This is a genomic window from Pseudomonas sp. OTU5201, from assembly GCF_038440135.1.
Lineage (GTDB): Bacteria > Pseudomonadota > Gammaproteobacteria > Pseudomonadales > Pseudomonadaceae > Metapseudomonas > Metapseudomonas resinovorans.
On sequence record NZ_JASATC010000037.1, the window covers coordinates 1 to 57,224 of the forward strand.

Sequence of the window (57,224 nt, forward strand, 5' to 3'; positions counted from 1 at the left end):
GGGGGGGGGGGGGGGGGGGGGCCGGGGAGGCCCGCCTGGCCTGTCAGTTGTCGTCGAGGAATTTTTCGGCGTCCAGTGCGGCCATGCAGCCCGAGCCGGCGGAGGTGATGGCTTGGCGGTAGACATGGTCGGCAACGTCGCCGGCTGCAAATACGCCCGGGGTGCTGGTGAGTGTGGCATTGCCTTCGAGGCCGCCCTGGACGATCAGATAGCCGTCGCGCATTTCCAGCTGACCCTGGAACAGATCGGTGTTCGGCTTGTGGCCGATGGCAATGAAGACGCCGGCCAGCGGCAGCTCCTTGATGCTGCCGTCCGCAGTGCTCTTCAGGCGCACGCCGGTCACGCCGGTGTTGTCGCCCAGCACTTCATCCAGTGTGTGGTTCCAGTGCAGGCGCACATTGCCATTGGCGGCTTTTTCGAACAGCTTGTCCTGGAGGATCTTTTCGGAGCGCAGCTTGTCACGGCGGTGGATCAGGTGCACTTCCTTGGCGATGTTGGACAGGTAGAGGGCTTCCTCTACTGCGGTGTTGCCGCCGCCGACCACGCAGACCACTTGGTTGCGATAGAAGAAGCCGTCGCAAGTGGCGCAGGCGGAAACGCCCTTGCCAGCGAAAGCTTCCTCGGACGGCAGGCCGAGATACTGGGCCGAGGCGCCGGTGGAGATGATCAGGGCGTCGCAGCTGTAAGTTCCGCTGTCACCCTTGAGGATGAAGGGGCGCTTCTGCAACTCGGCGGTGTGGATGTGGTCGTAGACAATCTCGGTGTCGAAGCGCTCGGCATGTTTTTGCATGCGCTCCATCAGGGCGGGACCGGTGAGGCCTTCGATGTCGCCCGGCCAGTTATCCACCTCGGTAGTAGTGGTCAGTTGGCCGCCGGGCTGGATGCCGGTGATGACCACTGGCTTGAGGTTGGCGCGAGCGGCATAGACGGCCGCGGTGTAGCCCGCCGGGCCGGAGCCCAGGACGATCAATCGGGAATGCTTGACTTCACTCATAAAAAGGCTCCATAAGTCTTTGTCACAAAAGAGAATGCATGCTCCAATTGAGCATTACGCAAATCGTTGGCGGCTATGCTACACCGAAGCGCGAGACGTCGCCAAAACGCCGGAGCGACAATCCGTTCCCGCATGGCGTCGCGCGGGCAAATCCGTACAATGGGCCACGTTCCGAATGGGTTGGAGCCCGTGATGGCGCACTGCCAGCGGACTTTCACCCTCGACCGACTCTTGAACGCGCCGCGGGCGCAGGAAAAGACGCGTTTTGAAGAATTCCACGACCAGAGCCCAGATCCCTGTCTGGCGCCAGCAATTGCATTATCGCCTCAAGGAAGGTGCGTTGATCGCGCTAGGCGCAGTCTGCCTCTACCTGTGGATGGCGTTGCTCACCTACGATTCCTCAGATCCGGGCTGGACCCACAACAGTAACGTCGAACAGGTGCAGAATGCTGCCGGCCGCCTGGGTGCCTGGTTCGCCGATATCCTGTTCATGGCCCTTGGCTATTTCGCCTATGTTTTTCCGCTGCTGCTGGCGATAAAGACGCTGCAAGTCTTTCGTCATCGCCATGAGCCCATTGACTGGAGCGGCTGGTTGTTCTCCTGGCGGCTGATCGGGCTGGTGTTTCTGGTGCTGTCCGGCTCCGCGCTGGCCGATATCCACTTCCAGGACCACGCCGGGCTGCCGGCCTCTGCCGGTGGCGCCCTGGGCGAGAGTCTCAGTCATCTCGCGGTCAACGCGCTGAATGTGCAGGGCAGCACTTTGCTGTTCTTTGCACTCTTCCTGTTCGGCCTGACCGTGTTCACCGACCTGTCTTGGTTCAAGGTCATGGACTTGACCGGCAAGATTACCCTTGACCTCTTCGAACTCATCCAGAATGCCGTCAACCGTTGGTGGAGCGCGCGTCTGGAGCGCAAGCAACTGGTGGCCAAGTTGCGTGAAGTCGATGTGCGTGTGAACGAAGTCGCCGCGCCGGTCGTGCCTGACCGCCGCGAGCAGGCCAAGGTCAAGGAGCGCCTGATAGAGCGCGAAGAAGCCCTGACCAAGCACATGACCGAGCGCGAGAAGCGCCCAGCGCCAGTGATAGCGCCGCCGCCGCCGCCCAAACCTGCCGACGCGAGCAAGCGTGTGCAGAAGGAGAAGCAAGCTCCGCTGTTCGTCGATACGGCCATCGAAGGCACTCTGCCGCCCATTTCCATTCTCGATGCGGCCGAGAAGAAGCAGAAGAGCTTCTCTCCGGAGTCATTGGAGGCCATGTCACGCCTGCTGGAAATCAAGCTGAAGGAATTCGGTGTCGAAGTGATCGTGGAATCGGTCCATCCAGGCCCAGTGATCACCCGCTTCGAGATTCAGCCGGCCGCAGGTGTGAAGGTCAGCCGCATCTCCAACCTGGCGAAAGACCTGGCCCGCTCCCTGGCGGTGATCAGCGTCCGCGTGGTGGAGGTGATTCCAGGCAAGACCACCGTTGGTATCGAGATACCCAACGAGGATCGCCAGATCGTGCGTTTCTCCGAGGTGCTTTCTTCGCCTGAATATGACGACGCCAAGTCGCCGGTCACTCTGGCCCTGGGCCATGATATCGGTGGCAAGCCGATCATCACTGACCTGGCCAAGATGCCCCACCTGTTGGTGGCGGGTACCACTGGCTCCGGTAAGTCAGTGGGCGTGAATGCCATGATCCTGTCGATTCTGTTCAAGTCCACGCCCGAGCAGGCGCGGATGATCATGATCGACCCGAAGATGTTGGAGCTGTCCATCTACGAAGGTATCCCGCACCTGCTTTGCCCGGTGGTTACCGACATGAAGGAGGCTGCCAACGCCCTGCGCTGGAGCGTTGCCGAGATGGAGCGGCGCTACAAGCTGATGGCCGCCATGGGAGTGCGGAACCTGGCGGGCTTCAACCGCAAGGTGAAGGATGCCGAGGAAGCAGGGACGCCGTTGACCGATCCTCTCTATCGCCGCGAGAGCATGGAAGACGAAGCGCCCCTGTTGAAGACACTGCCAACCATCGTGGTCGTTGTCGACGAGTTCGCCGACATGATGATGATCGTCGGCAAGAAGGTCGAAGAGCTGATCGCCCGCATCGCCCAGAAGGCACGTGCCGCCGGCATCCACCTGATCCTCGCCACCCAACGCCCATCGGTGGATGTGATCACTGGTCTGATCAAAGCCAACATCCCGACTCGCATGGCGTTCCAGGTGTCCAGCAAGATCGACTCGCGCACCATTCTCGATCAGGGTGGTGCGGAGCAGTTGCTTGGCCACGGTGACATGCTTTACCTGCCGCCGGGCACAGGCCTACCGATTCGTGTCCATGGCGCTTTCGTTTCCGACGATGAAGTCCATCGTGTGGTCGAAGCCTGGAAGCTGCGTGGTGCCCCGGACTACATCGAAGACATCCTTGCGGGTGCGGATGAGGGGGGTGGCGGCTTCTCCGGTGGCGAGGGCGGCGAAGGCGGAAGCGAGGGCAGCGAGGACGACCCGCTCTACGACGAGGCCGTACGCTTCGTGACCGAAAGCCGTCGCGCATCGATTTCTGCAGTTCAGCGCAAACTGAAGATTGGCTACAACCGCGCCGCGCGCATGATCGAGGCGATGGAAATGGCCGGGGTGGTGAGCCCCATGAATGGCAACGGGTCGCGCGAAGTCACTGCGCCGGCACCGGTGCGAGACTGAACCGAAACGGATTTTTGACGAGGATTTCCATGCGACTGATCCGCATGCTCTTGGTGGCTGTACTTGGCCTGGCGGCCCTGAACGTCCACGCCGACGACAAGGTGGCCATCAGCCGCCTGACCGAAATGCTGAACAAGGCTCAGACCATCAGTGGTCGTTTCTCTCAGCTGACCCTGGATGGTTCCGGCACTCAACTGCAAGAAACTTCCGGCGAACTCTCGCTGAAGCGGCCAGGTCTGTTCCGCTGGCATACCGATGCGCCGATGGAGCAATTGCTGGTGTCCAACGGAGAGAAGGTGTGGCTGTACGACCCAGACCTGCAGCAAGTGACCATCCAGACTCTGGATCAGCGCCTGACCCACACTCCGGCGCTGCTGCTGTCCGGCGATGTCTCGAAGATCAGTGAGAACTTCGACATCACACACAAGGAGGGCGGTGACGTGGTGGACTTCATCCTCAAGCCCAAGGCCAAAGACACTCTGTTCGACACCCTGCGCCTGTCGTTCCGCAACGGTGTGATCAACGACATGCAGCTGATCGACAGCGTCGGACAGCGCACCAATATCCTCTTCCTTGGGGTCAAGATGAACCAGGCAATCGATGCCGCGCAGTTCAACTTCAAGATCCCGGAAGGCGCCGACGTCATCCAGGAATAATCTGTAACGCCCATGGACCTCTTCCGCTCCGAACCCATCGCCCAGCCTCTGGCGGCGCGCCTGCGTGCTGCCAGCCTGGATGAGTACGTAGGTCAGGAGCACTTGCTGGCACCGGGCAAGCCCCTGCGTGAGGCGTTGGAGCAGGGCGCACTGCACTCGATGATCTTCTGGGGGCCGCCCGGGGTCGGCAAGACGACCCTGGCCAAGTTGCTGGCCCAAGTCACCGATGCCCACTTCGAAACCATTTCTGCTGTGCTCTCCGGGGTCAAGGAAATCCGGCATTCGGTTGAAATTGCCAAGCAGCAAGCTGCTCAGTATGGGCGCCGTACCATCCTCTTCGTGGACGAGGTGCACCGTTTCAATAAGTCCCAACAGGACGCCTTCCTGCCCTATGTGGAAGACGGCACCCTGATTTTCATCGGTGCTACCACCGAAAATCCGTCCTTCGAGCTCAATAACGCTCTGCTTTCTCGGGCGCGTGTCTATGTGCTGAAAAGCCTGGATGAGGCTGCCCTACGCAAGCTGGTGGCGCGTGCGTTGAATGAGGACAAGGGGCTTGGCATGCGTAAACTGAGTCTGCCGGACGAGAGTTTTTCCATTCTGATGGCTGCAGCGGATGGTGACGGTCGACGCCTGCTCAACCTGCTGGAGAATGCCTCCGACCTCGCCGAAGACGGCGGTGAGATTGGGGTGGAGTTGCTGCAGAACCTGCTGGGCGATAGCCGTCGCCGCTTCGACAAGGGCGGGGAGGCGTTCTACGACCAGATTTCCGCCCTGCACAAGTCGGTGCGTGGGTCTGATCCGGATGCTGCGCTTTACTGGTATGCACGCATGCTCGATGGCGGCTGTGATCCGCTCTATCTCGCCCGGCGTGTGGTGCGGATGGCCAGCGAAGACATCGGCAACGCCGACCCTAGAGCCCTTGGTCTGTGCCTGTCGGCCTGGGATGTGCAGGAGCGTCTTGGCAGCCCCGAAGGCGAGTTGGCGGTTGCCCAGGCGATTACCTACCTGGCCTGTGCACCGAAGAGCAACGCTGTCTACATGGCATTCAAGGCCGCTATGCGCGATGCCGCTGAAAATGGCTCGCTTGAAGTGCCGCTGCACCTGCGCAATGCACCGACCAAGCTGATGAAACAACTGGGTTATGGCGAGGAGTACCGTTACGCCCACGACGAGCCCGATGCTTACGCGGCGGGGGAGGACTATTTTCCCGAGCAGCTTGAGCCCCGCCAGTACTACCAGCCGGTGCCCCGTGGCTTGGAGCTGAAGATCCGTGACAAGCTGCAACATTTGCATAACCTCGATCGCAACAGCCCCTGGCAGCGGAGAAAATAGTGATCGGACTGATTCTGGCCGTCTCCGTCGGTGGTGTGGCGGGCACGCTGCTGCGATTCGCTACGGGCAATCTGGTCGCAACCTACTGGCCACGGTACTTCTACGCCGGTACCCTTGCGGTCAATATCGTCGGTTGCTTGCTGATCGGCTATTTATATGGCTTGTTCCTGTTGCGCCCTGAAGTGCCGCTGGAAATCCGTTCCGGCCTTATGGTGGGGTTCCTGGGCGGCCTGACGACCTTTTCATCCTTTTCCCTCGACACGCTGCGCCTGCTGGAAAGCGGCCAGCTGCCACTGGCCATTGGCTATGCAGCGTTGAGCGTGCTGGGTGGCCTGCTCGCCACTTGGGCTGGCCTGATACTGACGAAAATCTGAGAGACGAGAACCTGACATGCTCGATGCCAAACTGGTCCGCACCCACCCACGGGATATCGCGGAACGCCTTGCCACCCGCGGCTTTGAACTGGATGTAGCACGCCTAGAAGCGCTGGAGAACCAGCGCAAGTCCGTGCAGACCCGCACCGAACAGCTGCAGGCCGAGCGCAATACCCGTTCCAAGTCCATTGGCCAGGCCAAGCAGCGCGGCGAAGACATCGCACCGCTGCTGGCCGATGTGGACCGCATGGGCAGCGAGCTGGAAGAGGGTAAGCGCGAACTGGAGAGCATCCAGGTCGAGCTGGATAACCTGCTGCTGAATATCCCGAACCTGCCCCATGAGTCCGTTCCGGTAGGCGAGGACGAGGAGGGCAATGTTGAAGTGCGCCGCTGGGGTACCCCACGCAACTTCGATTTCGAGGTCAAGGACCACGTAGCCCTGGGCGAGCAGTATGGCTGGCTGGACTTCGAAACCGCCGCCAAGCTTTCCGGCGCCCGTTTCGCCCTGCTGCGTGGCCCTATCGCGCGCCTGCATCGTGCCCTGGCGCAGTTCATGATCAACCTGCACGTCACCGACCACGGCTACGAAGAGGCCTACACGCCTTACCTGGTTCAGGCTCCGGCACTGCAGGGCACTGGTCAGCTGCCGAAGTTCGAGGAAGACCTGTTCAAGATCTCCCGTGAAAACGAGGCGGATTTCTACCTGATCCCGACTGCCGAAGTGTCCCTGACCAATATCGTCTCCGGCGAGATCGTCGATGCCAAGCAACTGCCGATCAAGTTTGTTGCCCATACACCGTGCTTCCGCAGCGAAGCTGGTGCATCGGGTCGCGACACTCGCGGCATGATCCGTCAGCACCAATTCGACAAGGTGGAGATGGTGCAGATCGTCGAGCCGTCCAAGTCCTTCGAGGCTCTGGAAGGTATGACCGCCAACGCCGAGCGTGTGTTGCAACTGCTCGAGCTGCCGTACCGCGTGTTGGCTCTTTGCACTGGCGACATGGGCTTCAGCGCCACCAAGACTTACGACTTGGAAGTCTGGGTGCCTAGCCAGGATAAGTACCGTGAGATTTCTTCCTGCTCCAACTGCGGCGACTTCCAGGCCCGCCGCATGCAGGCGCGTTACCGCAACCCGGAAACCGGCAAGCCCGAACTGGTACATACCCTGAATGGCTCCGGCCTCGCCGTCGGCCGTACCTTGGTCGCTGTGCTGGAGAACTATCAGCAGGCTGATGGCAGCATTCGCGTGCCCGATGTACTCAAGCCCTACATGGGTGGCATCGAAGTCATCGGCTGATTGCCCGCCCCCTGCCAGGCAGGGGCAATGGAACGCCCAACCGCCCGCGTCGCAGCCAGGCTGCACGCGGGCGGTGACCGTTAAAGCTCCACCTCCACCCGTTATTGCTAGAAGGCGCTGCTATGGATTTCCTCCCGCTGTTCCACAATCTTCAAGGGCGCCAGGTGCTCGTGGTCGGTGGGGGCGAAGTGGCCCTGCGCAAGGCGCGTCTGCTGGCGGATGCCGGTGCGCGTCTCCGGGTGGTCGCGCCGCAGATCGACGCGCAATTGCTGGAAATGGTCGAGCAGAGTGGCGGTGAATCCCATTTGCGCGGGTATCAGGATGTGGACCTCGATGCCTGTGTGCTGGCAATTGCCGCCAGTGATGATCAAGCGTTGAATGCCGAAGTGTCGGGCCAGGCTCAGGCGCGCGGCATTCCCGTCAACGTGGTGGATGCCCCCAAACTCTGCAGCGTGATCTTTCCTGCTATTGTCGACCGTTCGCCGCTGATTGTTGCGGTTTCCAGCGCCGGTGACGCCCCCGTCCTGGCGCGGTTGATCCGTGCCAAGATCGAGACCTGGATTCCCGCCGCTTACGGTCAACTGGCCGGGTTGGCGAAGAAGTTCCGCAACCAGGTAAAGACCTTGCTTCCTGATGTGCAGCAACGTCGGGTGTTCTGGGAGGAGGTTTTCCAGGGGCCAGTGGCCGAGCGCATGCTGGCCGGGCAGGGCGCTGAAGCTGAGCGTTTGCTGGCTGAACGAGTTGCCGGCGGCGCTCCCAAGGCCCTGGGTGAGGTTTATCTGGTGGGGGCGGGGCCGGGTGATCCCGACTTGCTGACCTTCCGCGCCTTGCGCTTGATGCAGCAGGCAGATGTGGTGCTCTACGACCGTCTCGTCGCGCCGGCCATCATCGAACTCTGCCGCCGTGATGCCGAGCGCATCTATGTAGGCAAACGCCGCGCCGACCATGCCTTGCCTCAGGACGAAATCAATCGCCTGCTTATTGAACAGGCCAAGCTGGGTAAGCGGGTACTGCGGCTTAAGGGAGGCGATCCTTTCATCTTCGGTCGAGGTGGCGAAGAGATCGAAGAGCTGGCAGCCAATGGTATTCCCTTCCAGGTCGTGCCCGGCATCACTGCTGCTTCCGGTTGCTCTGCCTATGCGGGTATTCCGCTGACTCACCGCGACTATGCGCAATCCGTGCGTTTCGTCACCGGCCACCTGAAGGATGGCAGTTGCGATCTGCCCTGGAGAGATTTGACCGCACCTGGCCAGACTCTGGTGTTCTACATGGGCCTGGTGGGTCTGCCGTTGATTTGCGAGCAACTGATCAAGCATGGTCGCGCGGCCGAAACTCCGGCTGCGTTGGTGCAGCAAGGCACCACCAGCCGCCAGCGCGTATTTACCGGCACGCTGGCCAACCTGCCGCAACTAGTGGCTGAGCACGAGGTCCACGCGCCCACCCTGGTGATCGTGGGCGAAGTGGTAACCCTGCGGGACAAGTTGGCCTGGTTCGAGGGCGGTCAGGCCGGGGTCTGATCATTCAACGCCACTGGCCGTGCTTTCAGATGCCCGCGACCATGGGGGCGGCTGAAGTCCTGTATTGGACCCAGAGGCACCACTCCCGTGGGATTTATGGTGCGATGGCTGGCGTAGTAGTGGTGCTTGATATGGGGGAAGTTCACCGTCTCTGCTACGCCCGGCCATTGGTACAGCTCGCGCAGCCAACCTGAGAGGTTGGGGTAATCCTCCAGGCGCCTCAGGTTGCACTTGAAGTGGCCGTGGTAAACGGCGTCGAAGCGGATCAAGGTGGTGAACAGACGCCAATCCGCTTCTGTGACTCGCTCACCCGTCAGGTAGCGTCGTGTTTCCAGCAGTGCATCCAGTTGATCCAGTTCGTCGAACAGGGCGTGGAAAGCCTCATCGTAGGCATCCTGGGTAGTGGCGAAGCCCGCGCGATAGACGCCGTTGTTTACGGCCGGGTAGATACGTTCGTTGAGCGCATCGATCTCGGGACGCAGTGCTTGCGGATAGAAGTTCAGGTGGTTGCCGGTCAGGTGATCGAAGGCGCCGTTGAACATCCGGATGATCTCGGATGATTCATTGCTGACGATGCTGTCGGTCTGCTTGTCCCACAGCAGCGGTACTGTCACACGGCCGCTGTAGTCGGAGCTGTCCCGCGTATAGCGCTGGTGCAGGTACGCCAGCCCGTCCAGCTTGTCTCCGGTCGAGCCGAACTGCGGGTCGAAGGTCCAGCCTTGCTCCAGCATCAGCCAGCTCACCACCGATACGTCGATCAGTGATTCCAGGCCCTTCAGCTTGCGGAAGATCAGGGTTCGGTGTGCCCACGGGCAGGCCAGGGACACGTAAAGGTGATAACGGCCCGATTCGGCGGGGAAGCCGCCGATACCTGAAGGGCCAGGCGAACCGTCGGCAGTGATCCAGTTCCGTCGCCGCGCGCTTTCACGTTGAAAGCGGCCGTCCTTGGCGGTGTCGTACCACTTGTCATGCCATTTTCCATCGATCAGCAGGCCCATGGTCGGTCTCCGAGGTTGGGTTCTGGAGCCAGTTTATCGGCGACGCTTCGATGGAAAAGCGCAAATTGGTGGTTCTAATGATCAGTCAGATCGATATCTTGCGTTCCGCCCAGAGTTGATCAGCGTTGGCAAAGGCCTCTTCTCGTACTGAGCCCAGGCCGCGCAGGGCAAGCGCCATAGTGGAGCGAACGGCCAGGCGGCCGTAATCATCCTCGCATTCGCCGCGCCATACGGCGACCAACTGGTTGGCGTCCAGGCTGTCCGGCTTTACGTGGCGTTGCGCGGAGAGCGGCGGCCATTCTTCGTCCCAGGCGTCGCCATCGGTGGTTCCGTATAGGTGGCAGGTGCCATCGGGATTGACTTCGATCTCACCACCTTCCCCCTTGATCACGATGGCGTGATCGCCCAGGAGCTGGCTGGCTTCGCGGTGTTCCGCCTGGTAGCCCGGGTGGAAGATGCTCTGTAGGCCGCAGCGAGCGCCGAGCGGATTCAGGATGCGGGCAAGGGAGTGGATGGGCGAGCGCAGGCCAAGCGTGTTACGCAGGTCGATCATGCGTTGCAGTTGAGGTGCCCAGGCGCCCAGCGGAATGAATGCCAGTCGGCGCTCGTCGAGGGCATTGGCTACTTCTTGCCAGTCTTGGCAAAGCGGAATGTCCAGCAGTTCCAGTAGCTGTTCACTGTAGAGACGGCCGGCCGTATGGGCGCCGCCACCGTGGAGCAGGATGCGCACACCGCTGTCGGCAAGCGCCTTGGCAGCCAACAGGTACCAAGGCAGATGGCGCTTTTTACCGGCGTAGCTCGGCCAATCCAGGTCGACGGGAATGTGTGGTGCCAGATTGCGTTGTCGGAAGGCTTCGGTGAAGCCGGCCAGTTCCTCGGCGTTTTCTTCCTTGTGCCGCAGGAGCATGAGGAAGGCGCCGAGCTGAGTGTCTTCAACTTCGCCGTCGAGGAGCATGCCCATGGCTTCGCGGGCTTCCTCGCGGGTCATATTGCGTGCGCCGCGCTTGCCCTTGCCGAGTATTCGGACGAATTGGGCGAAGGGATGTTCCGGTGGGGTGACGAGATTCATAGGCAGTTGGTCGGCTTCGGTAGGCCGGCGAGCTTGGCGGCAAGCTTGGCCGGTGCGCCTTTGAAGAGGCGATTGAGGTGCAGACTGTTACCCTTGTCCGGGCCGAGCTTCTGCGCCACGTACTTGACCAGCGGACGGTTGGCCGGAGAGAGCTGGAACTCGGTATAGAAAACGCGCAGCAGCTCGATGATTTCCCAGTGCTCCGGCTGCAGTTCCAGTTCTTCGCGGGCAGCCAGGGCATTGGCCACCGCAGGACTCCAGTCAGTCAGCTGCTGAAGGTAGCCGTCCTTGTCCAGCGGGATGCTGTGGCCTTCGATCAGCAATTCGCTCATAGCCAACTGTTCACCTTGTCGTAGTGACAGCACAACGCGACGAAAGCCGGGTAATCCACTGCGTTCAGGCGCTCCGGCAGGTCAGTCAGGGTGCGGGCGTCCAGGTCTTCCGCGAGTGCATGCAGGGTGACGGAGTCGGGCATCAGTTCCAGAGCCTGTCGAGTGATGCTGCCAGGTTGAAGGGCATAGACGGCATCGCCGCTGAGCAGCAGGCCGTCACCAGCTCCCAGCAGGCGCAGGCAACTGCCCATCCGGCTGTCGGAAAAGGGAGAGTGAGAGAGGATGTGCAGGGTGGCCATCAGAGAGTGAGCACCTGGTCGTAGCGGTCGATAAGGGTGGTCAGGGCGCTGTCGTCGAGGACATCTACCGTGAGGTTCAGGGCGGCACTTTCCAGGCCACGCTCCTGCAGGCTGCGCGCAGAGGCGTAGAGCGACTCCACGCCGAACAGGGAGAGCGCCTGGAGGTTGGCGGTCAGGTCCTTCTGCTCGAGTGCCGTCGGCTGCTGCTGGGCGACGAGTTGGAAGACCCCGTCGTCGAGGAACAGTAAGCCGAGGGGCAAATCGAAGGCGCCACCTGCAAGGGCGATGTCCAGCGCTTCGCGGGCGCCGGGGCCGCTCCAGGGCGCCTGGCGACTGATGATCAGCATGGATTTCATCTCAGTTGCCTCCGAAGCTGACCAGGCGGTCGGCCATCTGGGCAGCTTCATGAAGCTGGCCCAGGCCGGACAGCTCCCAGCCTTCGGCCAGATTCGCTGCCGGCCGTTCATAGCGCTGCGCTTCTTCTTCGTTCAGCACGCCGCGGCGCAGTGCCGCTGCAATGCAGACCACGCCGTCCAACTCGTGCTTGCGTACGAATTCGCTCCATTCCGCGGAGAGGTTGGGTTCATCTTGCGGGGCGACGACATTGGCGGAGGCGCTATGTACACCATCCTGATAGAAGAACAAGCGGACGATTTCGTGCCCGCCGGCCAGACAGGCTTCAGCGAAGCGCAGGGCGCGACGCGAGGAGGGCGCATGGGGTGGCGCAAAGAGGGCGATGGCGAATTTCATGGTCGCTCGGATGACGGGAAAACTGCTGGAATGATACGGCCAGACGCGTTCTTTTTCCCGCCCGGACAGAAAAAAGCCCGCCGAAGCGGGCTAGTCCGAGGAGTTGGTTGGCGATCAATCGTCGCTGCTGAATATGCCAACCAGTTGCAGCAGGCTGATGAACAGGTTGTAGATGGAAACGTACAGGCTGATGGTGGCCATGATGTAGTTGCGCTCGCCGCCATGGATGATGGCGCTGGTCTGGTACAGGATGCAGACCGACGAGAACACCACGAAACCAGCGCTGATCGCCAGTTGCAGGCCGCTGATGTTGAAAAAGAAGCTGGCCAGCATGGCGCCGATCAGGACGAAGAATCCGGCGGTGATGAAACCACCAAGGAAGCTCATGTCCTTGCGGGTGGTAAGCACGTATGCCGACAAACCGAAGAACACCAGGGCGGTCATGGCGAAGGCTGAGCTGACCACCTCGCCGCCGTTGGGCATGCCGAGGTACATATTGAGGATCGGCCCCAGGGTGTAGCCCATGAAGCCGGTCAGCGCGAAGGTGGACACGAGACCCCAGGCCGAATCACGCAGCTTCACGGTGATGAAGAACAGCCCGTAGAAACCGATCAGCACGACAAAGATGCTGGGGTAGGGCACGCGCATCTGCTGGGCGAAGTAGGCAACCAAACCGCTGAACGCAAGGGTCAGGGCCAGAAGCCCGTACGTGTTGCGTAGGATGCGGCTGACTTCCAGCTGCTCCGCCTGCGCAGGGTTGAGGGCAAAGTTCTGTTCGTTCATCGCGACACTCCCGAGATTGGTTTCCGTGACCTTGGTCAGACCTGGATATTATCAGAGGCGTGAGAAGGGCCAAATGCAAGAGTTTGACAGCGTGTTGCGTTCCGGTACTATGGCGCCCCGCGCAAGCGGAGGTGTGGCCGAGTGGTTTAAGGCAGCGGTCTTGAAAACCGCCGAAGGGGAGACTCTTCCGTGAGTTCGAATCTCACCGCCTCCGCCATCTTATAGCTGAAAGCCCCGGATTCCGGGGCTTTCGCGTTTCTGAGGTGTTCCCATCCTGTTCCCATCGGTCACTTGTGGTTTCCGCAACTGTCTGGATCGTTTCCGCAACTAGACCTTAGCGAGTCGGGTCCACGACCTCGCCAACGCGGCGATATACGGTTTCAGTGATCCGCTTATCGGTGTGCCCGAGCAGCTTGGAAGCGCGGCCCAGGTCCTCGATTTCGCTTGCGGCCTTGGGACGGATGTCGCGGAACTGGAACTGGCGGATAGCAGCGGCCAGTTGATCGTCCAGATTCTCCTGGGCGGTGGCGATTGCCTTCAGCCGGGCATCGTCAAAGCGAATTCTTAGCATGGGGCCGGTCAGGCGCCGGCCATCCTCAGTGGTGATCAGATAGGGGCCTCGGACGTGCCGTTCTTGGCGTTGTCGCTTCAGGCGATCGATCAGTTCGCCCAGGGCGTTCACTTCTCCACCGGATTCCAGCCTGATCCGAAGCTTTTTCGATGTTTTCCCTTGCGATACAAGCAAAAAACCTCCCTGAATATCTGCTTCCCGCATCGCCAGGACATCACTCGGCCGCTGGCCAGTCAGGTAGGCAAGGTCCATGGCGGCCCGCAGCTCACTGACGGCCTTGTCGTATACGGCCGTCCAGACCTCCCGTCCTGCGTAGTAGTCCCGCGGGGTCTCCTTGTTCTTCCGCACCCCAGCCGCCGGGTTCTCCTTCTCAGTGACGCCCCATTCGCGTGCAATGTTGTAGATGTGCGACAGCAGGGATATTTCCCGGTTGGCACGCACCTTGGCTGACCGCTGGTCCCGATACTGGGCAATGATCTGGGGCGTGACGGCGTCCACCGGGGCCTCGGAGAAGGCTATCCGGAGTTGCTTCAATGACAGCAGGTTGTCCCGCTGCGTCCGCGACGCCTTCGCCGGGATGATTTCCCGCTCGTACCGGTCAAACACATCCCCTAACCGCCGCAGCGTCTTGGGCACTGGCTTCACATCCAGCTTGGCCCATTCCACTTTCGCAAGGTCGAGGTCCGTGCCCAATGGGACCTCCTTGCGCTTCCCGTTTTCGTCCCGCCCATCGTAGTAGTACCCCACCCAGACCTTACCGCTGCGCAGTTTCCGCACACGGCGAATCATCCTTGGCGGCAAATCCCTGTTGGATGGTCCCTTGGGCCGCATATCAGCTAACTTTTGACAGATCGAGGCTCCACGGTACTTCCGTGGCGTTAGTGGCGTTGGGTCTGACGCCGGCTAGCCGCAGGCGGGCGTAGATTCGCCCCACGACCGGCTTTCCTGCCGCGTTGAGCTCGTATTTCCAGTGATGGCTTTTCAGCCACGCGATCTGCTTACTGGCGCGCTTGGCGCAAATTAGTGTTGCCAGCTCGTCCTCAGAGAGGAACTCAGAAACCTCAGACATAGCAAAATTCCTTTTCGTTGACTCTCGCCGGCATCTGGTGAGCTCGCGGTTACGGCTCGACGTGTCGAGCTCTATCCCGAGCTTGTCGCAGTGCCAGAGGTTCAGCCGTCAGTTCAACTACTTCATAAAGCGCCTGTCCGTATGGGTGTTACGTAGGGTGTGTTCAACAGGTGCCGATGGCAGCTGGGAATTTCGCATCTACGGACTGGGACGGATTGCTCCGACAGGCACTACTAGATTTCCCAGATGCCAACCTGGGGATGGCATCGAGGAAATCGGTGTTACTCCCGCGTTCGCCTACTGGGCTTCTGCAACCCGCGGGTCTTGCGTCTGGATGTCGTGATGAACCGCGTCGCCGGCGTGCCGCGCGTTGCAGTCAATTCGGTTCCTCTTTCGGCACGGTTACCCGCCACCTGCCTGGGCGATGATTTCTTTCCATACGTTGTCTTCTTCATCACTGCTGTTTTATCGAGTAGATATCCACGGTCTCAGCGGGCTCGAGTCCAGCGGCAGTGATGCAAACCCTCAGCGCGTCGCTTCCAGAAAAGCGCGGCAGCTTTGAGCCTGGCCGGCTACCAGAGGCCGGCGTGGGATCCCAATTTGTAAAAGAGCGGGCGCCAATAACGGCGTCTGCTCAGGCTAAATTTCAGGCGTTAATCTGTTCAAGGGTCTATGAGTGAAAAAAATAAACTTCTGAAACTTCCTCGCCTCAAGGTAATCGATTCGTACAAGAAACACTGCTCATAGAGGACTATTTCAGCGATCACCTGCGAGGTGAAGGCCGTAAAGTGGACCACCAAAAGACACGGCCGAGTATTGTGATATGGGTGAACTCCTCGCAAGAGAGGAATTCGTCAGGGTATTCAGTCGAATTCTCGCTACGAAATCGGATGCCACCGCCCGGCAGCTTATAGAGGTACTTCACGCGCAGCATTCCCGCTTGGTCGAAGGCGTATATTTCCCCGTCGACGACGCGTTTGAATGACAAATCGAAAGCTATGGGTGCACCCTCTAGGATCAGCTTCTCCATTGAGCGGCATGTGATTTTGGCGATAGCTGCGCGAGAGGGTTCAATGCCCGCAGCCTTGAGCACTTCTCTAGAAAATCGCAGTTTTTTGTCTGGAGCTTCTACGACCTCCATGAGGCCGCCAGAGGCCTCAAGGTCAAACTCCGTGTAGCAGGTTTCCTTTGTACTAGGGTCACTACATGCGGCTACGACGCCTATCACGCCTTCTTGCTCTGAGAGTGGTGGGTCTTTCTGCGGTCCAGTACCTGAAGAGAGCCACTCCACCCGAAATCCTGTGGCTTTCGCAAGGCTGTAGAGATTGTTATCCCGAATTGCTGTTGGCCCAGTAGTCCAATGGGTTACTGCAGCAGGTGTTACATGACAAATCCTGGCAATTTCGTTCTTCTGCTTGCCACTCTGCCAAATGGCGTATCGAATGCGCTCGTGTATTTCCATGTCCCTAAGCTTTGGTCGGCTAACGTCATGCGAAAATGAATCACAATATTCCGTTTAAGTGGTGCTTTAATTAATAAATAATTAGGCAGGCGCTCTGCGTCTATTGGCCTGGAAATTTTTGAAAAATCTCACAAGGCTAATTTATAGTTTATTAAGTGTATGGAAGAGAACTTAGCGACGCTTCAGGTTGAAAGTCAGACACGAGATCGCAGAGGACGGAAATTGTTACTCGATAGCAGGCCCCGCTACCAGTTCCAGGAGCTCTGGATAATCATTTCGGGTGTTGCCGACTTCTGTTGAAACCGGGTGAGCGGCGAAATCCTCGCGACTCAGTGCTATCGCCCTGTGTACCTCTTGGCTGCCGGTGCTCTGCGAAAACCAGAACTCAAACTGTTCCGGCGCCAGAATGACCGGCATTCGATGATGGATGGCAGATGCCGGGCCTGTGGCATCTTTCGTCAGCAGCGCGCAGGAGACCACGTCTTGTCCGTCGGGTCCGGCCCAGGTCGACCAGATTCCGGCGATGGCCAGTCGACTGTTGAAGTGAAACCTGGCTATCTCGGCCCCAACCCGGAAAGCTTGAGATAGCCAGGGCGCATCCCCGTACTGGGGACGTCAATAAGCAGAGTCGCACCAGCCTTTGGGTGCTTTAATTCCACGGCCCGCTAAGGCGTCCATTTGACCCCGTGATCTTCGAGGTAGGCATCCACAGCTGCCCCGACCGTTGGTTGAAAGACATTGAATCCAATGCGGTCGAGCACTTACAGGTTGCGGAGTTTGTCTTTCACTGGGTCTTTCATCTCGGCAAAGCGCAACTCGGTTCCTCCCGTTCGCAGGGTTTGCTCCAACTCGACGAGCATATCTGCCGAGGTGACGTCCACGCTGGTAACCGGCTCCGCCGCCACCACCAGCCGACGTACTGGCGTCGGGGACTGTACCACGGCCTCAAGAACACAATTCTGGAACAGCTCGGCATTGGCGAAGAACAACGGTGCATCCCAGCGGAACAGCACCAGCCCAGGCATCAGGCGAGCGTGAGGGTAGCGGGCGATGTCGTGGAAGCCGCGAATGCCGTCGACACGGCCGAGCATGGCGTAATGCGGGCGCCAGCCATCCCAGAGAAATTCGATTACCGCCACCAGCACGGCGAGGCCGATACCCGGCACTGCGCCCAGCACCGCAACGCCGGCGAAGCAGGTGATCGATAGCCAGAATTCCCACTGTTGGATGCGATAGATGCGCTTGAGGTCCTTGAACTCGAACAGGCCGATGGCGGCGGCGATCACCACCGCAGCCAGGGCAATGTTGGGCAGGTCCTGGAGCAGGTCTGGTGCCAGCAGCAGGAGCAAGGCGACACCCAAGGCGCCGAACACGCCGGTGAGCTGGGTACGGGAACCAGCCGTCTCGGCCACAGGCGTACGCGACGAACTGCTGCTGATGGGGAAGCCCTGGAACAGGCCGGCAGCCAGGTTGGCAGCGCCGAGGCCGACCATTTCCTGGTTCGGGTCCACCGGGCTTCGGGTCCTGGCGGCATAGGTGCGCGACAGTACGCTGGTGTCGGCGAAGGACACCAGGGCCACGGCGAATCCGCCTACCAGCACTGTCATCAGGTCGCCCGGCTGTAGCCAGGGGAAAGCGAATTCCGGCAGCCCTTGCCTTGCTCATCGCCAGGATTTCCCGCAGCGGGCCGGTGCTGTCGACCGAGACGCCGAACAGCTTAGGCGTCTGGCTGATCAGCACGGTGAAGGCGATGCCGTTCATGTAGTCGTAGCGGATCGGTTTGGAGAGGAGTTCGGTGATGAAACCCAGGCGCAGCAACCCGGCGCCGATGCACACCAGCCCGGAGACCAGCGCCATGGCGCTGGCAATGGAGATAGCGCGCATCGGGTCACCGCTGGACAGCGGCAGCACCTCGGCCAGGATGATGGCCGCCAGCGCTGAGTCCGGTCCCAATACGAGGATGCGACTGGGCCCGAACAGCGCGTAGGCAAGCAATGGCACGATGGTGGCGTACAGACCGTAGATGCCCGGCACGCCCGAAGCTTCGGCGTAGGCGATACCCACTGGTACCAGCATGGTCGTCAGCACCAGCCCGGCGACCAGGTCCTTGGATAGCCAGCCGGCCTGGTACTCCCGCAACAGCTTCAATCCGGGCAACCAGCGCCGCCAGTCTGCCCGGGCCGTCATGGTGGGACGGGGCGGTCGGTCAGGCGTCGAAGGCGGGTTGGACGACGTGTCGTTCATGAGGGCTCCGGTGGCGTATAGACCCTCAAGAGATCGACGGGTCCGGGGTGAAGAAGAAAGCCAGGGCAAGGATCAGATAGACAGCCAGCAACTGTACGCCCTTGAGCCAGTCCGAGCGTCCGTCGCCAGCTACCTGGCCAGTGATCAGCACAGCGAGCAGCACGCTCAGCACCAGGCCTCCGGAAAAGGCCAGGTCCATCGGCGCCGGGCCCAATACTTGGCTGGCCAGCACTAGAACGGGTGCGACGAACAGTGCCACCTGGACACTGGAGCCGATGGCAATCGAAAGCGAAAGGTCCATGCGGTTCTTCATTGCGGCGGAGATGGCCGAAGCATGCTCGGCTGCGTTGCCAAGGATGGCCACCACGAATACACCGACGAAGAGGTTGCTCAGCCCCAGTTGCCGGGCGCTGGGTCCGATGGCGCCCACTAGGATTTCGCTGATCCAGGCGATCATCACGGTCGCTAAGCCAAGCACGAGTAGAGCCTTGCCCATAGGCCAGATTGCAGACTGCTCATGGGGTTGCTCGGTTGTCGGTGAACCGGCGAACAGGTTGCGGTGGGTGACCAGGGAGAACACCAGGAAGAGTCCGTAGACGAGCAGCAAGACCAGGGCGATGTACAGACTCAATGACTGGAGTCCACTGGGTGCGCGGGCGGCAATGGCGGCGTTGTATGCAGCGGGCAGGATCAGGGCAATGCTGGCGAGGGTCAGCAGGGTCGCCTGGGAGCGCGCTCCTGAGGCGTTGTATTGCTGCTCGGTGTGGCGCAGTCCGCCCGCCAGCATTGCGGCGCCCAGTACCAGGAGGATGTTGCCGACAATCGAGCCGACTATGGAGGCTTTCACCACGTCATGCAGGCCGGCCCGCAAGGCGCTGAGGGCGATGATCAACTCCGTGGCGTTGCCGAAGGTCGCGTTGAGGAGGCCCCCGACGCCTTCGCCGGAGCGCTCGGCCAACTGTTCGGTCGCACGGCCCAGCCAGCCTGCCAGGGGAAGGATGGCAAGCGCGGCGGCGAGAAACACCAGCAGATGCTGCTCCGCCGCGAAGAACTCCAGCAGGATGGCGATTGGGAGGAAGATCAGCATCCAGTTGAGCATCGGGACCTTCCTCGCGCTGATACGAATTGATCCTTGGGATCGGAACTCCTTAAGAATGGCCCGCGATCCTTGCCTCGTCTAAAGGATTGCTGCGTTTCACTGAGGGGCGCCAAAAAATACCCGAAGCGCGATGCTCAATGCTCGCCCCCTCCAGGCTACGTCTCACCCGGGCTTGCACCATCCAGAGAGCGGCTACACTCGGAGTACCTTGCCCTCGCTTTCCGTTTTCTTGGGAGCGCCAATTGGACCTGTCCATAGAGTCGGCCACACGGGACGACAGGCCCGTGTGGCTGGTGCATGCCTGTGGCATGACCTTCACCTTCGTGGAGCGGGCCTCTGCGGCGGCCTTTGCGGCCAAGCTGGAGGAGCGGGTGGACGCCGCGCACTGTCTGCCACGAGAGACACAGCAACACTGGGCAGCCGAGCACTACCGCATGCTGCGCGGCTCGTAGCTATTGCTTGAATATCAGAATGACGATTCCCGGCTGCGGGGGCGCGAGTTGGACTGAACCAACGCCCAGCAGTGATACATGCAGTCTGTTCGGTGGCGTGGACCACTCGAAGGGTCATGCTGTGCGATTGCGACCATTTCTAGTTGGCCGGCCAATTACTTGAGCGATGCCGTTTTGGCAAGGAGCTTTACATGGTCGATTCAACCAGCAATGTGCACCTGGGCAATCAGGCTGAACCCGGTAAACAGACACAGGTCGCCGCCTCCAGCGACAAGTTGAAGCTCGGGGCGCTGATCGCCCTGGTCGTCGGCTCCATGGTCGGCGGAGGCATCTTCTCACTACCGCAGAACGTTGCAGCGAGTGCCAGCGCAGGCGCCACCCTGATCGGCTGGTTGATCACCGGCGTCGGCATGCTGATGCTGGCATTCGTGTTCCAGACCCTGGCCAACCGCAAGCCAAAGCTCGACGGCGGGGTGTATGCCTACGCCAAGGCCGGATTCGGCGACTACATGGGTTTCTCCTCGGCCTGGGGCTACTGGATCAGCGCCTGGATCGGCAACGTCAGTTACATGGTGCTGCTGTTCAGCACCCTCGGCTTCTTCTTCCCCCTGTTCGGCGAGGGCAACACGCTTGCGGCCATCATCGGTGCCTCGGTGCTGCTCTGGCTGCTGCACTTCCTGGTGCTGCGAGGTATCAAGGAAGCCGCCTTCATCAATACCCTCACCACCATTGCCAAGATGGTGCCGCTGGCGCTGTTCATCGTCATTGCTGCCGTGGCGTTCAAGATGGATGTGTTTACCAGCGATTTCTGGGGTGCAGGCAACAGCGACCTGGGCACGGTGATGAACCAGGTGCGCAGCATGATGTTGGTGACGGTCTGGGTGTTCATCGGCATCGAAGGGGCCAGTATTTTCTCTGCCCGTGCGGAGAAGCGCAGCGACGTCGGCAAGGCGACGGTGGCTGGCTTCGTTGGCGTGCTTCTGCTGTTGGTCCTGGTGAACGTGCTGTCCCAGGGGATAATGGCCCAGGCGCAATTGGCTGGTTTGAAGAACCCGTCCATGGCCGGGGTACTGGAAAGCGTGGTGGGACACTGGGGGGCGGTGCTGATCAGCGTCGGCCTGATCGTTTCCCTGGCCGGTGCGCTACTGTCCTGGACCCTGCTTTGCGCCGAGATCCTCTTCGCCAGTGCCCGTGACCACACCATGCCGGAGTTCCTGCGCAAGGAGAACGCCAACCAGGTTCCGGCCAACGCCTTGTGGCTGTCCAATGGGCTGATCCAACTGTTCCTGATCATCACGCTGTTCAACAGCTCCACCTACCTCAGCCTGCTGTACCTGGCCACCTCGATGATCCTGGTGCCGTACTTCTGGTCCGCCGCCTACGCCTTGCTGTTGGCATTCCGTCACGAGACCTATGAGCAGGCGCCCGGGGAGCGTGGCAAGGATCTTGTGATTGCGCTGATCGCCGTGCTCTATGCCATCTGGCTGGTGTATGCCGCGGGTGTGCAGTACCTGCTCCTGTCAGCGCTGCTTTATGCGCCAGGGGCGATCCTGTTCGCCAAGGCCAAGCGCGAACTGGGGCAACCGGTGTTCACCTCGGTAGAAAAAGTGATCTTCGTGGTGGTGCTGATCGGCGCGCTGATTGCCGGATATGGCCTTTACAGCGGCTTCCTCAGCCTCTGACGCCGGTCTCCCGTGGCGGACGGCGTTACCCGTTCGCCATGGCCGGCTCGAGTTTCGAGGAGATCGACATGGATAGACCCGGAGACGAATCCCGGCAGAGAGTGCTCGACCCCGTGGACCGCGCGACCGAAGTGATTTTCGGACTACTGATGGCGATGACCTTCATCGGGTCACTGAGCGTAGCCACCTCAGGGCGTGAAGAGGCGCGGACCATGCTGATCGCGGCCTTCGGCTGCAACCTCGCGTGGGGGCTCGCCGATGCTGTCATCTACCTGCTGCGTACCTGGACCGAGCGCACGCGTAGCCGAACGCTCATGGCCCGCTTGCAGGGGGACGCCGATCCGGCCAAAGGCCGGGCCCTGATCGCCGACGCCCTGCCGCCGCGCATTGCCGAAGCAGCGGCCCCGGATGGGCTGGAGATGCTGCGTCTGCGTTTGCTGCTCAATGCGGACAAGCCTGTTGGCTCGCGGTTGGCTTTCGAAGACATCAAGGGTGCCTTGGGTACCTTCCTGCTGGTGGTGCTGGCGACCTTTCCTCCGGTGATTCCGTTCCTGCTGATCGAAACCACAGGAGTGGCAATTCGTACCTCCAATCTGGTGGCAATGGCGATGCTGTTCCTCAGCGGCTGGTTGCTGGCTCGCTACTCCGGCGGCAGCACCTGGGCAACGGGCGCTGCGTTGGCGTTGGTAGGAACAGCGTTGCTCTTCGCGATCATCGCGCTGGGCGGGTGAGATCGACCGGGGAAGGGGCCACGCGAGTCCCATATGGGCAGGCACGCCTGGCAGTTCCCCGCTGTCCCAGCCCTTCACTCGCTCGCCATTCCCTGCAACATCTCCAGCGCTCGATCGAACTCGAACAACTCGACTTGCTGCGCCACCTTGGCCAGCAGCGCCGCCTCTGCGGAACTTGAGACCAAGGTATCCAACGCCTTCAAGGTATCCACGGCTGACGTATCGCTCTCCGCCAGAAGCCGCTTCAACTCCGCAAGACGGGCACCAAACTGCGGATGTGAAGGCAATGTGGCGGCTGGTTCAGCAGTTGGGGGGGATGGCGCAAGCCGTGCCAGCGCATCCAGCACTGGCGCAAGGCATCGCTCAACCTCACTGAGTCTGGCCTGCACTCCCTCGGCGCTATCGCCCGAAAGGCAAGCCTGCTCCAGTGCGGCGGCTGCCTGGGCCACTTGCCCGGCACCGATATTGCCGGCGGTGCCGCGCAGGGTATGGGCCAGGCGCGCCGCCGCTGTCGGGTCGCTACCAGCTATCGCCAGTTGGAACGCTTCCCCGAAGTGCGACTGGCTCCCATGGAACTTACGCAGCAATCGCAGGTAAAGGTCACGTTTGCCCATGCAGGTTGACAGGCCAGTGGCCAGGTCGATGCCTTCCAGGCTCTCGGGCAACCCTGGGCTTGCCTCGGGAGCAGTCGCTACCGGTGTCGCCGAATTGCGGTGCGCGCCCGGTCGGATCCATTTGGCCAGGGTGGCGAACATGTCGCCTACGTTCAGCGGCTTGGAAATATGGTCGTTCATGCCGCTGGCCAGGGCCCGTTCGCGATCACCCGTCATGGCGTTGGCGGTCATGGCAATCACCGGCAATTCGGCGAAGCGGGGTTGCTGGCGAATCCGCTGGGTAGCCGTGTAGCCATCCATCACCGGCATCTGGCAATCCATCAGCACGCCATCGAACTCCGCATCCTGCTCCAACAAGTCGAGCGCCTGCTGCCCGTCGACCACCTGACTCAGCTCGATGCCCACGCCCTGCAGCAGCTCGCAGGCCAGTTCGCGATTGAGTTCATTGTCTTCCACCAGCAGCAGGCGCGCCCCCCTGAGGCTGGCCATTTCGTTTGCACTCTGCCCGCAGCGCTCACTGGCTCGGGTTCCGACCTGCGGGACCTTGCCAAGCACCGTGCCCAATGCCTCCAGCAACGTGGAAGGCGTTACCGGCTTGGTCAGCACAACGGGCAATTGCACGCCCTGACGTTCAGCCTGCTCGCGCACTTCTTCGCGGCCAAAGGCGGTGACCATGATGACCGATGGCGTGTGCGCCAGATTGGCCTGGTGCATTCGCCGAACCGTCTCCACGCCATCCATGCCGGGCATACGCCAGTCCATCAGTACCAGGTTGTATGGCAGTTTCCGCTGCTCGGCTTCCACCAGCATCCTCAAGGCCACGCCGCCGCTGTCGGCAACGTCCACTTCAACACCGTAGCTCCTGGCCATGCTGGAGAGGATTTCGCGGGCGCTGGCATTGTCGTCCACCACCAGTACGCGCGTGCCGAGCAATTCATCGGCGGTGAACATGCGCCGTGGCGGCGCGTTGCGCTGCACGTCCAGGCTCAGGCTGAAGTGGAAAGTCGAGCCCTGGCCCGGCACGCTTTCCACCCAGATGCGCCCGCCCATGAGTTCCACCAGACGTTTGGAGATGGAGAGGCCGAGCCCAGTACCACCATACTTCCTGGTGATGGAACTGTCGGCCTGGCTGAACGACTGGAACATGCGCGCGCACTGTTCCTCGCTCATGCCGATGCCCGTGTCGCGCACCCAGAAATGCAGCTCGACACGCCAGTCGTCGCCCCCGATGCGCTCCACCCCAACCACGATCTCACCGCGCTCGGTGAATTTCGCCGCGTTGTTGCCCAGATTGATCAACACCTGACCCAGGCGCAGCGGATCGCCCTGCAGCGCGGTCGGCAGGTTGGGCGAGGTGTTGTAGAGCAACTCCAGGCCTTTGTCCTCTGCCTTCAGGCCGACCATGCTGGCGAAGTTCTCCAGGACGTCCTCCAGGTGGAAGGGAATGATTTCAAGGTCGAGCTTGCCGGCCTCGATCTTCGAGAAATCGAGGATGTCATTGATGATCCCCAGCAGGTTCTCTGCCGAGCGATGCACCTTCTCGATGTAGTTGCGCTGGCGCGGATCCAGCTCCGTGCGCAGCGCCAGATGGCTCATGCCGAGGATGGCGTTCATCGGTGTACGGATCTCATGGCTCATGTTGGCCAGGAAATCGCTTTTGGCGCGGGTTGCCTCCTCGGCCATCTCCCTGGCGCGTTGCACCACGGCTTCCGCTTGCTTGCGCGCGGTGATATCGAAGTACCACTCCACTGCGATCCGCCGCTCGCCAAGAGGCACAGGCACGGCGGAGAGCAGTACCTCGAAGCGCTTGCCGGATTCCTGTTGCAGACTGGCCTCGAAGTTGAGTACCTCACCCTCAGCCGCTGCGGCGAGGAAGCGCTGTCGTGCCTGCTGGTCGAACCAGAAGCGGCTCTCGTCGGTTTCAGAAAGCTGCTCGCGGTTGGTCCCGAGCAGGCTGTCCAGTTCCGGATTGCAGTAGCTGGGCAGGCCGTCTTCACCCCGGATCAGCATGGCTACCGGGCTGCTGTCGAGCACCGCGCGGAGCTGCTTCTCGCTGGCCTGGAGTGCCGCCTGCAACTGGCGCTGTTCGCTGACATCACGCACCGAGGCGCAGACGCAGGTGCCGCGCCCCTCCAGCGTTGGCAGGTGCGCCAGGCCTATTTCAACGGAAAAGAGGCTGCCATCCTTGCGCACGCCCCGCAGGTCTTCCAGGTAGGCGCCCATCTGCCGGGTGCTGCCGTGGGCGATGAAACCATTACGCAAACCCACGTGGCTTTCACGAGCGGCGTTGGGCACGAGACGCTCGACGGCCTCGCCGATCAACTCGCCGGTGGCATAGCCGAACAGGCCGTCCAGTTGGGGATTGGTCATCAGGATTCGACCGTCTGCGCCTATGACGATCATGCCGTCCGGCGCCGCCTCGATGATGCCCCGGTACCACGCCTCGGTGGCCCGCAGTGCGCTCTGCTGCGTTTCCAGCTCTTGCGCCTGTTGTTCCAGCTGCAGCGCCTGGGCGCCCATTTCGTCAGCCTGACGGCGTGTTTCCGCGAGCAATTCCTGCACCGCCAGGTTGCGCTCCATCAGCGCCATGGCGCCAGCCAGCCCCGGCAGCGTCTCCTGTAGCAGTGCCGTCTCGCGCTCACCCATCGGCTGGAACCCCGCCACTTCGAGCACACCATGCAGCCGCTCGCCACGCAGGATCGGCTGCAGCAGCAGATAGTTGGCCGGCAGCTCGCCCAGTTGCATGCGTAGCCGGCCAAATTCCTGTGGCAGACCCGAGAACTGACGCGGCGTGCGGTCAAGTGCACACTGACCCAGCAGGCCGGCGCCCAGTCCGACTACCTCATTTGGCGGGTACTCCGGGTCAGTGGCGTAACTGCCCATTAGCTCCAGATGTTCGCTGCCTTGGCGCAGGCTGTAGAGCACGCCCTGGCAGATACCAAGCATGCCGGCCATATGCCGGAGAAAGGTCTGGGCCAGCTCGTCCGGTGTGGTCGCCTGAGGCAGGTCGGCCTGCAATTGCGCCGTCTGCGCCTGGATCCAGCGCTGGCGCTCCAACTGCTGGGCTTCGGTCTGCAGTGTGGCGATGGCGCGCGCCAGGTCGCCCGTTTCGTTCTCCATATCGGTATGGGGAATGTGCTGATCCAGCTGCCCCGCGGCCAGTTGGTCGACTGCAATGCGCACCCGGTTGAGTGGCAGCCGGATCGAACGGCTCACCAGGCTGGAGAGCAGCAGTGCGAGCGTCAGCCCGCCAAGCAACAGTACATAGGTGAGGGTGGTGCTGAACTGGGCGAACTCGGCGATCTGCTTGGCGGTGTCATGAATGAAGGATTCCTTGACCTGGGCCATGCGGTTGAGCAGGTCGTCGGCCTGCTGGTCCAGCGCCTGGAAATCGTTACTGTTTAGCAACATCAGCGCCTGCCCCTGATACCCCCTGCCGGCCAGTTCCAGGGCTTCCTCACCGCCGCGCTGTATGCGTTCGATCAGGATCTCCAGCTCGGCCAGTTGCACCAGGCTCTGCTGGAGACGCAGGGTCGGCTGCGCCTGAGCCAGGGCCTTCTGCAGGCGCTTCTGGGCTTCATGCAACTCCTTCAGCGCGTCGATACGGATTTCCCCGCTGCTGGTGCCAACGGCACGCTGCATTGCCTGGACCAGGTGCGGTAGCTGCGCACGCGCCTCCTGCAGGTGGGCGGCACCCACCAGGTCCTCCTGATACAGCAACTGCATATCGCGCTTGAGCAGTTCCTGGGTGCGTAGACTTTGCACGCCGAGCACCAAGATCAGCGCCAGCAGCGCAGCAAACCCGATGACCAGCTTGTGGCGCAATGACAGGCGCTCAAGCAGCGCGGACACTTTGTTCATGGCGACTCCCCATTGCCCGAACCAGAAAGATCACGTTTAGGCTCAGGGCTCTTGCGCGATCTGCTCGAGGGCCGCGAGTTGCCTGGCCATATCCTGGTCACTGTCTGCATAGCGTTCGGCAATCACGCGGAATTGCCCATGACAACTCAGAAAGGCATCGCAAACGTCCGGGTCGAAGTGCGTGCCGCGTCCCTGACGGATAATTTCCACCGCTTGCTCATGGGGCATGCCGACCTTGTAAACGCGCCGGCTGATCAGCGCGTCGTAGACATCCGCCACGGCCATCAACCGTGCGCTGATGGGAATGTCATCGGCCGCCAGCCCTTCGGGATAGCCGGTGCCGTCCCACTTTTCCTGGTGGCTGTAGGCAATTTCCTTGGCTAGGCGCAGAAAACCCACGGAGATGCCCAACTGATCCTCGGCATGCTGGATGGCATCCCGCCCCAGGGTTGTGTGAGTTTTCATGACTTCGAACTCATCCGGGGTCAGCCGACCCGGCTTGAGCAGGATGTAGTCGGGAATGCCGATCTTGCCGATGTCGTGCAGCGGAGCCGACTTGAATAGCAGCCGGATGGTCTCGTCATTGAGGAAATGCCTGAAGCGCGGATGGTCGCGCAGCAGTTCGGCCAACAGTTCCACGTAGTGCTGGGTTCGGCGGATATGGTTGCCCGTCTCGTTGTCGCGAGTTTCCGCGAGCGAAGTCATGGCCTGGATGGTCACGTCCTGGATGGCCATCACCTCGGCAGTGCGGCGTTGCACCTCCTTCTCCAGGTATTCCTTCTGGTCCCGCAGGAAGTCGGCAGCGGCCTTGATCTTCAGCTGCGTTGCCACCCGCGCCAGGACCACCGGCGGGCTGATCGGCTTGGTGATGTAGTCCACGGCGCCCAGCTTCAGTCCCAGAATTTCGTCCTCCATCGCGGCCATGGCGGTGAGAAAGATGATGGGAATGTCAGCGGTGCGCGGATCGAGCTTCAGCTGTTCCGCCACCTGATGGCCCGAAAGCCCCGGCATCATGATGTCGAGCAGAATCAGGTCCGGCAGTGGGTCGGCCTGCAACAAGCGAAGGGCCTTCTCACCGCTGTTGGCGGCCTTGACCCGATACCGGTCCTTCAACAGTTCGGCCATCAGCATCAGGTTGTCCGGCGTATCGTCAACCACGAGAACGGTGGCTGCTCTACAAGTGTCTTGCGTGTTGTCCATGGTGAATGGCTCCCCTGCCAGTCAAAGAGCGGCGCAGGTTCCCGCCGCTCGGTTGTAGGGGAGATTAGTCGTGGATGAGAAAATTTGAATGCGGCTAATCTGACCTTTTCGTGACGGCACGGTGGGTGTCATTTTTGGGCAGACAGCATCAAATGATTGGTGCGTCTGAAGTGAATGGCTGGAAGAGAATTGAGCGACGCTTCAGGTTGAAGGTCAGACACGAGATCGCAGAGGACGGAAATTGTTACTCGGTAGCAGGCCCCGCTACCGGTTTCAGGAGCTCTGGATAATCATTTCGGGTGTTGCCGACTTCTGTTGAAACCGGGTGAGCGGCGAAATCCTCGCGACTCAGCGCTATCGCGCTGTGTACCTCTTGGCTGCCGGTGCTCTGCGAAAGCCAGAACTCAAACTGTTCCGGCGCCAGAATGACCGGCATTCGATGATGGATGGCAGATGCCGGGCCTGTGGCATCTTTCGTCAGCAGCGCGCAGGAGACCACGTCTTGTCCGTCGGGTCCGGTCCAGGTCGACCAGATTCCGGCGATGGCCAACACACCCTCATCAATGGCGTAGTGGTAATAGGGTTGATTGACCTTGCGGCCCGAGCGACTGCGCACTTGCTGTCGCTCGTTCCATTCATACCAGCCCGCAGCCGGCATCAGGCAGCGATGCGTGCGCAAACTCTGACGCCACATCGGCTTCGTCGCGGCCTCTTCACTTCGCGCGTTGAAGCTGAAGGCGGGCGGCTTGGGCTGTTTCCACCAGAAGGGGATCAGTCCCCAGCGCGCAGCGACCAGTTCCAACTCACCTTGATCGTCGTGCCGCAGCATGGGCACCTGCGTAGTGGGTGCCACGTTAAAGCTCTGGATCCATTGCCCGCTGTTGCGCGCGCCGATATGCCAGAAGTCCTCGATGGCCCGGTCGGATGGGGTCACATAGCGCCCGCACATACTGCCTCCTCCGCTCGTCTCCCTTCCCATTGTAGGAAACGTCTGTAGTCTAGTACTGTATTCATATACAGTAATTATCAGGTTCTTCCCATGATCCCTCAAGTCGTTGCGCGTCTGCTGGCTCACAGTTGCCGGCTGCCGCTCTTCTCCTTTCGCGTGCCAGCTGGGTTTCCTTCTCCTGCCCAGGACCACCTGGAGCGCAGCATCTCCCTGGACGAGATTCTCGACATCCGCGCACCGCACACCTATCTAGTGCGTGCTGCAGGTGACAGCATGGTCCGCGCCGGCATCTTCGACGGCGACCTGCTGGTGGTGAATCGATCCAGGGAAGCGGTCAGCAACGACATTGTCATCGCCGCGGTGAATGCCGAGCCGATCGTCAAGCGTCTAGTGATCGAGGGCAAGCAGGTGTCTCTGCACCCCGAGAACCCGAAGTACGCGCCGCGCTACATCCTGGAGGGCGACGAGTTGCTGATCTGGGGCGTGGTCGACTACAGCATTCGCAGCCATGGCAAGCGCTGACCAGGGCAGGGCCATCGCCCTAATCGACTGCAACAGCTTTTATGCCAGCTGCGAGCGGGTCTTCCGGCCGGATCTGGCGCGCACGCCCATCGTCGTGCTGTCGAACAACGACGGCTGCGTGATCGCGCGTAGCGCCGATGCCAAGCCCTTCGTGAAGATGGGCGAGCCCTATTTCCAGATCAAGAACACCCTCCGCCGACACGGCATTCTGGCCTTCTCCAGCAACTACGCCCTGTACGGCGACATGAGCCAGCGGGTCATGACCCTCCTCGAGGAGATGGCACCGACCACCGAGGTCTACAGCATCGACGAGTGCTTTGCCGATCTAACCGGCGTGCCGGGGGACCTGGTGCGTGTCGGCCGGGAGATGCGCACCCGGGTGCTGCGCTGCACCGGCATCCCGGTCGGTGTGGGTATCGGCACCTCCAAGACCCTGGCCAAGCTGGCGAACCACGGCGCCAAGAAGTGGCAGCAGCAGACTGGCGGTGTACTGGATATCCGCGAGCCGGCGCGGCGCGACCGGTTGTTGAAAGCCTGCGATGTCGGTGACGTTTGGGGCATCGGCCGGCGCATGACCGAGCACCTCAACGCCCAGGGAATCAAGACCGCCTGGGACTTGGCCCAGGCTGATGCCTGGACTCTGCGCAAGCAGTTCAATGTCCTTGTCGAGAAAACCGCGCGTGAGCTACGCGGCGTCGCCTGCCTGGATTTGGAGGAGGCCACACCGCCGAAGCAGGAGATTTGCTGCAGCCGCATGTTCGGCAAACGCCTCCGCGACTTAGCACCTATTCGCGAGGCGGTGGCCACTTATGCCGCCCGGGCCTGTGAGAAGCTGCGTGCCCAGGGCTCTATGTGCAAGCAAGTACGCGTCAGCATCCGCACCGGCATGTTCAACCCGGACGAACCCAAGTTCGCCAAGGGTGTTGCCGTCGAGCTGCCGTATCCCACCGACGATACCCGCTTGATCACGAAGGCCGCGGGCGAAGGATTGGAGCTGATTTACCGCCCCGGATTCACCTTCAGCAAGGCGGAGGTGTTGCTGATGGATCTACGCCAACCAGGTGAGTTCACGCCGGACTTGTTTGCGCCCGTCCAGCCCGAGCGGGCCAGCAAGGCCATGGCGGTGATGGACGCGATCAATGCAAGGTGGGGCAGGGGGACTGTCCGGCCGGGCGGGGTGCCCGTGGCGCCGGACTGGGGGATGCGACGGGAGTTGATGAGCCAGAGCTATACGACCCGGTTGGATCAGTTATGGCTTGTCCGATGATGAGTCCGGATGACATTGAGATCATTTCGGGCCATTCGATGAGGGAAGCTCGCGACCCTATGCGGCCGGCCACATCAGGCAGTAACCGCCCCAGGCTGTGTAAAACCGATGCCCAGCAGGACAAAGCCTGATCTGGCGTTTCTCAAGCGTCGAGAAGGGGCTGAAGATGCACCGTTACTGGAGTTCGCATTGCCAAGGTTGCGCGTTGAAAGAGCACTCTACGCCGAGCACAGAGCGACGCGTGAGCCGCTGGGAGCATGAGTCAGTACTCGAGGCGATGCAGGCCCGCCTCGACCAGGTGCCGGAGATGATGCGTATCCGTCGCCAGACGGAGGAGCATCCATTTGGCACGTTGAAGGCCTGGATGGGCGCCACCCATTTCCTCACCCGAATGCTCGATCGGGTGAGTACCGAAATGAGCCTGCATGTGCTCGCCTACAATCTCAAACGCGTGTTGAACGCGTTTGGCAGCGGTGTCTTGATGGCTGCGATGAAGGCCTGAGGCCTGTTTTACGAGTCCTGCCCCCTCTCAACAGGCGCGCCGAAGCCAGAAGTGCCTATAACATAACAACCATAATCACCGATTGCGCCTGATTGAGCCTACCACGGCCTCCTGGGACTAAGAAAATCGCTTAGCAGTTGATTGCCATCGCTTGCTGCGTTTTTACACGGTCTGGGCCATGAGCGGACGCCCGGCTCTTCCTTATCGAACAGCCAGTCTGGACTGTGGGCGCACTCTCGGTGTCGCTCTGCAATTCGCCCGACTACATCCCAACGCAGTCATCGATTGCGGCTCTCCGCGGGTGGGTAGCTGAGCTCGGAAATCCAAGAAATGACCAACTGACCATGACCAGCACCGTCTCCTCCATGGCCGAGTTCTTCCCGGTGTTCGATGTCGAGGTCGGCAGCGAGCTCTTCTACCTATGTGTTCAATGGTGAGCCGCAACCGGTCGACGGTTATATCCAGCCGGATGGCAACACCCTGTGCCAGGGCCTGGGTTTGGCGATCTCTGAGGAATATCTGAAGGACTTCAGCCCACAGGGCTGCCCCGGGCCAGGTTGTATCGGCGGGCCTGGCCACCCGATTTGCCCCGGCGGGTGCCGGGGCTTTTTTCAGGCCGACGCCAAGGCCAGGTCGGCAAGCACGTCGGTGAGGATGAGTCGGAAAGCGGACAGGGCCTTTTTCATTATTCTTCTCCTGGTGGTGTGGCAGTGCTACCGGTGAAACGGGATTCTGTGGGGGCGAATTCATTCGCGAAGGGCAGCGCAGCCCCCCTGGGAGCTCCCCAGTGCTGGCCTGCGGCCTGCTTAGCGAATGAATTCGCCCCCCACAAGGGAAGTGGCCAGGCCGTTAATGCTTGAACATCACATGGCGCACGGCGGTGTAGTCCTCCAGGCCGTACATGGACATGTCCTTGCCGTAGCCGGAGTGCTTGACCCCGCCGTGGGGCATTTCGCTGACCAGCATGAAGTGCGTGTTGACCCAGGTGCAGCCGTACTGCAGGCGCGCGGACAGGCGGTGGGCGCGGCCGACGTCCGAGGTCCAGACGGAGGAGGCCAGGCCGTAGTCGGAGTCGTTGGCCCAGGCCAGCACCTGCTCCTCGTCGTCGAAGGCAGTGACCGAGACCACCGGGCCGAACACCTCGCGGCGGACGATCTCGTCGTCCTGGCGGGCGCCGGCCAGCACCGTGGGCTGGAAGAAGAAACCCGGGGCGTCGACGCGCGCACCGCCGGTTACCACCTGGATGTGCGGCAGAGCGCTAGCGCGCTGGACGAAGGCTTCGACGCGCTGCAGATGCTGCTCGGTGATCAGCGGGCCGAGCTCGGTGCTCGGGTCGTCCTGCAGACCGGTCTGCAGGCTGCCGACCGCTTCACCGAGTTTGGCCACGAATTTGTCGTAGATGCCTTGCTGGGCGTAGATGCGGCAGGCGGCGGTGCAGTCCTGGCCGGCGTTGTAGAAGCCGAAGGTGCGGATGCCCTCGACGGCGGCGTCGATGTCGGCGTCGTCGAAGATGATCACCGGGGCCTTGCCGCCCAGTTCCATGTGCATGCGCTTCACGCTGTCGGCGGTGCCGGCGATGATCCGCGAGCCGGTGGCGACCGAGCCGGTCAGCGACACCATGCGCACCTTCGGATGGGTCACCAGCGGCTCGCCGACGCTCGGGCCGCGACCGAACACCATGTTCACCACGCCTGCCGGGAAGAGTTCATTGATGAATTCGGCCAGCTTCAGCGCGGTCAGCGGGGTCTGCTCGGAGGGCTTGAGCACTACGGTGTTGCCGGCGGCGAGCGCGGGGCCAAGCTTCCAGGCGGCCATCATCAGCGGGTAGTTCCAGGGGGCGATGGAGGCGACCACGCCGATCGGATCGCGGCGGATCATCGAGGTGTGGCCGGGCAGGTACTCGCCGGCGGCGGAGCCGCTCATGCAGCGGCTGGCGCCAGCGAAGAAGCGGAACACGTCGGCGATGGCCGGCAGCTCGTCGTTCAGCGCGGCGGTGTAGGGCTTGCCGCAGTTGGCCGACTCCAGGCGGGCGAGTTCCTCGGCATGGGTGTCGATCTTGTCGGCGAGCTTGAGCAGCAGGGTGGCGCGTTCTTTCGGCGGGGTCTGCGACCAGGCCGGAAAGGCGTCGTCGGCGGCCTGCACGGCAGCGTCCACCTGGGCCGGGCTGGCCTCGGGGATCTCCACCAGGGCGGTGCCCAGGGACGGGTTGAGTACGGCGAGGCTCGGGCCGTCGCCGGCGATGAGCTGGCCGTTGATCAGAAGTTTGGTTTGCATGGGCTAGATCCTCGTTCGGTCATAGCCCCTCTCCCTCTGGGAGAGGGGGCGGGGTGAGGGAAATTCTGTTCGGCTCGGACCACCCTCTCCCCCGGCCCCTCTCCCGCAGGAGGGGGAGGGGAGAAAGCGAGGGAGCGGGATGTCTGGCAGTGGCGATGGCTTACTGAGCAGGCACGCCAGCGACGTCAGCGGCCTTTGGGGCGGGTTTGGAGAACTTCCAGGCATCGCCGGCCGGTGCGGTGCCCTTGTCGTAGGGCTTGGCCAGGACCATGTAGAGGAGGCCCGCGCCCATCACCACAACCGTGGTCAGGATCATGGAGTAGTTGATGTACCAGGCGGCGTCCGGGGAGCGCGGCCAGACCATGTTGACGATGGCGCCGATCCCGTATACCAGCGCGGCGATGTTCACCAGGGGACCCCAGCCCCCGAGGCTGAACTGGCCGCTCGGGCGCCAGCCCTTGGCGCGGGCAATCAGAGCGGCGATGACAATCATCTGGAAAGCTACATAGATACCGATGGCGGCGAAGCCGACGATGGTGGCCACGGCATCGGCCATGAACAGGCCGAGGCAGACGATGGCCGCCGGCACCACGCCGCTCACTACCAGGGCGAAGGACGGCACATGGTTGGTGGACAGGCGCTTGAGCAGGTTGCTGCCGACGATCATCTCGTCGCGGGCGTAGGCGAACAGCAGGCGGCTGGCAGCTGCTTGCAGGCTGAGCACGCAGGAGATGAATGAGACCATCACCACGGCCATCACCAGTTTCGAGCCCACCGGGCCGAAGGCGTTGGCGAGGATGGTGGAAACCGGATCGGTGTCTTCACCGGCGATAACCTTCTGCATGTCCGGCACGGCGAGGATCAACGCCAGGCAGGCGAACATGGCGGCGGCGCCACCGATGTAGATGGTCATGCGCATGGCCTTGGGAATGCGCTTGCCGGGATTGGGCGTTTCTTCGGCGACGTCACCGCAGGCCTCGAAGCCGTAGTACTGGAACAGGCCAGCGAGGGAGGCGGCGAGGAAGGCGGGCAGGTAGGAGCCGTTGACGTTCAGGTCGAAGGTGTCGAACAGCACGCTGAACGGCTGATGACGCTCGAACAGCAACAGGTAGCCACCGACCAGGATGGCGCCCACCAGCTCGCAGAGGAAGCCGAACATGGCTACCCGGGCGAGCAGCTTGGTTCCCACCAGGTTGAGCGCGGTGGACAGCAGGATCAGGCCGAGAGCGATGTAGATGTTGGCGTTGGAATTGGCCTCGAAGCCGAGCATGGCGGCGAGGTAGGGCCCCGCGCCCACGGCGACGCCGGCAATGGTGGCGCACAGCGCCCAGGCATAGACCCAGCCCACCATCCACGCCCAGCGCTTGCCCACCAGGCGACGGGCCCAGGGGTAGACGCCACCGGAGATGGGGAACTGCGAAACCACTTCACCGAAGATCAGGCACACCAGCAATTGGCCGAGGCCGATCAACAGGTAGGACCAGAACATCGGCGGGCCGCCCGCCGCGAGGCAGAGGCCGAACAGGGTGTAGACGCCGACCACCGGCGACAGGTAGGTGAAACCCAGGGAGAAGTTCTCCCACAGGCTCATGCTGCGTTCGAAGTTGGAGCTGTAGCCGAGCGCCTTCAGTTGCTCGGCGTCGTGATCGAGTGTCGCGGTTGCACGCGCTGCAGGTGACCCACTCATATTGTTTTCCTCATTTGAATGGCAGTCGATTGCACGGCCGGCGGATTGCGGTCCGCCGGTGCTCCTGCTGGAGCTTTTGTTTTTATGGGTAAAGCGTGATGCGGGCTTATCCGGCCTTGGCCACCTCCTCGTCACGGCCGTCATCGAACTGCGAGAGCCACTCGACGGCGGCATCGCGGTAGCGAGTGAAGCCCTTGTAGTCCACCAGTTCCTGGTTGAGGGACTTGAGCACGCGGTGCATGCGCTTGGCCCATGCCGGGTTGGTGGCGATGTCTTCCAGGTTCAGCAGATAGGTACGGATCGGGAACACGATGGCGTTGCTGCGCGGCAGGCGGTGCAGGGGTTGCAGCTCAATGCGCAGGTAGACCAGCTTGCCGGCGTTTTCGGCGGTCACCGTGGTGCGGTCCGGCGCCCAGTCCGGCAGGCTCTCGGCGGAGACGTCGAGGCGCGGATTGACGGTCAGCGACCAGTTCAGGCGACGTACCGGATGGCCGCAGCGCAGGCGCAGGAGGAACTTCAGCGCGCGATCGAGCATGCCGGTTTCCTTCACCAGCGGCACCGGGCCGTGAAATTCGTGCCAGGCCATGCCGAGGTTGAAGCGCAGGGAGTAGTCGGCGCGCTGGGTGGCGATGCCGGCGCCCCAGTAGAGGGTGCCGTCGCGCTCTTCCTGCAGTACCCAGTCGCCCTGGGCCTGGCGGGTGATGTACTCCATCGGCTCATAGGGCAGCGTCGCCGGGTCGCCGAAGGTGAAGGTGTCGTCGATGTTCAGCAGCTTGTTGGTCCAGTGCCAGCGAGTGCCATCCTTCTCCAGCTGGAAGTATTCCGGGTAGTCGCTGGCGTAGGATTCCATGATCAGCTCGAGCAGGTCCCACTGGGCTTCCATCATGTGCGGCGCCGAGACGTAGTGCATGCCCGGGTCCTTTTCAAGGGTGAAGGCACGGTCGCGGCATTCGCTGATGTAGTGCTCGTCGATGTCGAACACGGCCCGCAGCGCTGCATCGCCCACCGACACGTGGGGCTCGAGGTTCATCGAGTACATGTACTCGTCGTCCGGGAACGGGAAGGGCGCGCGGGCGATGCACTCCGGGCTGTTCGCGTAGGTGTAGTCGTCGCGGTAGGTTTCGTCGGGTCGGAACTGGATGGTCATGGGTGTTCTCCGCTCAGCAGTCGATGACCAGGCGCGAGCACTTGGCGCGCGACACGCAGGGCATGATTTTCTTGTTGGTGGCCTTGTCCTCGTCCGACAGCCAATCGTCGGTGTGGAAGATCTCGCCGTCGAGTTCGAGCACTTCGGTCTGGCATTCCCCGCAGGCGCCGCCACGGCACAGGTAGGGAATCCGATGGCCGGCGGCTTCCGCCGCTTCCAGCAGGCTCTGGTCGGGGGAGACGTCGATGGTCGCGCCGCTGCGCGCCAGGGTGACGCTGAAGGCTTCGCCGGCACTGCCCTGCTCGAGGAAGCGCTCGTAGTGGATGTGGCTGTCGGTCCAGCCCAGGGCATGGGCGCTGTCGATGGCGTCCTGGATCATGGATTCCGGGCCGCAGACATACAGGTGGCTGCCCAGCGGGCGATCGGCCAGGACGGCAGAAATGTCCAGGCGCTGGTCAATATCACCGCGATACAGGCGCACCGCGTCGCCGTATTCCCGCTTGAGCTCTTCGCCCAGGCGCGCATGTTCGGCACTGCGCACCGCCAGGTGCACTTCGAAGGGCGTGCCGCGCAGGCGCAATTCGGCCAGTTGCGAACAAACCGGGGTGATGCCCACGCCTCCGGCGATGAACAGGTGCAGGCGGGCGTGCTTGCTCAATGGGAACAGGTTCACCGGGCGAAGGATTTCCAGCACATCGCCCTCGTTCACCGCCTCGTGCATCCGCTGCGACCCGCCGCGACCGTCTTCGACCCGGCGCACGGCGATCTGGTAGACGCTGGAGTCGTAGGGCGAGCTCATCAGCGAATAGGCGTTGCGGTGGGTGCCGTTCGCGTGGGGTATCAGCACCACCACGTTGCTGCCGCCGGAGAAGGGCGGCAGGTGCGCGCCATCGGTGGAAACCAGGGTGAAGCGCTTGATTTCGGGGGTGACCGCTTCGATACGGGCGACGCGTACGCTGAGGGTTCCGGTTTGTTGGCTCATGTGTCGAGCTCCTCTGCTTGCGGCAGCTCGCCGGGGACTTCGGCGTCGGCCTTGACGGCCTGGAAGGCGGCGAGACGACGAGAGTAATGATCACGGACCACCAGCATTGCGTGGCAGCCGGGGCACTCGAACACGCGCTGGGTGACGTTCTCGGTGTAGCTGTCGCAGTGCACGCACCAGACGCGGCGGACGAAGGTGCCGGCGTGCTCGCGCAGCACTTCGTCGCTGTTCATGTCGTAGTGGGTGGCCACCTGCATGGCGGTGCCGATGAAACTCTCCGAGCCGGAGAGGTAGAGCCGTGTGCCCATGCGGGCCTCGCCCAGGATGCGCTCGAGGTCTGCCACCAGAGCTTGGTTGCTGGCGTAGACGCGTAGCTCGGCGACCTGTCGTTGCTGCAGCTCGGCGAGAAAGTCCTGGCCGGAGAAGGATTCCTGCGAATAGAGCAGGGTGATCGGCATGCCCTGCCCGGACATTTCTTCCAGCAGGCGCAGCATGGCGCGGCCACCGCTGCCCTGACCGGCGACCAGATGGCGGGCGCCGCCGGGAAGGGGGCGCAGCTGGTCGTATACCGGTCGGCTCTTGATACCTGTGATCAGCATTGTTGTTTTACCTCCAGAACTGCCGGACCGCTGGGGTTCGGCATCTATGCGAAGACCCACTCAGGTGGATGGGTTGGAGGTGATACAGCATTTGTCGTGCCAGTTTTTTAGGTAATTGATTTAAAAGGATTTTTGCTTTTGTATTGGCAAATTTGTAAGCAAAAATGGCAAGCGCTGTAGGCATTCTTGCAGCGGTGCGGGACGGTGTGGTGAGGGGAAATTGCAGCGGCAGGCACATCCCTGTGCCGGAGAATTCAGTCGCGTTGCAGTTTGCGGATCAGGGTGCCGATGTCGATGCCTAGTTGCTGGGCCGCCTTGCGCTTGCTGCCTTGGCTTTCTACCGCCTGCAGGATGAGCAGGCGCTCGTAGCGTTGGACCTGAGCCTTGAGGTTTTCACCCGCTTCGTCGCGCGCCGGTGGTGGCATTTCGGGCTCCACGCGCGGGGCGGCGGGCCTGGCACCAATTGGCGCTACCAGGCCCAGCAGTTCCGGCGGCAGGTGTTGCTCGCTGGCTTCGTCGTCGGCCAGCACGGCCAGGCGTTCGAAGATGTTCACCAACTCGCGGATATTGCCCGGGTAGTCATAGTTCAGCAGCCGCTTACGGCAACCGCCGGATAGCCGCAGGGTCGGCTGGCGGTCACGGTTGATGCGCAACAAGAGGATGTCCATGAGCACCGGCAGGTCTTCCAGGTGCCGGCGCAGCGGTGGGATCTCCACCGGCAGCACCGCCAGCCGGTAGTAGAGGTCGGCGCGGAATTCGCCGGATTCCACTAAGCGCCGCAGGTCCTTGTTAGTGGCAGCTATCACCTGGACCTGGACGGTCTTGGAGAGCGGCGAGCCGACCGACTGGATGCTGCCATCCTCGAGGAACTTGAGCAGCTTGGCCTGTACATGCAGCGGTATCTCACCGATCTCATCGAGGAAAAGGGTGCCGCCCGAGGCGCTTTCTATATAGCCGCGCTTACCGCTTTGCAGGGCACCGGTGAAGGCGCCGCGCTCGTAACCGAACATCTCCGACTCGAACAGGCTGTCCGGAATGCTGCCGCAGTTGACGTGGATGAAGGGCCGATCGCCCCAGCCAGCGGCGCGGTGGATATGCCGGGCGATGGCGGTCTTGCCGACACCGGGCTCGCCCAACAGGAGCAGGCGGGCACGGCGACGGAAGGCGCGTACACCGGTATCGGCGATGCTCGAAAGCAGGGGGGAAAGGTGCAGGGCATTGTCCTGTGGGTCGCCCAGCCCATTGGTTTCCGCGGGTGGGAAGGTCGGTTGCGCTCCACGGCGCTGGCTTTCCCGGCCCTCGAAGTCGCGCTGTACAAGCAGCGTGTATGGCTTCTCATAGGCGCCGGTGGGAACTGCCTGGGTGCTGGTGAGGAACATGCGGCCGTCGCGGGAGCGAGTCAGGGCGCTGTTGCCGCCGCGACCGACGGCCTGCTGGAAGTCTTCGAAGCCCAGGGCCGAGCGCTGGAAGAATTCGACATTCGGCAGGCCTACAACATCCTGCCGGGACAGGCGGTTGACGCGTTCGGCCGCGAGATTGAGGAAGCGAACCCGCGACTCGCCGTCGCAGAGAATGATGGATTCGCTGAAGCTGTCGAGCAGGGCATGTAGCGCCGGTGTTTCCAGCAGCGCAGAGAGAACCTCACTGCTGACGTTGACCGACGAACGCATCCCCATTTTCAGGGGGGGCAGGAGGCTCTTGTCGATCATGGATGCAACTCACCGGCGTGCTGGGCGGCACGCTCAGTCGCCCGCAATACAGCCACTTTCCAGGCGACGCCTTCCTGCATGACGATGCGCGAGCAGTGGACGCTGAACCGTCGCGAGTGCCCGCTGAGATCGGGCAGGTTCAAGCTGTGCCAGGTGCGCTCAGGAAGCGAGTGATCAAGCAGAGCATGGGCGATGCTGGCGCCCTGGGTGATGCCGAAGGTGTGCTCGAAGGCTGCGTTGCGCCACTGCGGCTGCAGGCGTTCGTCGATCACCAACACGGCATCCGGCACGGCGTCGAACACGCGGCGCAACGAGTCGATGCGCTGCTCGGCGTCGTGTTGCATGCGCAGTTCCTGGCTAACATCGCGAATGCTGCCCCACATGCGCAGCAGGCGGCCGTTGTGGATGGCGGCGCGGACATCGTTCTCCACGTAGGCCGGCGAGCCGTCGTGGCGACGATCCACCGAGAGCGCGCCGTCGACGCAGAAATCGGTTTCTACCAGGCGCCGCACGAACTCTTCATTGGCCGGGCTACGCGGCCAGTAGAGGCGCACCGGTTGCTGGTTGAAGTCGACGTCCGCCGGCATCTCGTAAACGTCCGCCATGGCGCGGTTGCACATGCGCCAGTAGGAGCGGTTCTCGAACACCTGGCGGACGATTTCGTCGGGCGTCTGGGTGATATCCACCGCCTCGGCGAACTCAATACACCAGTAGGCTACCTTGGCGCTGTAGAGCATCTGGCTCATGACTTCGTTGGCGTTCTGCAGCTCGCTCATGCGGCGACTGAGAGAGCCCAGCGGCATCTTGATCAGGTGCAAGCGGGGCGACGCCACCGCGCGCCACTCCAGCATGCCGCTGGCCAGCACCGGCACTAGGCCGCCGCTATGGCGAATCAGGGTCAACTCGAGGTCTTGGACCCGCTCGTCGGCGGGCGGGTTGGTGAACAGCTGGTGTAACGTACGTACCGACTCGGCAGTGTAGATCTGCTCGATACCTTGGCCGAGGAGTTCGTCCGGGGCATAGCCGAGCTGGTCGCTCTGGCTGGGCGAGACGTGCAGCAGCTGGCCGTTGACGGAGATGCTGTCGGAAAGGAGCAGGCCCTTGTCGGCCAGCAGTTGTAATGGGTCCATGATGCGTCCAGAGAATGCTGTGCGGGATTCGGACTTAAACCCGCACATTGCGTGCCAGCTGGCATGGGCAGAGGGCACGGGCCCTCCAGCCAGAAGCGAAGTGCGAGTGCTGCATTTTTACAGCGCCTTTATGCACACCTACAGCACCTCCGGTCGGATGATAGGCGCTGGGCGTGCCGGGTAGGCCATCCCGCCGGTACCCGGCCCGCCTCGCACATTCCGCCTTAGATTGCCAAGATCCGAGAAGGCCTGGTTACTGCGTTTTATCGCTTCCTGAGAATCACAGGTTTCTAAACCTGGATTGCAGCCTAGGCACAACGAAGCGGATGCTCCCCGAGGCGATTGTAGGACGGCAATGCAGTTGGCGGGATAGGGGCTGATCCCTCTTCGGGGGTACTCTGGGAGGTATGCACGGGATGGCCTCTTTCGATCCATGGGGATGATGGCAAATCGGCCGCTTCTGGCCGGCAAGTGTTCGTTTGACCGGCAGAAATCGGCCGATTCTGTTGAAAAAGTCGGTTTCTGAAAGCGCCTCTTCCCGGCCGCTTAAAAAACGCTCGATTTCGGCGTTGCTACGTAAAAACCAGGACAGCTCCGTCTTCTGACTGAGCCAGATTTCAACGTCACCCACGCTCTTTCACCGGCAAAAAACGCGACAGGACTTTTTCAACAGAATCGGCCATTAGCATTCCTTCACAGCTCACTTCCACTGGCCGATTATTGCCAGTGTGTGCTACCCGTTTTGGATCGGACCTTCCAGCCACGAACTGTAGAAAATGGCCGGAGGCTTCGCGTTGATCCGATTTCGATCCAGCCTTCGTTTTTTGTCTCGATAACCCTCCAATCGCAATAGTGCATCGCGGCACTATTGTGAGGTCGCACGCCCCCTTCGATGATGAGTCACAAGCCAGGAGGCGCACGGGTTCGCGGGAGCCTGGCCAGATGGTCTCTGTTTCAAGTCGTTCGATAACCGCGCTCCTTCCTGAGTGGCGCGGACGTTCTTCTCCCACGGGCGCAGCTTGTTCAACGGGATCTCCTTCCACACGCCGCGAGGAATGCCCTTCGGCTTGCCCCGACCTGCTTTGCTAGATGCTCCTTGAGCCGGCTTTTGCTTCTGCTGTTGGCTTAGGATTTCGTTGTTCATTTCAGGTTTCTCCTGGTGGTGTTGCTGTTGAGGACTTGCTTCGCTGAGTGACCTTTTCGCCGTAGGCCCAGGAGGACCTGGCTCATCAGGACAGGGAGCAAGGGAGAAACCCGAAGCCGCAGCCGCGAGCGAAGCGAGTGGACCGGGTGACGGTTTCAGCGCAGCGGCCCTTGCTGCCTGGACGAGCCAGGTCATCCTTCAGGGCCCGCGAAAAGTCAGTCAGCGAAGCGGCTCAAGTTCGGCAGCACTGCAGAGGGATGGGAATGAACAATGCCGGCCGACGGCCCGGGCAAGCGGAGCGGTTTGAAAAGAGGCTCTGGCTCCAGGCATAAATGAAAAAGAAGGCTTCAAAATGCTTTGAAAGCAGGACAGGGGGTCCAGGGGGAAAGTCCCCTTGGTCGGCCGTTGGCTGCAGCCGGACCAGCCCTCTACCGTGTCGCCTCTGTGGGCGGGTCTGATTCCCAGTAGAACCAGTCCAGCCCATGAGGCCAGATATCAGCCCTCCAGTACCTTGCGCACCTGCTGCGCCGCCCAGCGCCCGGCGTTGTTCAACTGCCGCACCCAGGCCCCCCGGCTGGGACTCCATTTGAACGCGTGGCGCTTGAGCAACGTGCGGGTCTGCTCGTCCGGCTTGCCCGGGAACACGAACATCACCCGGTTATCTTCGGTGTCCTCCCGGTAAGTGAACCCGTTGCCCTCGATCTCGATGTCTTGCAGCGCGCGACGGCATTCCAGCTCCTGGATGCGTTGCTTGATGCGGCGGATGTTCGCGTTGTTGTTGCTGAGGGCGTAGGAGGGGAAACCCACCCGGCCGCAGAAGTCCGGCCTGATCGCCTCGGTGGCCAGCTGTTCCGAGAAGCCCAGTGCCAACAGCGCGGTGACCTGGGCTTGGGGCGTCTTGTGCTTGCGGATCGCCTGATTGGCTGCCTTCATCTGCGCTTGATCCTTCTCCAGCTGCTGGACCTGCTCCTGCAGCTTGTCGATCGCATCCGGGTCATCGCTCGATATCCCCCCTGTACCGACCGAAGCGGCCTTGGCCTCGTAGTGCTTGGCCTTGTCCTGCAGCTGGAACGACTTGCCGAAGGTGTCGTGAGTCCGGTTTCTGTAGTTCCTGTCCCGCTGCTCGCTATGGTGGCCGGCCAGGATTGGCTGCCCGAACGGAATCACGCTGGCCATCTGGCGAGCCCGTGCATACGTCCGGTTGCTTTGATCGGCGAGCGAAGCCGCGCGATCCCCAAAGCGCTCCCGGCGCGCGGCTTGCTTGCGTTCATACCAGTTCAGTGCACGCGGCTGCTGTTCGGTGGTGGTCACGTCCTGGACGTCGGGCACTTGCTCCACCTGGGTGACGTCCTTCGCCTCGGCCGGCGCCGGCACCGGCACCGGCACCGGGCGTGCGAGTGCTTCACCGTCCTGCAGGCCTGCCAGCTCGGTCCGAATCATCGATTGCAGGGACTCACACAGCGCCGGCACCTCCACATTGAACAGCTGGCCAGTCTGGAAGGCGGAAGCGGTAGGGCGCTCCATACCGGCGAGGTTGCTCGCGTAGCGCTCAAATACACCGGCAATTGCCCGCTCGATCATCTGGGCGCTGTATTCGCGACGCGTCCACACGTACTCAGCCCCGCCGAAGACCGCCACGAATGGAGTCTTCTCGTGCTGGTAGATGTCCTCCATGCCGTCGAAGTAGCCGCCCTTGTGCCGGTTCACGATGGCTACAACGGCATTTTGGGTCGGCCCATCGGTCCAGCTCACCGAAACGCTGCCGTAGTGGCTCTTGCGTACGGAGAACTTCACTTTCGGGAAGGCCTTGCGCAACGCTGCACGAATGTTCGCCGCCGCCAGCTTCCCGCTGTACAGGTCGTCACCCTGAGTCAGGTGCAGCAGTTCTGGCGCCGCCTGCAGACGCTCAACCTCGATGGCAAAGGCTGTCTGTGCGTTGTGCCTGGCTAGAGTATCGGCGGCAATTTTGCGTTCCGAATTCTGCAGCAGCTGGGCGATTTCCTCGGCGCTGGCCTGCACGTCGTAAATGGTCCACTGGATTCCGCGGACGATGGCCTCTGGGAGCTTGTGCGAGATCGAACCATTCTCAAACACCACGTCAAACTGCGCGTTCCCGCCACTCACTCCGACCCCGTCCCACATCGTTTGCGCACTTTCCGGCAACTGGGCGCCGTGAATCGCAAAGACCACGCCTTGGCCGCAGTAGGGCAGGGCACAACTAACCCGAGTCCCGACCGTCACTACCTGCATCGAAATGCCCCCACTTGCTTTGCTAGATGCTCCTTGAGCCGGCTTTTGCTGTTGCTTCTGAGTGTTGTTGTTCATTTCAGGTTTCTCCTGGTTGCTGATGAGAGGAACTTGCTTCGCTGAGTGACCTTTTCGCCGTGAGCCCAGGAGGGCCTGGCTCATCAGGACAGGAGGCAGGGGAGAAACCTGAAGCCGCAGCCGCACGCGCAGCGGGTGGACCGGGTGAGGGATTCAGCGCAGCGGCCCTTGTCGCCTGGCCGAGCCAGGTCATCGTCCAGGGCGTGCGAAAAGGGTGTGCAGGGAAGCGCGCTGAAGTTCGTCAGCGGCACAGGAATGGAGGGAAATGGACAACGCGGGCGACTGCCCGGGCAAGCGGAGCGCGCAGCGCCGGTACGGTGCGGAGACTCAAGGAATGGAAGCCCGCAGGGGCGAGCCTCACACGCGTCATCGTGGGTTCAATGCATCGCCGACGGCGAGGTCCGTAACCGCGGCGACCTGATCACGTGTATCTCAAATTTCTCCTAGCCAACCGCACCAGGAAGGTCTGACGGTCGTTTGAGGGTCGCATTTACCAAGGTGGAAATCTCCTTGACGCGTGAAAGGTGCATCGCTAGCATTCCTCACAAATGCATCATGTATACGTGAAGTATAAAGCAATGGAGATTGGGAATTGAGTAAGCACCTATGCAACGAGGATCTGGGGCTTTGGTTCACTGGGCCGAACATCGGGATGGCTGAAATCGCGAAGCTCATCGGGTATCGAGTCGCGATCCTGGATGTGGAGCACGGGATATTCGATCTGGCCACGCTGGATAGCTTCATCCCTTTTCTGAAGGCACTGGGGTTCGAGGTTTTCGTAAAAGCTCTCGGCCCGACCCGGGAAGCGGTGCAGCAGGCGTTGGATTTCGGGGCGGATGCGGTGGTCATTCCGCACATCAGCAGCGCGGCAGAAGCGCAGCGCGTCTGTGGCTACGCCAAACTTCCGCCATTGGGCGATCGCAGCCTTGCTGGGGGTCGTACGACGCGATTCGCGTATCCGGCGGACGAGTGGATCGATCAGCAGAACACCAATACTCGTTGCTACCCGATCATTGAAGACGCGCAGGCGCTTGAAGAGATCGACGCCATTCTCGCGCTACCGGTGGTAGATGGCGTTTTCATCGGGCCGACCGATCTTTCGATTCGCCGGGACCGGGCTATCTACAAGAAGCAGCCCGGGGACTGGGAAGACATTGCAAGGATCGTCGAAGCGGCAAAGGCCGCAGGGAAACCCTGGATCTTCCCTGCGTGGAGTCCAGAGGAGAAAGCCTTCGCCATCCGACACGGTGCAGAGCGGATCTTCATCGCCATGGAACAGTTCGCGTTGGCCATGGGGCTTCGTCAGCTGTGGGATGCCACAGTCAATTTGCTGAACGAGAAGGGGTAACGATCAGTGGCCGGGCAATCGCTACAGATTACTTGCACAGGAGAATCTGACGTGGTGACCAACGATACACATCCAGTGAAAGTACCCAGCCACTTCTGGGCGTGGGTCACGACCACAACTCTCGCCGTTGCAATGGTCATTTCCTTTATTGACCGATTTGCTCTTTCCCTGCTGGTTGAGCCGATCAAGGCGAGTCTGACCATCAGCGATTCGCAGATCGGCCTGCTGCACGGGCTCGCCTTTGGCCTGTTCTACTCGATCCTGGGCATTCCATGTGGGTGGCTCGCTGACAGATGGTCTCGTACCGGGACCATTCTGTTGGGCTTGCTCGTGTGGTGCTTGGCCACTGCAGCCTGCGGACTGGCAGGCGGTTTCACCGGTTTGCTCTTCGCCCGGATGTTTGTCGGAGCTGGTGAGGCGGCGTTGGCTCCGGCAGCCTATGCGGTGATCTACGAACGATTTCCCAAGGCGATCCTGAACAGGGCCCTGACGCTATTCCAGGCCGGTGCAGTCGTAGGAGCTGGGACCGCTTTTTACATTGTTGGGGCGTTGTACGACTGGCTCGAGCCGATGGGGCTGACCGATCTGGGTTGGCTCGGTGCTAGGCAACCCTGGCAGACGACTTTCCTTCTGGTCGCCTTGCCTGGTCTGGCGCTTCTGCCGCTGCTGTGGTGGGTGCTGAACCGTCGAGCCGGGAGCGCCGAAGTTGTCCCCCCGACAATAACTGCTGACCAGCGTGGCAACATTGCGAAGGTCATTCCCTACCTGATCAGCGATAGGGCCTTCATTGCTGCCATATTCATCGGCATGTCGGGTCTGCTGACCATGAGCTATGCCTTGCTCACCTGGATACCCGCCATCTTTGTCCGCGAGTTTCAGTGGGTGCCTGGCGAAATCGGTCGCATCTACGGAGCCGTGGTGCTGTTCTCCTGCATCGGTGGGATGTTCGCCGCCGCTTGGATAGCCGACCGTCTCTCTGGTCGTGCGGCGTCCGCTTTCTCTGCCCTCCGTGTACCGCTTTACGCGGGCATGCTGGCTATTCCGGCCGCACTGGTATTGCTGCTGGCATCCGGCCCCGTCGGCGTGCTGGTTGCCTGCGCTGCGCTGCATGGGCTGTGCACTTGTTCCATTGGGATTGCGCCGGCACTCATCCAAAAGCGGTCGCCGCAGGAAATCCGCAGCCGTATCTCCGCCTTGTACGTCATGGTCGTGAATATCTGTGGTCTGGCAGTAGGGCCAATCCTGGTGGGGAGCGTCGTTGCGCTTCTGGGTAATGACGCCTCGGCGCTGAGAACAGCTGTATTTATGGTCGGTGGGGTAGGGCTGCTGGTATCGGTAACGACGTTGGGATTCTTCCTAAGGCGCCAGGCCGCGTCAGGGAAAGTTCCAGCTGAGCAGTCGGTGTGAACTCCGCGGCTGATCGAAACGCGTTGGTAATAACAAGAGGAATAGATAAGTGAGAATTACCGTAATCCAGAAGAACGTCTCTGATGACAAAGGTGCCAATCTCAAGTCCGTGGCGGAGCTCGTCGAAAGGGCGGTGGAGCAGGATCGGCCGGACTTCGTGATCCTTCCCGAGATGATTGCTTGCATCACCGGTTCCCCTGTTTCCATGCGAGAGTCTGCGGAGCCATTCCCGGGTGGCGAGGTATTCGAATTTTTCTCGGGTTTGGCCAAGCGCCTGAACGTGAACCTGCACATCGGCAGCGCGATGGAGCTGGATGGCGACAAGGTCTACAACACTTCGCTGGTATTTAGCCGCGAGGGCGACTTGCTGGCCAAGTATCGGAAGATCCACCGCTTCGATGCGGTCCTGGCCGATGGCTCTGAGCTGAAGGAGTCCGCGCACGTCGAGGCTGGCAAGGACATTGTTTGCGTCGATGTGGATGGTGTTCGCGTGGGCCTCGCAATCTGCTACGACCTGCGATTCCCGGAGCTATTCCACGCGCTCTGCGAAGACGGTGCGAAAGTCATCGTGGTTCCGGCCGCATTTACATTCCAGACGGGCGCGGACCACTGGGAAGTGCTCCTCAGGGCTCGTGCCATCGAAGGCCAGTGCTATGTCGCCGCGCCCTGCCAGGTGGGGACCTTCGACAAAGGTAAGTACATGACCTGGGGTCACTCGATGATCATCGATCCCTGGGGGCAGATCGTGGCGCAGGCCTCGAACACCGAGGCATTTGCCACAGCCAGCATTGATCTCACCTATCAGCAGGCGATACGCACGCGAATGCCCCTGAAGAGTCATCGCTTGCTCGCACGTCGATTTGTGGCTGGCTAGAGGAGCGCCTTCAATGTTCAAGATCTGCTCAATGCCTGAGTCGATGCCCTGGAAAATAGTCGAACGCGCGCTCTTGTCTGAACCCGCCACGATTGGGCACTTCCGCCTGATGGGCTTTCCCGATTGTGCGATCCGCCCCATGCATCCGGTACCGAGAATTGCCGGACCTGCGGTGACCCTTGCCCTCCCGGCAGCGGACTCGAGTCTGCTGCACCATGCGGTGGGGAAATTGCGTCCGGGGGATGTGGTGGTCATCGATCGGTTGGGTGACAGACACCATGCCTGCCTGGGTGGTGGGGTTGCATATGCGCTGGCCAGGGCCGGCGTGGCGGGTGTCATCATCGATGGGCCTATTGCCGACCCTGGCGAATTGCGGGACGTGGGCCTTGCTGTGTGGGCAAGAGGTGTAGCGAGTATCACAACGCGCCTCCAGGGCATTGGTGGTTTGATGAACGTACCGGTCTCCTGTGGTGGCGCAGTGGTTAATCCAGGTGATCTCGTCATCGCGGATGAAGGGGGAGTTGTATTCATCCCGCGTGACGAGGCGGCGGTCGATATCGAGCGTGCCATACAACTTCAGGAAATGGAAAAGAGAGGGCTTCCATTAATTAACGACAACAAAACATTGGGTGAGCTGACAGGCGCTAGCGCCATGGTAATGACCAGGCTCAATCAGTAATTAAGCTTCCGAATAAACCTATTAATGCTGTGCGCATGACTTTTATAAAGTCTGCGTGCGTGGGTGATCTTTTGCTGAATAAGGCGCTCTATTGTTTTCGCGCTTGCTCAGCTGATCAGTGCCGAGGTGAGTAATGATAAAAACAAGAAGTATGCGGAATATAATGGTGGGTAGCAGTACGCTTGCTCCATTCACTGGAGGCGGTTTGGCTACTCTCTTGCTATTGGCTTGCGGAAGTTCCAATGCGATGGAGATTCCTACTGGGAACGAAGATTGGCAGGTACGTTGGGATAATACTCCGCGCTACACTCTGACGCGTCGGGTAGAGTCCCAAGACAAGGCGATCATCAATGCTGTTAACAATAACGATGGAGATAGAAACTTTGATCGTGGTTTCGTCTCCAATCGATTGGATCTTTTATCCGAGTTTGATGTTATCTACAAAAACAAGTACGGCATGCGGGTGTCCGGTGCTGCCTGGTATGACTATCAATATGACCAGGATCTGGATAACGATTCTCCGGCGACTTCCAATTTTGTGAAGAATGGCGTTCCCACGGTCGGGCTCACTCATTTTGCAGATCGTTATTTTACCGGTCCTAGTGGTGAATTCCTCGACGCCTTCGTTTTTGGCGGCTTCGACATCGGCGAAGTTCCGCTGGATGTCAAGGCTGGCAGCCACAGCATCTACTGGGGTGAAAGCCTCGGCTTGACTGCGTTCATCAACGGTATTGCCTACGCGCAGATGCCGTTGGATATCGGCAAGGGGCAAGCGATTCCCGGAATCGAAGCCAAGGAGTTGTTCCGGCCGCTGAACAACCTTTCCTTCCAGGTACGACCGACTGATTCCCTGTCCATCGCTGGCCAGTACTTCCTGGACTGGGAGCAGAACCTGTTCCCGGAAGGTGGTACCTACCTGGGTTCCAGTGACCTGAACATTGGCGGCAACGAAGGTTCTCTGATTGCAGGGCCAAACCGCTTCCTCAAAGGAAGTGACGTGACGCCCGACAAGAGAGGGGACTGGGGGCTTTCGGCACGTTGGTCCCCTGAATGGCTCCAAGGGACACTGGGTGTCTACTACCGCAACTTCTCCGACCGTATCCCGCAACTGATGCTCAAGAGCGCCACTCCCGCTAATGGTGTAGCCGGCTCTTACCATTGGGCTTACGCGGATGATATCGACCTGTTCGGTATCAGCCTGTCGCAGAACTACGGAGGTGTTTCCGTAGGGGCAGAGTTGTCCTACCGCCGCAACATGCCGCTGGTAAGCACTGCAGTGCCCATCAGCATCCTGCCGGACGACGGCGATACACCAGGAGCCCGAGGGGAAACCTTGCACGGTGTGCTGAACCTCGTCGGGGTCATGAGTGGTAATGCGATTTACGACTCGGCGTCGTGGAGCACCGAACTCGCTTGGAGTCATCTGGCTGATGTCACCGATGGCGAGCAGTTCTACAAGGGGCGCCGTGGTTACAACCTGATTGATCGAGCCGACCGCGACGCGTTTGTGTTGACCGCAACCTACACCCCGACCTGGCTCCAGGTGTTCCCGGGCGTCGACCTATCGATGCCGATGGTTGTCAGCTCCGGCATCAACGGCAACTCGCCTGTTGCCAATGGTGGTAACGAGGATGCTGGCAGTTACAGCTTCGGTGTCGCGGCTGACATCGCGCAGAAGTACAAAGCCGAACTCAAGTACGTCGATTTCTTCGGTGACTACAGTAAGGATCCCAAGACTGGCGCCGTTTCGGTGGCCAATGGTGGGGCCGCCTTGTTGGAGGATCGCGGAATGCTGACCTTGACCCTCAAAACCACCTTCTAAGGCGAGGACACCGACATGTTCAAACGATTTTTGCTGATGGGTATTGCTTGTGCGGTGACGGGTTCGGTCCACGCCGCAGTAACTCCATCCGAAGCTCAACAACTTGGTACCCGACTGACTGCCGTAGGTGCGGAAATGGCCGGCAATGCCGATGGTACGATTCCACCGTATACCGGCGGCCTGACGACTCCTCCACCGGGGTTCCGGAAAGACTCGGGAATGCGTAACGATCCCTTCGCTGCAGAGAAGCCGTTGTTCTCCATCAATGGGCAGAACATGGGTCAACATTCGGAGCGCCTGACCGAATCGGTGAAGGAGCTTATGAAGCGCTATCCGAGCTTCCGTATCGATGTCTACCCTACACACCGCACCATGGCTGTGCCGGAGCAGATTCAGAAAAACACCTTGGCTAACGCCCTTTCCGGCGAGACCATCGATGGTGGTTTGGGTGTGAAGAACGTAAAGGCTGGGTATCCGTTCCCGATCCCCAAGGATGCCTACCAGGTCATGTGGAATCATCTGCTTCGCTACAGCGGCGATGCAATGGAGTACCGCTACAAAAGCTGGAACGTCGATGCTTCGGGACGCGGAATTCTCGCCACTGAAGGCATCAATTCGGACGACTATCCCTACTACCACTCCCCAGGCGCAGATATCTTCTGGCGTCTGAAGGTGCGTTATCTGGGCCCGGATCGCCGCAACGGCGAAGCGATCATGCTGAAGGATGCTATCGATGTCGTTGGCAAAGGCCGCAGCACCTGGCAATACCTTCCAGGACAGCGCCGTGTCCGCTTGGCGCCGTCGCTCGCCTTCGATACGCCCAATCCGGGTACTGGTGGCGCCACTACTTACGACGACGCATTTGTCTTCAACGGCTCGATGGAACGGTTCGATTTCAAGTTGGTTGGCAAGAAGGAAATGTACGTTCCGTACAACACCTACAAGATGACCTATGAAACCAAGCCGGAAGATCTGCTGACCCCGGACCACCTGAATCCGGACTTCGTGCGCTGGGAACTGCATCGCGTCTGGGTAGTGGAGGCCACCTTGAAGGAAGGCAAACGCCACATCTACGGCAAGCGGGTGTTCTACATCGACGAAGACAGCTGGGCGGCACTGGCCAGTGACGAGTATGACGGCCACGGCCAGCTCTATCGCACTGTCATCGCTACACCGACGCAAAGCTACGATGCAGTCGCACCGTTCACCAACTCGTATTTCGCCTATGACCTGATCGCTGGCAATTACTCCATGGTCGTGCACCTGGGCGGAGAGAAAGGCGGCTTGAAGTACATCAAACCGTACTCCGAGCGGGACTGGAACGCTGATTCCCTGGCCGGCCGCGGCGTCCGCTGATCAGTGCTGAGGATCCTTCCTGACGTCTGGCGTCAGGAAGGGTTTTTATTGGGCATGTTTAGGAGCGGTGAGGTAATGAAGGCCTATTCCCTACTTATTTCAATCGTGATCGGGACAGCTGGTATCAATGCGTCATCGGTACTGGCAAGCGACGGATTCCGAGATGTTCTGGATACCCCAGCGGTAATGACCGAATTGGCCTCCAGACAGTTGATCACAGGACTGGCGAAGGCCGGACATCGCATCGTGGGTGTTGGGCGTCGTGGGCACATTGTCTATTCCGACGATGAGGGGACTACCTGGCAGCAATCCCAGGTGCCGGTCTCCTCTGACCTTAATGCGGTGAGTTTTCCCAGCCCACAGGTGGGGTGGGCCGTTGGCCATGATGGAGTTGTCCTTCGATCAACGGATGGAGGGTTGTCGTGGGAGCGGATGCTCGATGCACGCAAGGCCCGGGATTTGTTAAGACCTGGAGCGACTGATAGCGACGAAAATGATCAAGCTGTAGTTCCGGATCTGTCCTTCCTGGGGCTGTGGTTCACGACGGACCAGCAAGGATTCGTCGTCGGCACTTTCAATCAGATCCTCCATACGACTGACGGCGGTAAATCGTGGGTGTCCTGGTCCGACGAGGCCGAGAATCCCGAGGAGCTGCATCTGTATGCAATCCAGGCAATCGGTGAAGAACTTTACGTAGCCGGTGAGTCTGGCCTGCTCATGAAACTGGATAGCAAGGAAAGCAGGTTCAGGCTGCTCGACAGCGGGACTGCGGGAACCTTCTTCGGCGTGACGGGCACTCCTGGCCACCTCATTGCTTATGGACTTAGGGGCAGCATCGTTCAGTCCACGGATGGCGGCGCCAGCTGGCGCAAGGTTGAGGCCCAAGTCACCACTTCTCTGATCGCGGGTGGCGTGACCCAGGCCGGTGAAGTGTTGCTGCTCAGTGCGGACGGGCAGGTCCTGGTGAGTCGGAACCATGGCGATAGTTTCAGCAAGGTCGCCGGTTTGAGTCCTGTTCCAGTTGCTGCGTCGATCGTCCCGCTAGATGACGGCCAGTCATTTGTAGCGGGTGGCGGGCGGGGCCTGAGTAAACAGGTCCTTCGCTGAGCGGAATCGTGAGTGGAGAATAATTGTGGCGTTATCTGGTGAGAAAGAAACGGAAATGCCCGTCGTTTCCGATTGCAAACTCTTCAATCGGGCATCTGGCGGGTGGCTTGAGCGCGTCGTCTTCAACTACCGGGTGCTCATGCTGGTTCTATGTGCAGCACTGACCATGGTGCTGGGCTATCAGTTGAAGAACATCAATATCAATGCCAGTTTCGAGCGCATGATTCCGCAGAGCCATGCGTACATTAAGAATTACATCGATAACAGGAGTGAATTGCGCGGCCTCGGTAATACCATTCGAGTCGTTGTCGAACGGGTGGACGGCGATATCTTCGATCCTGAGTACCTGACCGTACTGCAACGGATCAATGACGAACTGGTCCTGATACCCGGCGTCGATCGGGCCTGGGTGAAATCTATCTGGACACCCTCGGTTCGCTGGATGGAAGTCACTGAGGAAGGCTTTACCGGCGGACCGGTGTTGCCACCCACCTATGACGGTACGCCGCAGCAGGTCGAACTCTTACGGCAGAACATCAATCGCGCAGGTATTGTCGGTAGTCTGGTTGGCACTGATCTGAAGTCCGCGATGATCGTTGTCCCGCTGCTGGAATTGGACCCGGCTACAGGCAAGAAGCTGGACTACCGGGCGCTGTCCAATGCGTTGGAGGAGCGAGTCCGGAGTCAGGAAACACCGGTTATAAAGGTTCACGTGATCGGTTTCGCCAAGCTAGTGGGCGACCTGATTGATGGGCTTATCCAGGTCTTCTTCTATTTTGCTGTCGCTGCCCTCATCGCCGCGCTGATAATCTACGCCTATACCCGCTGCCTACGCAGTACTGCGTTGGTAATCAGTTGCTCAATCATTGCAGCAATCTGGCAACTCGGACTCGCCACGGCGCTCGGGTTCGACCTCGATCCCTACTCCATGCTTGTACCTTTCCTCGTCTTCGCCATTGGGGTTTCCCACGGCGTACAGAAAATGAATGGCATCATGCAGGACATCGGGCGCGGGACCCACAAGTTCGTTGCGGCTCGTTACACCTTCCGAAGGCTGTTCCTCGCCGGAGCTACTGCTCTGGTTGCTGATGCTGTGGGATTTGCCGTCCTGATGGTGATCGATATCCCTGTGATCAAGGGCCTGGCACTGTCGGCAAGCATCGGCGTCGCGGTGCTGATCTTTACTAACCTGTTGCTGTTGCCAGTGTTGCTTTCGTTTACCGGGGTGAGCGCAACGGCTGCACGTCGAAGTCTGGCCGCGGAGGGACGCAGGACGGGCGGGGGGGTGTGGAGCAGTCTGGAGAAATTCACCTCTCGCCGGTGGGCCACTTTCGCAATTCTCAGTGCCTCCATACTGGTTGTAGCGGGTTTCGGGGTCAGTCTGAAACTGAAGATCGGTGACCTGGACGCCGGTGCGCCGGAGCTGCGGCCAGACTCGCGCTACAACCAGGACAATGCCTACATCACCGGCCATTACTCCTTGTCCAGTGATCTGTTCGCGGTGATCCTGAAAACTCCAGCAAACGGCAGCTACAAATACGAGAGTCTTATAGAGGCCGACCGCCTCGCCTGGGAGTTGAGACGTATACCAGGGGTGCAAATGACTACTTCGCTGGTGGACGCTGTTCGCCAAGTTACCAGTGGCACCTTCGAAGGCAGCCCGAAGTGGCTGACTCTCTCTCGGAACCAGGACATCCTCAACTACGGAAGCCAAGTCGCATCGGTCAACAGCCCGGAACTGTTCAATGGTGATGCCTCGGTGATGCCGATCATCGCGTTCCTGACCGATCACAAGGCTGAGACGCTTGATCGGGTGCTGGGGATTTCGGAGCGTTTCATCTCTGAGCACAGCACGGCCGACAGGCAGTTCATGCTGGTGGCCGGAAGTGCAGGGATCGAGGCTGCGACCAACATCGTCGTGAAGGACGCCAACAGAACTATGCTGTTTTACGTCTATACAGCAGTGATTTTGCTGAGCTACATCACGTTCCGCAGTTGGAGAGCGGTAGCGGTTGCCGTAATCCCTCTGATCATGACCTCGGTATTGTGTGAGGCCTTGATGGTAATACTGGGCATTGGTGTCAAAGTCGCGACGTTGCCGGTAATCGCGCTGGGTGTTGGTATTGGTATCGACTATGCGCTTTACCTGTTGAGCATCCAGTTGTCTAGGCAGCGTCAGGGAGATTCACTGGCGGACGCATATAGGCACGCAATTACTTTTACCGGCAAGGTGGTCGGTCTGGTCGGAGTGACACTCGCGGTTGGTGTCGTGACGTGGGTTTTCTCGCCCATTAAATTCCAAGCTGATATGGGCATACTGTTGTCGTTCATGTTTATCTGGAACATGCTCGGCGCGCTGGTCCTAGTGCCGGCTTTGTCCCACTTCCTGCTGTCCGATAGAAGCTTCGCATGCCACCATGCGCTCTCTGAAAACGCGCCCTGTCGCTAGCGTCGGCCACTAAGGAAAAGTATTTCTAGCAAAGGCTCCGCACTTCAGTGCGGGGTCTTTTTTCTAGAGTACTGAATTGCTGAGTCCCACTGTGCAGGCCCCCAGGCGCCTGTGCTAAAGGGCTCCATACGCGAGCCGCGTCATCGCGGAATCAGTCTCGTCGAGTTGATGCGAGGAGGGATCGTAGTACGAGGCGGGGGAAAGAAAGCTGAGTGGATATCGGTCGCTACATAGGGAAAGCAAAAAAAAGCGAGAGCATTTGCTCTCGCTCCGATACAGCTAACAGTCCGGTCAGATGTTTCGCGTTAATCGGCAAAAAACGCTACAAGTGATGAAGAAACCCTCGGGCTTTTTGGGCAGTCGGGCCGCAGAAGAACACCCGCTCCAGGCATTACCTCCACTTCGGACTATTCCTTGTCCGCAATCTGGCAAGGATCGGAGGTCGTAAACCAGTGATCCCTGATTAACTTTTGGGGGACTATCAGAATCGTCTGAAGCGCAGAGCGAGATTAGGGTCGAGATGCTTGGAAAGTATTGTGACCATCGCTTCCTCGTCATAATTCTTGAGTGCGTCTACCAACTCCCTATGCTCTTGAAGCACTACACCCAGCAATTTAGAGTCAATCGGTATGGAGGCGCAGGAGAGCAAGTGGCGGAACTGCAATGCATCATAGAGTTCCAGCATGACCGCATTACCTGAGAGCGCGACAATGATTCGATGGAGTTCCCTGTCAAGTTCCGCAATTTCATGCGCCATGATGAACTGCGTGAGTGTTGCCATTTCGCTGACCAGTTCGTCGACTCGCGGCGGAATGGGGGGGCGAATCGCGCAAACCTGCCGAGCGGCATAGGTTTCGATCACGATGCGGGCTTCGAAGAACTGGTGCATCTCACTGGGTGATATTGCTCGAACCCTTGCGCCGCGTCTGGGAATAAGTTCAACGAACCCCTCCGCGCTTAGCTTGTTAAATGCTTCTCTGATGGGCGTTCTGGAAACGCCTATCTCACTTGAAACAACGCCTTCCTCAACGAAAGAACCGGACGGGAATTTTCCACGAAGGATACTGTCGCGAATGTATTCATACGTTCTGGTTTTTACGGAATCCGTGCCGTGCTCAGTGGCTTTCTTTTCCATGGTATATCTCGTAAAAAATGAAGCGTTCCGTTTATACGTCATCAAGTATACATGATAAATGCACGGCGTATAGGTTGGTGTTGAGCCCATCGCTGGCTTTGCTGGACTTCGGGCCCCAGGCTCGAACGGCGATCATACAGTCGCGCTTTCAAACGGCACTTGCTTTCGGTCTGCTTCACCCAATGGGCCCTAGATTGAGGGCAGCGGGCATAGATTTCGAAATTTTCACGAGACATCGCTTCGGGACCAAGACGTAAGAGTCCGTGGCGACATCCGGTTTTGGCCGATCTCTGCCTATATCGACAGGTAGCTACGGGTCTTGGCTGGTAGAGGCCAACGCAACGTCCCTTGCGGCCTGGTCGAGATTGTTCATCCGTCAGGGTCTGCGAAACGGTCAGTCAGTGGAGCAACTCAAGTCCTGTTGCACCTACAGGAAGGGTGGAATGATCGTCGCGGGCCGGCGGCCTGGGCACGCGGAACGCGCAGCGCTTGGTGGTTCCCTTTGCCAGGTTAGGAGTCGAGAGAGACGGAAGCCCGCAGCTCCATCGTGGGCTCGAAGTACGCACGACTGGAGAGGGCCAACGGCCTCGCCATCGTGCTTGTCCCGTTATTAGCTCGTGAGCCGCCCCCACCTCCCTGGATAGCCGGCTCCTTGGCCTACCAGGCAGCGCACAGTTTCCAGCCCAGCGCGCACACGCGCCCGGTTGAGCCCCCCGGCCCCGGGTAGGGGGGGGGGGGGATTTTGGT

Annotated in this window: 44 protein-coding genes, 1 tRNA gene and 3 pseudogenes; 22 read left to right on the forward strand and 26 right to left on the reverse strand. The window is 60.7% G+C overall.

Annotation, left to right across the window (positions count from 1 at the left end; all coding sequences use genetic code 11):
• Positions 1 to 43 precede the first annotated feature (43 nt).
• Positions 44 to 994: a thioredoxin-disulfide reductase gene (gene trxB, locus AAHM40_RS20720; protein ID WP_342246326.1), complete on the reverse strand. Its 951-nt coding sequence runs from the start codon at positions 992 to 994 to the stop codon at positions 44 to 46.
• A 265-nt stretch (positions 995 to 1,259) separates the two neighbouring features.
• Between trxB and ftsK the strand changes: the two genes are divergently transcribed.
• From ftsK to cysG, 6 genes are all read left to right on the forward strand, one after another.
• Positions 1,260 to 3,668 (forward strand): DNA translocase FtsK, encoded by a 2,409-nt coding sequence (gene ftsK, locus AAHM40_RS20725; RefSeq protein WP_342246327.1) that lies wholly within the window; start codon positions 1,260 to 1,262, stop codon positions 3,666 to 3,668.
• A 29-nt stretch (positions 3,669 to 3,697) separates the two neighbouring features.
• Complete coding sequence (lolA, locus tag AAHM40_RS20730) at positions 3,698 to 4,324, forward strand: outer membrane lipoprotein chaperone LolA (RefSeq protein ID WP_342246328.1); 627 nt, start codon at positions 3,698 to 3,700, stop codon at positions 4,322 to 4,324.
• Positions 4,325 to 4,336: 12 nt separating this feature from the next.
• Positions 4,337 to 5,659: a replication-associated recombination protein A gene (locus AAHM40_RS20735; RefSeq protein ID WP_342246329.1), complete on the forward strand. Its 1,323-nt coding sequence runs from the start codon at positions 4,337 to 4,339 to the stop codon at positions 5,657 to 5,659.
• Positions 5,659 to 6,033: a fluoride efflux transporter CrcB gene (gene crcB / locus AAHM40_RS20740; protein ID WP_342246330.1), complete on the forward strand. Its 375-nt coding sequence runs from the start codon at positions 5,659 to 5,661 to the stop codon at positions 6,031 to 6,033. The genes AAHM40_RS20735 and crcB overlap by 1 nt, the downstream gene beginning before the upstream one ends.
• 16 nt (positions 6,034 to 6,049) lie before the next feature.
• A complete protein-coding gene (gene serS / locus AAHM40_RS20745; protein WP_342246331.1) occupies positions 6,050 to 7,330 on the forward strand; it encodes a serine--tRNA ligase in 1,281 nt (426 codons plus the stop codon).
• A gap of 122 nt (positions 7,331 to 7,452) precedes the next feature.
• A complete protein-coding gene (gene cysG, locus AAHM40_RS20750) occupies positions 7,453 to 8,847 on the forward strand; it encodes a siroheme synthase CysG (RefSeq protein ID WP_342246332.1) in 1,395 nt (464 codons plus the stop codon).
• On the opposite strand, the gene AAHM40_RS20755 is transcribed toward cysG, so the two are convergent.
• The 7 genes from AAHM40_RS20755 to AAHM40_RS20785 all read right to left on the reverse strand — a co-directional run bounded on the left by AAHM40_RS20755 (position 8,832) and on the right by AAHM40_RS20785 (position 13,078).
• A complete protein-coding gene (locus AAHM40_RS20755) occupies positions 8,832 to 9,845 on the reverse strand; it encodes a glutathione S-transferase family protein (RefSeq protein WP_342246333.1) in 1,014 nt (337 codons plus the stop codon). The genes cysG and AAHM40_RS20755 overlap by 16 nt on opposite strands.
• 85 nt (positions 9,846 to 9,930) lie before the next feature.
• Positions 9,931 to 10,914 carry a glycosyl transferase family protein gene (locus tag AAHM40_RS20760; protein ID WP_342246334.1) on the reverse strand — a complete coding sequence of 328 codons (984 nt, stop codon included), beginning with the start codon at positions 10,912 to 10,914 and terminating at the stop codon, positions 9,931 to 9,933.
• Positions 10,911 to 11,246, reverse strand: a complete 336-nt coding sequence (locus tag AAHM40_RS20765; RefSeq protein ID WP_342246335.1) for a TusE/DsrC/DsvC family sulfur relay protein — start codon at positions 11,244 to 11,246, stop codon at positions 10,911 to 10,913. The genes AAHM40_RS20760 and AAHM40_RS20765 overlap by 4 nt, the downstream gene beginning before the upstream one ends.
• Positions 11,243 to 11,545: a sulfurtransferase complex subunit TusB gene (gene tusB / locus AAHM40_RS20770; RefSeq protein WP_342246336.1), complete on the reverse strand. Its 303-nt coding sequence runs from the start codon at positions 11,543 to 11,545 to the stop codon at positions 11,243 to 11,245. The genes AAHM40_RS20765 and tusB overlap by 4 nt, the downstream gene beginning before the upstream one ends.
• Entirely contained in the window at positions 11,545 to 11,901 is a 357-nt protein-coding gene (gene tusC / locus AAHM40_RS20775; RefSeq protein ID WP_342246337.1) for a sulfurtransferase complex subunit TusC, read from the reverse strand. The genes tusB and tusC overlap by 1 nt, the downstream gene beginning before the upstream one ends.
• 1 nt (position 11,902) lies before the next feature.
• The gene (gene tusD, locus AAHM40_RS20780; RefSeq protein ID WP_342246338.1) at positions 11,903 to 12,295 is read right to left on the reverse strand and encodes a sulfurtransferase complex subunit TusD; all 393 of its coding nucleotides are present in this window, start codon (positions 12,293 to 12,295) and stop codon (positions 11,903 to 11,905) included.
• Between the two features lie 114 nt (positions 12,296 to 12,409).
• Positions 12,410 to 13,078 (reverse strand): Bax inhibitor-1/YccA family protein, encoded by a 669-nt coding sequence (locus tag AAHM40_RS20785; RefSeq protein WP_342246339.1) that lies wholly within the window; start codon positions 13,076 to 13,078, stop codon positions 12,410 to 12,412.
• A gap of 127 nt (positions 13,079 to 13,205) precedes the next feature.
• Here AAHM40_RS20785 and AAHM40_RS20790 point away from each other — a divergent pair.
• A tRNA-Ser gene (locus AAHM40_RS20790) sits at positions 13,206 to 13,295 on the forward strand.
• 117 nt (positions 13,296 to 13,412) lie between these two features.
• On the opposite strand, the gene AAHM40_RS20795 is transcribed toward AAHM40_RS20790, so the two are convergent.
• The 6 genes and pseudogenes from AAHM40_RS20795 to cax form a co-directional block, all read right to left on the reverse strand.
• Positions 13,413 to 14,480 (reverse strand): tyrosine-type recombinase/integrase, encoded by a 1,068-nt coding sequence (locus AAHM40_RS20795; protein WP_342246340.1) that lies wholly within the window; start codon positions 14,478 to 14,480, stop codon positions 13,413 to 13,415.
• Position 14,481: 1 nt separating this feature from the next.
• Positions 14,482 to 14,718, reverse strand: a complete 237-nt coding sequence (locus tag AAHM40_RS20800; RefSeq protein ID WP_342246341.1) for a DUF4224 domain-containing protein — start codon at positions 14,716 to 14,718, stop codon at positions 14,482 to 14,484.
• A gap of 763 nt (positions 14,719 to 15,481) precedes the next feature.
• Positions 15,482 to 16,180, reverse strand: coding sequence for an XRE family transcriptional regulator (locus AAHM40_RS20805; RefSeq protein ID WP_342246342.1), 699 nt, complete (start codon positions 16,178 to 16,180; stop codon positions 15,482 to 15,484).
• A 225-nt stretch (positions 16,181 to 16,405) separates the two neighbouring features.
• The gene (locus tag AAHM40_RS20810; protein ID WP_342246369.1) at positions 16,406 to 16,738 is read right to left on the reverse strand and encodes an SOS response-associated peptidase family protein; all 333 of its coding nucleotides are present in this window, start codon (positions 16,736 to 16,738) and stop codon (positions 16,406 to 16,408) included.
• Between the two features lie 107 nt (positions 16,739 to 16,845).
• A pseudogene (locus tag AAHM40_RS20815) lies at positions 16,846 to 18,424 on the reverse strand (SulP family inorganic anion transporter).
• Between the two features lie 25 nt (positions 18,425 to 18,449).
• Positions 18,450 to 19,523: a calcium/proton exchanger gene (gene cax / locus AAHM40_RS20820; protein ID WP_342246343.1), complete on the reverse strand. Its 1,074-nt coding sequence runs from the start codon at positions 19,521 to 19,523 to the stop codon at positions 18,450 to 18,452.
• Between the two features lie 242 nt (positions 19,524 to 19,765).
• Between cax and AAHM40_RS20825 the strand changes: the two genes are divergently transcribed.
• From AAHM40_RS20825 to AAHM40_RS20835, 3 genes are all read left to right on the forward strand, one after another.
• Positions 19,766 to 19,975, forward strand: a complete 210-nt coding sequence (locus AAHM40_RS20825; RefSeq protein ID WP_342246344.1) for a hypothetical protein — start codon at positions 19,766 to 19,768, stop codon at positions 19,973 to 19,975.
• A 191-nt stretch (positions 19,976 to 20,166) separates the two neighbouring features.
• Positions 20,167 to 21,657, forward strand: coding sequence for an arginine-ornithine antiporter (gene arcD, locus AAHM40_RS20830; protein ID WP_342246345.1), 1,491 nt, complete (start codon positions 20,167 to 20,169; stop codon positions 21,655 to 21,657).
• A 68-nt stretch (positions 21,658 to 21,725) separates the two neighbouring features.
• A complete protein-coding gene (locus AAHM40_RS20835) occupies positions 21,726 to 22,388 on the forward strand; it encodes a VIT1/CCC1 transporter family protein (RefSeq protein WP_342246346.1) in 663 nt (220 codons plus the stop codon).
• A gap of 74 nt (positions 22,389 to 22,462) precedes the next feature.
• On the opposite strand, the gene AAHM40_RS20840 is transcribed toward AAHM40_RS20835, so the two are convergent.
• The 3 genes from AAHM40_RS20840 to AAHM40_RS20850 form a co-directional block, all read right to left on the reverse strand.
• Positions 22,463 to 26,863 (reverse strand): response regulator, encoded by a 4,401-nt coding sequence (locus AAHM40_RS20840; protein ID WP_342246347.1) that lies wholly within the window; start codon positions 26,861 to 26,863, stop codon positions 22,463 to 22,465.
• A gap of 42 nt (positions 26,864 to 26,905) precedes the next feature.
• Positions 26,906 to 28,063 (reverse strand): HD-GYP domain-containing protein, encoded by a 1,158-nt coding sequence (locus tag AAHM40_RS20845; RefSeq protein WP_342246348.1) that lies wholly within the window; start codon positions 28,061 to 28,063, stop codon positions 26,906 to 26,908.
• 244 nt (positions 28,064 to 28,307) lie between these two features.
• The gene (locus AAHM40_RS20850; protein WP_342246349.1) at positions 28,308 to 29,012 is read right to left on the reverse strand and encodes an SOS response-associated peptidase; all 705 of its coding nucleotides are present in this window, start codon (positions 29,010 to 29,012) and stop codon (positions 28,308 to 28,310) included.
• 90 nt (positions 29,013 to 29,102) lie between these two features.
• On the opposite strand from AAHM40_RS20850, the gene AAHM40_RS20855 reads away from it, so the two are divergent.
• The 4 genes and pseudogenes from AAHM40_RS20855 to AAHM40_RS20870 form a co-directional block, all read left to right on the forward strand.
• On the forward strand, positions 29,103 to 29,534 hold the full coding sequence (locus AAHM40_RS20855) for a LexA family protein (protein WP_342246350.1): 432 nt from the start codon (positions 29,103 to 29,105) through the stop codon (positions 29,532 to 29,534).
• Positions 29,521 to 30,801 (forward strand): translesion error-prone DNA polymerase V subunit UmuC, encoded by a 1,281-nt coding sequence (gene umuC / locus AAHM40_RS20860; protein WP_342246351.1) that lies wholly within the window; start codon positions 29,521 to 29,523, stop codon positions 30,799 to 30,801. Before AAHM40_RS20855 ends, umuC begins: the two co-directional genes overlap by 14 nt.
• A 106-nt stretch (positions 30,802 to 30,907) precedes the next feature.
• A pseudogene (locus AAHM40_RS20865) lies at positions 30,908 to 31,303 on the forward strand (transposase); the annotation flags it as partial.
• Positions 31,304 to 31,632: 329 nt separating this feature from the next.
• Positions 31,633 to 31,834: pseudogene (locus AAHM40_RS20870) on the forward strand (L-rhamnonate dehydratase); the annotation flags it as partial.
• Positions 31,835 to 32,152: 318 nt separating this feature from the next.
• Here the strand turns inward: AAHM40_RS20870 and AAHM40_RS20875 are convergent.
• The 8 genes from AAHM40_RS20875 to AAHM40_RS20910 form a co-directional block, all read right to left on the reverse strand.
• Complete coding sequence (locus tag AAHM40_RS20875; RefSeq protein ID WP_342246352.1) at positions 32,153 to 33,577, reverse strand: gamma-aminobutyraldehyde dehydrogenase; 1,425 nt, start codon at positions 33,575 to 33,577, stop codon at positions 32,153 to 32,155.
• A gap of 160 nt (positions 33,578 to 33,737) precedes the next feature.
• Entirely contained in the window at positions 33,738 to 35,264 is a 1,527-nt protein-coding gene (locus tag AAHM40_RS20880) for an APC family permease (RefSeq protein ID WP_342246353.1), read from the reverse strand.
• A 106-nt stretch (positions 35,265 to 35,370) separates the two neighbouring features.
• Positions 35,371 to 36,411, reverse strand: a complete 1,041-nt coding sequence (locus AAHM40_RS20885) for a heme-dependent oxidative N-demethylase family protein (protein WP_342246354.1) — start codon at positions 36,409 to 36,411, stop codon at positions 35,371 to 35,373.
• A 13-nt stretch (positions 36,412 to 36,424) separates the two neighbouring features.
• Entirely contained in the window at positions 36,425 to 37,393 is a 969-nt protein-coding gene (locus tag AAHM40_RS20890; RefSeq protein WP_342246355.1) for a PDR/VanB family oxidoreductase, read from the reverse strand.
• Positions 37,390 to 37,992, reverse strand: a complete 603-nt coding sequence (locus AAHM40_RS20895) for a dimethylamine monooxygenase subunit DmmA family protein (protein WP_342246356.1) — start codon at positions 37,990 to 37,992, stop codon at positions 37,390 to 37,392. The genes AAHM40_RS20890 and AAHM40_RS20895 overlap by 4 nt, the downstream gene beginning before the upstream one ends.
• 254 nt (positions 37,993 to 38,246) lie before the next feature.
• Complete coding sequence (locus AAHM40_RS20900) at positions 38,247 to 39,701, reverse strand: sigma-54 interaction domain-containing protein (RefSeq protein ID WP_342246357.1); 1,455 nt, start codon at positions 39,699 to 39,701, stop codon at positions 38,247 to 38,249.
• Entirely contained in the window at positions 39,698 to 40,831 is a 1,134-nt protein-coding gene (locus AAHM40_RS20905) for a PAS domain S-box protein (protein ID WP_342246358.1), read from the reverse strand. The genes AAHM40_RS20900 and AAHM40_RS20905 overlap by 4 nt, the downstream gene beginning before the upstream one ends.
• Before the next feature lie 1,639 nt (positions 40,832 to 42,470).
• A complete protein-coding gene (locus AAHM40_RS20910) occupies positions 42,471 to 44,300 on the reverse strand; it encodes a DUF3560 domain-containing protein (RefSeq protein ID WP_342246359.1) in 1,830 nt (609 codons plus the stop codon).
• A gap of 592 nt (positions 44,301 to 44,892) precedes the next feature.
• On the opposite strand from AAHM40_RS20910, the gene AAHM40_RS20915 reads away from it, so the two are divergent.
• From AAHM40_RS20915 to AAHM40_RS20950, 8 genes are all read left to right on the forward strand, one after another.
• A complete protein-coding gene (locus tag AAHM40_RS20915) occupies positions 44,893 to 45,648 on the forward strand; it encodes an HpcH/HpaI aldolase family protein (protein ID WP_342246360.1) in 756 nt (251 codons plus the stop codon).
• 51 nt (positions 45,649 to 45,699) lie between these two features.
• The gene (locus AAHM40_RS20920) at positions 45,700 to 47,055 is read left to right on the forward strand and encodes an MFS transporter (protein ID WP_342246361.1); all 1,356 of its coding nucleotides are present in this window, start codon (positions 45,700 to 45,702) and stop codon (positions 47,053 to 47,055) included.
• Positions 47,056 to 47,104: 49 nt separating this feature from the next.
• Complete coding sequence (locus AAHM40_RS20925) at positions 47,105 to 47,929, forward strand: carbon-nitrogen hydrolase family protein (RefSeq protein ID WP_342246362.1); 825 nt, start codon at positions 47,105 to 47,107, stop codon at positions 47,927 to 47,929.
• Between the two features lie 13 nt (positions 47,930 to 47,942).
• Positions 47,943 to 48,608, forward strand: coding sequence for an RraA family protein (locus AAHM40_RS20930; protein ID WP_342246363.1), 666 nt, complete (start codon positions 47,943 to 47,945; stop codon positions 48,606 to 48,608).
• Between the two features lie 205 nt (positions 48,609 to 48,813).
• Positions 48,814 to 50,430, forward strand: a complete 1,617-nt coding sequence (locus tag AAHM40_RS20935) for a DUF1302 domain-containing protein (protein WP_342246364.1) — start codon at positions 48,814 to 48,816, stop codon at positions 50,428 to 50,430.
• Positions 50,431 to 50,445: 15 nt separating this feature from the next.
• Positions 50,446 to 51,786 carry a DUF1329 domain-containing protein gene (locus AAHM40_RS20940; RefSeq protein ID WP_342246365.1) on the forward strand — a complete coding sequence of 447 codons (1,341 nt, stop codon included), beginning with the start codon at positions 50,446 to 50,448 and terminating at the stop codon, positions 51,784 to 51,786.
• A gap of 75 nt (positions 51,787 to 51,861) precedes the next feature.
• Positions 51,862 to 52,893 carry a WD40/YVTN/BNR-like repeat-containing protein gene (locus tag AAHM40_RS20945; RefSeq protein ID WP_342246366.1) on the forward strand — a complete coding sequence of 344 codons (1,032 nt, stop codon included), beginning with the start codon at positions 51,862 to 51,864 and terminating at the stop codon, positions 52,891 to 52,893.
• A 55-nt stretch (positions 52,894 to 52,948) separates the two neighbouring features.
• The gene (locus AAHM40_RS20950; RefSeq protein WP_342246367.1) at positions 52,949 to 55,342 is read left to right on the forward strand and encodes an efflux RND transporter permease subunit; all 2,394 of its coding nucleotides are present in this window, start codon (positions 52,949 to 52,951) and stop codon (positions 55,340 to 55,342) included.
• A 481-nt stretch (positions 55,343 to 55,823) separates the two neighbouring features.
• Here AAHM40_RS20950 and AAHM40_RS20955 read toward each other — a convergent pair whose 3' ends face one another.
• Positions 55,824 to 56,477 (reverse strand): GntR family transcriptional regulator, encoded by a 654-nt coding sequence (locus AAHM40_RS20955; protein ID WP_342246368.1) that lies wholly within the window; start codon positions 56,475 to 56,477, stop codon positions 55,824 to 55,826.
• Between the last annotated feature and the right edge of the window lie 747 nt (positions 56,478 to 57,224).

Excerpts from the sequence above, each read along its gene's own strand:
- trxB (WP_342246326.1), bottom strand. The coding sequence starts at position 994 with ATGAGTGAAGTCAAGCATTCCCGATTGATCGTCCTGGGCTCCGGCCCG.
- lolA (WP_342246328.1), top strand. The coding sequence starts at position 3,698 with ATGCGACTGATCCGCATGCTCTTGGTGGCTGTACTTGGCCTGGCGGCC.
- AAHM40_RS20735 (WP_342246329.1), top strand. The coding sequence starts at position 4,337 with ATGGACCTCTTCCGCTCCGAACCCATCGCCCAGCCTCTGGCGGCGCGC.
- serS (WP_342246331.1), top strand. The coding sequence starts at position 6,050 with ATGCTCGATGCCAAACTGGTCCGCACCCACCCACGGGATATCGCGGAA.
- cysG (WP_342246332.1), top strand. The coding sequence starts at position 7,453 with ATGGATTTCCTCCCGCTGTTCCACAATCTTCAAGGGCGCCAGGTGCTC.
- AAHM40_RS20755 (WP_342246333.1), bottom strand. The coding sequence starts at position 9,845 with ATGGGCCTGCTGATCGATGGAAAATGGCATGACAAGTGGTACGACACC.
- AAHM40_RS20760 (WP_342246334.1), bottom strand. The coding sequence starts at position 10,914 with ATGAATCTCGTCACCCCACCGGAACATCCCTTCGCCCAATTCGTCCGA.
- AAHM40_RS20765 (WP_342246335.1), bottom strand. The coding sequence starts at position 11,246 with ATGAGCGAATTGCTGATCGAAGGCCACAGCATCCCGCTGGACAAGGAC.
- tusB (WP_342246336.1), bottom strand. The coding sequence starts at position 11,545 with ATGGCCACCCTGCACATCCTCTCTCACTCTCCCTTTTCCGACAGCCGG.
- tusC (WP_342246337.1), bottom strand. The coding sequence starts at position 11,901 with ATGAAATCCATGCTGATCATCAGTCGCCAGGCGCCCTGGAGCGGCCCC.
- tusD (WP_342246338.1), bottom strand. The coding sequence starts at position 12,295 with ATGAAATTCGCCATCGCCCTCTTTGCGCCACCCCATGCGCCCTCCTCG.
- AAHM40_RS20785 (WP_342246339.1), bottom strand. The coding sequence starts at position 13,078 with ATGAACGAACAGAACTTTGCCCTCAACCCTGCGCAGGCGGAGCAGCTG.
- AAHM40_RS20795 (WP_342246340.1), bottom strand. The coding sequence starts at position 14,480 with ATGCGGCCCAAGGGACCATCCAACAGGGATTTGCCGCCAAGGATGATT.
- AAHM40_RS20800 (WP_342246341.1), bottom strand. The coding sequence starts at position 14,718 with ATGTCTGAGGTTTCTGAGTTCCTCTCTGAGGACGAGCTGGCAACACTA.
- AAHM40_RS20805 (WP_342246342.1), bottom strand. The coding sequence starts at position 16,180 with ATGGAAATACACGAGCGCATTCGATACGCCATTTGGCAGAGTGGCAAG.
- cax (WP_342246343.1), bottom strand. The coding sequence starts at position 19,523 with ATGCTCAACTGGATGCTGATCTTCCTCCCAATCGCCATCCTGCTGGAG.
- arcD (WP_342246345.1), top strand. The coding sequence starts at position 20,167 with ATGGTCGATTCAACCAGCAATGTGCACCTGGGCAATCAGGCTGAACCC.
- AAHM40_RS20835 (WP_342246346.1), top strand. The coding sequence starts at position 21,726 with ATGGATAGACCCGGAGACGAATCCCGGCAGAGAGTGCTCGACCCCGTG.
- AAHM40_RS20840 (WP_342246347.1), bottom strand. The coding sequence starts at position 26,863 with ATGAACAAAGTGTCCGCGCTGCTTGAGCGCCTGTCATTGCGCCACAAG.
- AAHM40_RS20845 (WP_342246348.1), bottom strand. The coding sequence starts at position 28,063 with ATGGACAACACGCAAGACACTTGTAGAGCAGCCACCGTTCTCGTGGTT.
- AAHM40_RS20850 (WP_342246349.1), bottom strand. The coding sequence starts at position 29,012 with ATGTGCGGGCGCTATGTGACCCCATCCGACCGGGCCATCGAGGACTTC.
- AAHM40_RS20855 (WP_342246350.1), top strand. The coding sequence starts at position 29,103 with ATGATCCCTCAAGTCGTTGCGCGTCTGCTGGCTCACAGTTGCCGGCTG.
- umuC (WP_342246351.1), top strand. The coding sequence starts at position 29,521 with ATGGCAAGCGCTGACCAGGGCAGGGCCATCGCCCTAATCGACTGCAAC.
- AAHM40_RS20875 (WP_342246352.1), bottom strand. The coding sequence starts at position 33,577 with ATGCAAACCAAACTTCTGATCAACGGCCAGCTCATCGCCGGCGACGGC.
- AAHM40_RS20880 (WP_342246353.1), bottom strand. The coding sequence starts at position 35,264 with ATGAGTGGGTCACCTGCAGCGCGTGCAACCGCGACACTCGATCACGAC.
- AAHM40_RS20885 (WP_342246354.1), bottom strand. The coding sequence starts at position 36,411 with ATGACCATCCAGTTCCGACCCGACGAAACCTACCGCGACGACTACACC.
- AAHM40_RS20890 (WP_342246355.1), bottom strand. The coding sequence starts at position 37,393 with ATGAGCCAACAAACCGGAACCCTCAGCGTACGCGTCGCCCGTATCGAA.
- AAHM40_RS20895 (WP_342246356.1), bottom strand. The coding sequence starts at position 37,992 with ATGCTGATCACAGGTATCAAGAGCCGACCGGTATACGACCAGCTGCGC.
- AAHM40_RS20900 (WP_342246357.1), bottom strand. The coding sequence starts at position 39,701 with ATGATCGACAAGAGCCTCCTGCCCCCCCTGAAAATGGGGATGCGTTCG.
- AAHM40_RS20905 (WP_342246358.1), bottom strand. The coding sequence starts at position 40,831 with ATGGACCCATTACAACTGCTGGCCGACAAGGGCCTGCTCCTTTCCGAC.
- AAHM40_RS20910 (WP_342246359.1), bottom strand. The coding sequence starts at position 44,300 with ATGAACAACAACACTCAGAAGCAACAGCAAAAGCCGGCTCAAGGAGCA.
- AAHM40_RS20930 (WP_342246363.1), top strand. The coding sequence starts at position 47,943 with ATGTTCAAGATCTGCTCAATGCCTGAGTCGATGCCCTGGAAAATAGTC.
- AAHM40_RS20940 (WP_342246365.1), top strand. The coding sequence starts at position 50,446 with ATGTTCAAACGATTTTTGCTGATGGGTATTGCTTGTGCGGTGACGGGT.
- AAHM40_RS20945 (WP_342246366.1), top strand. The coding sequence starts at position 51,862 with ATGAAGGCCTATTCCCTACTTATTTCAATCGTGATCGGGACAGCTGGT.
- AAHM40_RS20950 (WP_342246367.1), top strand. The coding sequence starts at position 52,949 with ATGCCCGTCGTTTCCGATTGCAAACTCTTCAATCGGGCATCTGGCGGG.
- AAHM40_RS20955 (WP_342246368.1), bottom strand. The coding sequence starts at position 56,477 with ATGGAAAAGAAAGCCACTGAGCACGGCACGGATTCCGTAAAAACCAGA.